Below are 57,671 nucleotides of genomic sequence, written 5' to 3'. Positions count from 1 at the left end.
AACGAGAACTAACGTAATCTATGTAACAAACCTCAATTTATGTTAATTGAAATATCATCTGATGTAAATAGGAAGAACGAGCCGTTTTATTTATATCTCTAAAGTAGCCTTTTACTTGTTCCATTTAAAAGTAAAATAAAATATATAAAAAATAAAAGCCACCAAAAGGTGACTTTTATTTTTTACTATTCATTCATATCATCTGGGTAAATGACACTATCAAAAATTTCTCCAGACTCTTCATCAACAATGTCAATGGTGACGTTATAGTCATCTGGATTAACCCCATTCATTAACTGATAAAACAAGCCTGAAATCCCAAGTGAAAAGGCTGCTATACCATCAAAGCTATTTTCATAAACTTCTTGGTCAACAGCAACTGTAAAACTTGAGTAATCATTATTTGCTGTCACATCACTAATTGATACAAAATCAGCACTTGAAACAAGCTCAGCCATTGTACTTTCAATTTCAGTCGCATAATCACTTAGCCACTCATCATGTACAGATTCAGGCATTGTATAAGTAACTGATCCATCGTCATTAACTGTTACTTCAGTAATTCCAACCTCATCAGCTTCCGCTTTAATCTGATCGGTATCTAGTTCTCCTTCATAAAAAGAAGCTGGTATCGTGACTTCAACATCAGCTAACCTTTCTTCTGCACCATCTTCCTCTACATCACCTTGTTCATTGCTCCCATCAATATCTTGTTGATCGGATTCATCTTGAGAACATGCTGAAATAAGGAAAACAGCCAATAATAACACGCTTAGCAATATTAATAATCTTTTCAAAATTCTTCCCCCTTTTTTAAAACTAAAAACACAGCAAAATAAGTTTACCATATTTATCTTTATACTACCAATTATTAAAAAGCTAATCGTACCATTTTAATACTACAAACCTTAACAACAGATAGTTAAAAACTACTAGACCTGCCAATAAATAAGTTTGTATTGAGTAAGCCCTAAGATGTAAAATATAGAACGAACGTTCTTATTGTAAACTTATAAGGAGACGGCATCATGAAAAATAAACTTACAAAAGGATCTAATTTAGTATGGGAAGCTAGTCGAATGATCTTACCTGAGCACAAAGAGTTAATACGTAAACATTATGAAGAATTAAACGATGTGATTAAACCTATTTTATCTGAAGATAAGTTGGAAGAACTTGAACGAACAGTCATAGAAGCTATTGAGTTTAAATCTGTTGTTGAGATCACCTATTACAAAAACAAGCGCGTGCTAAAATATCAAGGCATCATTATACGTCAGCTTGATTTAAGACGATTGGAAGTTGAAGTAGCTGACGGCTTAGAGTTTTTAAAGATTGATAATATTATAGATATAGAATGGATATGATAGCAGAAATGCTGTCATATCCATTTCGTTGCTCTTCTCACTGTTATAAAACGAACTATCACCCACCTCAATCGACTTGGTCTACTCTCTATTTTGAGGGGGGTTTACGGACGTTATCTGTGATCGTTTTATTTACCAAAACGGTGGCCTCCCAAAGAACAAAAAAACCCCAGAACCATTGTGGCTCTAGGGTTTAACTGATTAATACATTTGGATATATTGTTCTCTTTCCCATGGGTGTACTTGTGTACGGAACATATCCCATTCAATTTCTTTAGATTCAACAAAGTGTTCGAATAAGTGCTCACCTAATGCTTGAGTAATGACTTCATCATTAGAGAGATTAACAAGTGCTTCATAAAGTGTAGCTGGTAAATCTTTAACACCATTTGCTTCACGCTCTTCTTTGTCCATGACATAGATATTGCGATCAACTGATGATGGTGCTTCTAAACCACGCTCAATCCCATCAAGACCTGATGCAAGTAAAGCAGTAAGAGCTAAGTATGGGTTAGCAGATGGATCTACACTACGCACCTCAACACGTGTACTTAATCCACGAGATGCTGGAATACGGATAAGTGGTGAACGGTTTGAACCTGACCAAGCGATATAACAAGGCGCTTCATAACCTGGCACTAAACGCTTGTATGAGTTAACGGTTGGGTTTGTAACCGCAGTAAATGCTTGCGCGTGATCGATAATACCAGCGATGAATTGATAAGCTGTTTTGCTTAATTTCAATTCGCCTTCTTCATCTAAAAATGTATTTGTTTTACCTTTAAATAGTGACATGTTACAGTGCATACCTGAACCATTTACTCCAAACAACGGTTTTGGCATGAAGGTTGCATGCAGACCATGCTTACGCGCAATCGTTTTAACCACCAATTTAAATGTTTGAATATCGTCAGCATGTTTGACTGCATCAGAATATTTAAAATCAATTTCATGTTGCCCTGGCGCTACCTCATGGTGCGAAGCTTCAATTTCAAAGCCCATTTCTTCTAATTCAAGCACGATATCACGACGGCAATTTTCACCTAAATCAGTTGGAGCAAGATCAAAGTAACCACCTTTATCATTAAGTTCTAATGACGGATCTCCTTTTTCATCTAGTTTAAATAAGAAGAATTCTGGCTCCGTTCCAATATTAAAGGCTGTGAATCCCATATCTTCCATCTTTTTAAGGTTTCGCTTCAAATTAACACGCGGACAACCTAGGAATGGCTCTCCTTCTGGCGTGTAAATATCACAGATGAAACGTGCTACTTTACCTTTTTCTGATGTCCAAGGGAAGACAACAAAAGTATCCAGGTCAGGATATAGCTTCATATCTGACTCTTCAATTCTAACAAAACCTTCAATTGAAGAACCGTCAAACACCATCTCATTATTCAATGCTTTGTCTAATTGACTAAGAGGAATCTCAACATTCTTGATCGTTCCAAGTAAATCTGTAAATTGTAGCCGAATAAACCTAACGTTTTCCTCTTTGATTTTCTGCTTAATCTGTTCTACGGTAAACTTTGTTCCCATGTTTGTCCTCTCCTTTAACTATTCTTTAATGATGGAAGAATCGTGATAATTCCCCCTGACGCAACGAGGTTTTTCCAAGTCGGCCTGACTGCATTAATTCATTCCGTAATAGTTTACGCAATTCTTTCTCAGATAATTCAGGTTTTTTGTCCATTTCACTATCTGATCCCTTCTCGGTAGTTGGTAAATCTTTGAGCTGTAAAACTTGTTTAATACCAGCAAGATTAATCCCTTTTTCGATCAATTCCTTAATTTCCAGTAACCGATCGACATCATTGAAAGAGAATAATCGTTGATTTCCTTCTGTTCGAGCCGGGTGAATTAATTGATGTTCTTCGTAATAACGAATTTGTCTAGCGGTCAAATCAGTCAAATCCTTGACTATACCTATGGAAAATAAGGGCTGCGAACGTCTATCTAGATCACTCATAACATTCTCCCCTTTCCTCTCTTGCTTTCCATAATCTTATTATACACACACGGAAAAATAGTTGTCAACAGATGTTAGCTTTTTTTACATTGAAATTTTCAAAACATTTAATACATTTTGTCTATTTGTTATTAAAGCCCATCATTTCCTATAAGTATAGTATTAGATTTTGATATAACCACATTGCGAATGAAGGAGGGTTGGCATATCTTTTTGATCGCTGATAGCAATCATTTTTGTTTGTTCATTAATTGATTTGTTAAGTAAATCGATTTCATTTGTATTTGTTAATGGGATGGCATGATAATTTACCCCAAAATCCATTAAAGATCCCGAATTTTCGCCACGGACACCTACAACTTCTTCAAGGATATCATAGGACACCCCAGTAATATAGAGTAAACCACATTAAGCATACCACTTTCTGAAAAAAATCACTCTGGTGTAAGCGGATGGTTATCAGGTAGATAACCTTGTAGCCAATAACTTTCCTCAACCTCAATAAACGTATTATCGGTAATAATCGAATGTTGCTTTAATTGTTGTAACCTTTTGCCTTGATCAGCTGGGATCTGAACAGAGTAATGTTTCCATTCTTGTTTAATTAATTCTTCAGTTTCCTTGAGCAGCTTCTTACAATCTAATACTGAAAATGCACTGATTGTTAAAGCCGGTTTGTGCAACGGGATAAAATCAGTGGCGATTAAATCAGTCTTATTGTATAAAGTTAAGGTGGGGAGTTGATCAGCACCTAATTCCTGAAGTAATTGATTAACCGTTTGTTGCTGATGATGTTGATCAGGATGGGAAGCGTCAACAACATGATAGATCAAATCTGCTTCTGTTACTTCTTCAAGTGTAGAGCGAAAAGCAGCGATTAAATCAGTTGGCAAATCTTGCATAAATCCAACCGTATCAGTCAAGATAACATTAAGTCCCGAAGGCAACTTCAATTGTCTTGAGAGTGGATCTAATGTCGCAAACAGTTGATCTTGTTCAAAGGCATCACTCTGTGTTAGCTGATTAAAAAGTGTTGATTTTCCCGCATTTGTATAGCCAACAATAGCAATTTGAAAGGTGTGATTGGCTTTTCGGCGTGATCGATACTGATGGCGTTGATTCGCAACAGTTGCTAGCTTTCGTTTAATCTCATCAATTCTTCTATTTATGTGTCTTCGATCAGATTCTAGCTTGGTTTCCCCTGGGCCTCTCGTGCCAATTCCTCCACCGAGTCTTGAAAGCGCTAGCCCTTGCCCATGCAGCCTCGGTAACAGATATTGATATTGAGCCAGTTCAACTTGAAGCTTCCCCTCGTTTGTTTTTGCTCGACTTGCAAAAATGTCTAAAATTAATTGACTGCGATCAATGACAGGAAGATCAAATTCAGCCTGTAAATTTCGGGTCTGAGAAGCTGATAATTCATCATTAGCAATAATTAAATCAATAGCTTTTATATCAATCAATTGATTTACTTCAGTTAATTTCCCCGCACCTAAATACGTGGCTGGATGTGGATGATCCCGTTTTTGCATGGCCACTTCAATGACTTGGCCTTTAGCCGTTTCTGTTAACGCCTTTAGTTCTTCTAGCGAATATTTAAACCGACATTCATCATCTTTCTTCCTCTGCACAGCGATAATTAGCACATTTTCTTGCATTTTTAATACCTCATTTCTACAATACGTCTCTTCTATTTTAACAAAAAAATATAATCCGGTAAGCAAGTTTACACAAAATATTCACGAATGATGTTAACTTTTTTCTTATATATCGTCAGATGTTAACAATATTAACTTATTTAATTCATATACCCTTTCTTTAACTAAACGAATCGATTGCTTTCGAACGGCCTCTTCAATAATATTTCTAACAAACCGGGCATTGCTAAATGGATACGTTGTATACTTTAGCAATTCACGCTCAATTAATCGACGAAGTTTTAATTCAGCTTTTTCAGTTAAGTGATAATCACGGTCTTTAACCATTTTTTTTGCGATTTCCATTAATTCACTTAATTGATAATCTTCAAAATCTAAAATGAAAGGAAAACGAGAAGCTAGCCCTGGATTACTTCGCAAGAAAAACTGCATCTCCTCAGGATATCCTGCTAAGATTAAAATAAAAGATTGGCGATGATCTTCCATTTGCTTAACTAACGTATTAATCGCTTCTTTTCCAAAATCCTTTTCTCCACCATACGCCAAAGCATAAGCTTCATCGATAAACAAAACGCCTCCAAGTGCTCGCTGTATTAATGCTCGTGTTTTGTGCGCTGTTTGCCCAATGTATTCACCTACTAAATCTGTTCGATCTGCTTCAATAATATGGCCTTTCTCTAAAATATTCAAATCGACAAACCATTTAGCTAAAGTACGAGCTACCGTCGTTTTTCCGGTTCCAGGGTTCCCTTTAAATAGCATATGTAATGATTGTTGTTCTGTCTTAAGCCCTGCTTCTTGACGTCTTTTGTTTATTTCAATATGAGCATAAATTTCTTTCATCTTCTCACGGAGATTATCCATACCAATAAAACCTTGCATCACTTGGTTAATGGATTCAAATGGATCAACTCGATCTTCGTTTTCAGCCTGATTAAGGTGGGTATCGTGTAAGACAATATTAATTTGATTCGTTCTCATGGCCATCTGTCTAATCACCTCTTTCTTTATGTATTATACGCAACTTTTGCTTTGTATTAACACTAAATAAATGAGAAAAATTCATATTCGCTTATTCTTTTACGTATCACAGCTAAACGTCCGGGATAGGATACCACCCACCTCAAAATAGAGTGCAGAGCATCGATTGAGGTGGGTGATAACGGACGCTAAGGTTCGTTTTATGCTTAGGTCTTTAGATTTTTTATCGCTTCGTCAAAAAACACAGCACCCTTTAGATCTTTTCTAAAGGGTGCTGTGTTAGCTGTTGACATAGGTAATTATTCTTTTTCTAGAGCTACATTTTTTACAGGTGCGAATGTTGAAATGGCATGTTTAAATATCAATTGTTGCTTTCCTTCTGTTTCTAATAAAACAGTAAAGTTATCAAACGCTTTAACAAGACCACGTAATTGAAAACCATTAGTTAGAAAGACAGTGACCTGAATATGATCTTTTCTTAGGGCATTTAAGTACTGGTCTTGAATATTTACAGATTGAGCCATACTATTCCTCCTCTATTCTATCTCTAATATAATATAATTCTAGGTTAGACTTAAAATTCCTGCTAAATCTGAATAAATTTTTTCAAAAACTTGCTCTTTTGTCTCGGGAGTTAAGTTATACCAATTTACTTTCATTTTATTTTTAAACCACGTATATTGGCGTTTAGCATAGCGTCTTGAATGACGTTTAAGTAATAAAATAGCCTCATCAAGATCACAATCACCTTTAAAATAAGGAATAAACTCTTTATAACCAATCGCTTTCATAGATTGCGCATTCTCTAAACCTTGTTTGTAAAAATAATGTGCTTCTTCTATCAGACCTAATGTGAGCATATGATCAATCCGTTCATTAATACGTTGATAAAGAAGGGTACGGTCCATCTCCAAACCGATTAAAATAGGATGATACGGTGAGGTTTGAGATTGTTGGGCTTGCATCTCACTCATCGTTTGGCCTGTACGATCGTAAACTTCTAAAGCTCGAACAATTCTTCTTACATTATTAGGATGTATTTTAGCCGCTTGAATAGGATCAATGGATTGTAGACGTGCATAAACATGATCAATACCATCTTGTTCAATCGATGCCTCGATTTTTGCTTGGTAACTGGGATCACGACGTTGCTCAGAAAATTGGTAATCAGACAAGGCGGCATCAATATATAATCCTGTACCTCCAGCAATAATTGGAAGGCGCCCTTTGTCTGTAATCATCGTAATGTAATGCTGGACTTTTTCTTGAAATTCAGCTACAGAAAACGATTCCTCTGGGTCCTTAATGTCAAGCATATGGTGAGGAATACCCGCTTTTTCTTCCTCGGTTACTTTAGCGGTTGCAATCTCCATTCCTCTGTATATTTGCATAGAGTCTCCGCTAATAACTTCACCATCAAAACGTTGAGCAATCTGAACACTTAACTCTGTTTTACCAACAGCTGTCGGCCCTACAATGGCCACGACCGGTTGTTTCATTTCAATTACCCCTCGTATAATAAGTTTTAGTTACTACCTATTGTGCGTATTCTATCTCTGTAAATATTTTGTGATCGCTCACAACCCAAAGATACCTTGGTAAACATCGTGTTTCCAAGTACGAACATCGCTTTAAATTTACAGAAGGTAGACCAGTAGACAGTGCCACACGAACGTGGCAACCTTAATTTTTTAAGTGTATAGAACAAAACTTCAATCCGCAGGCGTGGGCCTACAGGATGTAGGTCATGCAGACGTTGCCACAGGACGTGGCGGTTTTAGTCTACGATCTTACCCCACGGATTGCAGGTTCGTTGAGTGAATCCGACATTAGCCATCCGTTATCACCCCGCCCACCTATATAGATTTGCTTATGCTCTCTATTTTGAAGTGGATAGTATACGGACGTTATCTGTGATAAAAGTTCCCTTTATATCTCATTGTTACAGTTACATCACGCGTTTAAACATTTTTTCAATGTCATAGTTTGAAAAATTAATAATGATCGGCCTTCCGTGGGGACAAGTAAAAGGATCTGTCGTTTCGCGTAATGATTCTAACAACTGAAACATATCATCATAATTCAAATAATGATTCGCTTTGATTGAACGTTTACAAGCCATTAATATGGCTGACTCTTCTCTTAATTTGTTTAAATCAACTTTACCTTCCTCCATCACTTGATTTACAATATCACGAATGACTTCTTCTTCGAAACCCTTAGGAAACCATTGCGGGTGGGCACGTATTAAATAAGTTGTTTGTCCAAAATGTTCAAAAAATAGTCCAACCTCTTTCAACTGTTCTTGATATTGGTTGATCATAAGCGCCTCTTGATTAGAAAAGTCAAAAGTTAATGGCATGAGTAGCTCCTGCAATTCGCTCTCTACTTGACCAATTTTATCTCGAAAATATTCATACTTAATCCGCTCTTGTGCAGCATGTTGATCAATCATATATAAACCCTGCTCATTTTCAGCTAGAATATAAGTGCCATGGTGTTGGCCAATTGGATATAACACGGGTACCCGTTCATTTTTCGCAGACACAGCTTGATTGACTTGCGCAGGACTATGCTCCACCGGATCAACATCGGCTTGATAAGCCGACACTTCCTCTTTCGCTGCATCTAAAGTAAAATCGAGTGACTGATGTGTGTCCGTTGATTTATTTTCTGTTTCTATTGTTGGTCCAAGTTCTGATGAAGTTTGCTTTTCTTGCTGATGTTCAAAGTTAAAGCTTTCTTGTGTATTTTGGGTTATATTTTTTTTCGGTTGTGTAACTGTTGGAATAAGCGTTTCTGTTCGGAACGTCTGACGAACTGACTCTTCAATTGCTTGAAATAATTCTCTATCTTTACTAAAGCGTACTTCAAGCTTTGCAGGATGAACATTAACATCAACTAAGATCGGGTCCATCTCTATTTGCATGACGACAATCGGACTACGTCCAATTGGTAAAAGCGTATGATACCCATTAAGGATCGCTTTATTTAAGGGGATACTCTTAATATAACGCCCATTAATAATCGTTGACATATAGTGACGTGACGCCCTTGTAATCTCAGGCTTAGCAATATATCCAGTAATATGATAATCTAAGGTCTTATGATCTACTTTAAGCATTTTCTTTGCAACAGAAACGCCATAAATTTGAGCAATAATCTGAAGCAAATCACCACGCCCATTTGATTGAAATAATAATTTTTCATTATGATACAATTCAAAACGTATGTTTGGATAAGATAAACTGATATGATTAACAACATCTGTAATATGTCCAAGCTCGGTATGAATGGTTTTCATATATTTCAGACGAGCTGGGGTATTATAGAAAAGATGTTGCACCGTAATCTCTGTCCCCTGTCTTGCATCACCTTTGTCTTGACTGACCATTTTTCCACCCTCAAGATAGATAATCGTTCCTGCACTTTCCCCCGTAGATGTCTTTATAGTCAGCTGGCTAACTGCAGCAACAGAGGCTAGCGCTTCCCCACGAAAACCTAATGTAGCGACATGAAACAAATCTTGTTCTGTCCGAATCTTACTTGTTGCATGACGTAAAAATGCTCGTTCTGCATCAGCCTTATCCATCCCCGTTCCATTGTCTGTAATTTTTATTTTACGCAATCCTGCTTCCTCAACTTCTATTTTAATTACTGAACTCTTTGCATCAATGCTATTTTCGACAAGCTCTTTGACCACTGAAGCAGGACGCTCCACCACTTCACCTGCTGCTATTTTATTGGCCAAAATATCAGGCATTGTTTCAATTGGCATTATGATTCATCCTTTCGCGCTAGCTTTTGCAATCGGTACAGTTCATTAATAGCTTCCATAGGGGTCATTTCCATTAAATCTAGTGCTTTAAGTGCTTGCTCAATCTTTGAAGTTGATTGTTTCTTTTCTATTGAAGTAGATTCAGCTGCAAAAAAGCTTAATTGATCAGTGTCTTGCTGCACTTCAGATGATTCTGATTTCATTTCTAACTCAGCTAAAATAACTTTGGCTCTTTCAATTAACTCTTCTGGTAATTGAGCAAGTTTAGCGACATGAATACCATAACTTTCATCTGCTGCACCATCTTGAATTTGATGAAGAAAGACCACACGTCCCTCATATTCCTCAGCACGGACATGAATATTTTTTAATTGCTCTAATTGATCTTCTAAACTCGTTAATTCGTGGTAATGCGTAGAAAAGAGCGTTTTGGCACCTACCCGATCATGAACATACTCTATAATAGCTTGTGCTAAAGCCATACCATCATAAGTGCTTGTCCCACGCCCTATTTCATCAAGCAAAATCAAACTATTTTCTGTCGCTTGCGTTAATGCATGCTTCGCTTCAAGCATCTCAACCATAAATGTACTTTGTCCTGCAACCAAATCATCTGCCGCACCAATTCGAGTGAAGATTTTATCAAATACAGGTAATGTAGCATGCTCAGCAGGTACAAAGCATCCAATCTGGGCCATAATTGCAATTAATGCGACTTGACGCATGTATGTACTTTTACCAGACATATTCGGTCCAGTTATTAAAAGGAGTTGGCTTGATTGATCCATTAATACATCATTAGGCACATACTCCTCGTCTTTCATCACCTTTTCTATGACTGGATGGCGCCCTTTTGCAATTGAAATCGTGTGCTCGTTTGTTAATGTCGGCTTAACATAACCATATTGTTCACTCACCAAAGCAAAGCTTTGCAACACATCAAGCTCACTAATTTGATCAGCTAATGTCTGTAAACGTGTAATGTAAAATTTAACTTGTTCTCGCAATTGAATAAATAAATTGTATTCTAAATCGATGCTCTTTTCCTCTGCTGACAAAATTAATTGCTCTTTTTCTTTTAATTCTGGTGTAATATAGCGTTCTGCGTTGGTTAATGTTTGCTTACGTTCATATTTCCCCTCGGGGAGCAAATGAAGGTTAGCTTTGGTCACTTCAATATAATAGCCAAAAACCCGGTTGTAACCAATTTTTAAAGATTTTATATTCGTTGCTCGCTTTTCTTGTTGTTCGAGTTCAGCAATCCATTTTTTTCCGTTCCGTGAGGCATCCCGATATTGATCAAGCTCTTCATTAAAACCATCTCGAATAATGCCACCTTCTTTAATGGTTAAAGGCGGGTCTTCAGTCAAACTGGTTTCAAGCAAATCTTGCAACTCCGTTAACGAATCCAAAGCTTCTCCACGCTTCACTAATTGTTCTTCCGAAAATTGTGCTAGTATTTTCTTTAAACCAGGTACTTTTGTAATTGATAATTTCAATTGCAATAAATCGCGTGCATTAACATTACCAAAAGCAACTCGCCCAGCTAAACGCTCTAAATCGTAAATGGACTTTAGTTGTTCGCGTAAATCTTCGCGCGAGATAAAATCAGCCATCAATCCATCAACAAGTTGATAGCGCCTTGTTAGTATATCTTGATTTAGTAATGGACGTTCTAGCCATTTTTTTAATTTACGTGCCCCCATTGCAGTCACTGTTTGATCGAGAACCCAAAGCAAGCTTCCCTGTTTTCCTTTTTTGATAATGGTTTCAGTCAGCTCCAAGTTACGCTTTGAATACATATCAAGCCCTAAATATTCATTTAGTTTTATAACCTGAAGTGGTTTTAAATGATCAAGTGCACGTTGTTGGGTCGATTGAATATAATGAACAAGCCTACCAAATCCGATCTTCAATTTCTCATTGTCAATATTTTCAACCAAATGCTCGTAGGGCTGCTCTATTGTTGTTTCTTCGACATATGATAATGTGACTTGAAGACGATTGGTAAGATCACCTTGATGCTCTACGGGTAAGTCTTTTGAAATAACAACTTCTCTAATGGGTCTATTATAGAGTTCGCTTAACACACTTTCCCAACCGGTTTGGACGAGTGCTGCACTTGTTTCGCCTGTGGACAAATCGTTGTATGCCAGGACATAATGCCCATGTTCAAAACCTGTTATACTTGCTAAATAGTTATTTTCTTTTTCGTCAAGCATGGCGCCTTCCATAACTGTACCTGGCGTAATAAGCTGAATAACTTCTCGTTTCACAACGCCCTTGGCAACTTTAGGGTCTTCAACCTGCTCACATATTGCAACTTTAAATCCTCTTTCAATTAGGGTTTTTATGTAATTACTTGCTGAATGGTAAGGAACACCACACATAGGTATACGCTCTTCCCCTCCACCATCACGACTTGTAAGCGTAATTTCCAATTCTCGAGATGCTTTTAACGCATCCTCAAAAAACATTTCATAAAAATCACCTAAGCGAAAGAAGAGGAAACTATCTTGATATTGTGCTTTTATTTTCAAATATTGTTCAATCATTGGCGTATAATTACTCATTAATCGATCTCCTAAACTATTTAAAGATTTCAATATTCTTATTATAGCATATCATCAACTCCAATTTTTACCCGTAGATTCAAAGAATTTCATTAATTCTTCGTATAAAATAAACCGAGTTAAGCGAATCAGGACATTAGCGTTCGTTATCTCTCGCCTATATAGATGATCGCTACTCTCTATTTTGAGGCGCGGATTTTACAGACGGTTATCTTCAATAAAAAAAAGAAAGCGTACAACAACATGTACGCTTTACCTATTAATTCGTATCATTTGGTTCTAAATTGATTAGCTCATCGTCTGTTAACTGATCAACCCAATCTTCTTCACCTTCTACAACGCCACTTGGATCAACGCGAACAGCTACTTTCGTATCACCGATAACTTCAACTAAAAATTCACGCTCTACTTCCGTTTTAATTTTTCGATCTGCTTTCTCTATCGTACACGATAATGAATTAGGTTGTTGTAACGGTTTGGCATGAACTTCAATGTGAGAGCCTACGGTTTGCTTATCTTTAACGGCTAGTTTAATGGGATCTGAATAAGTCACCCGCTCAGTAACGACTTCTGTCTTTGTATGATCATTGTATGAATACCAAACATTGATATCGTAGCTTCCACTTACTTCTACCACCTCATCACCTTTACGTTTGGCATTATATAAATGATTAATGATCCAACACCCTAAAATGCTAGAGGGTTGATGTGTTGGACTAATAATATGGGTATCTTGCGTAAACTTACGACCCTTACCGATGACAGCTTTTGTAATAATTTCTCGATAATCTTGATCAAGAAATGACATAGACAATAACCTCCTCTTTCTTCATGTTCAGTTTATTCAATATAGCTAGGCGAAGTGACACTTACCACATAATTCATCCTATGCATTTGCCTAACCGTTGCTACTGTAAACACAGATTATTTTTATAAATCCATAGAAGTACATGTCTGGAGCTAACCTCTTACTTGTTAATGTACGACCGGTTTTATCACAGATAACCGTCCGTAAACCACCCACCTCAAAATAGAGCACAGAGGTCAATCTATTGAGGTGGGAGATAACGGACGCTAAGGTTCGTTTTATTCGTTCTCAAAACACAACAAATCTCCCGACCTTCAATCAGGAGATTTGGTAGATTGTCCAATCAATCACTTGGATGATAAAAGTCATCGGTGTGATTTGATCAAAAAATTTTTTATTCATTTTGGTTCAATTTATCGCTAACTTGAGTTTCTATATTACCAATTAGTGATTGTAACACATCATTAACAATAACTTGTGACGTTTTAAATTCTGCAACAATGGGAATCGCGTCAATCTCCGCTTGGATTGCATCAATTTGTTGATCAATTTGTTTAACAGCCTCATGTTTTTCATAGGCTTGCAAATTAACAGCTTGTTTCTGTAATGCTTTAATTTGATTAATTTTGTCCTTAACTTTTTGATTAGCATTCAAGCGTTCTTCAAGTGCTTTATAGCGCTCTACTTCTTCTAATTCATTTAAGTCATTGGTGATCTCTTCGACCTTCTTAAAGATTTCTTCTTTTGAGTATGTCACTTTTTAATACACCCCGGACGTCATCTCAACGAGCTCACCGTCTAATGACCATGTTTTAGCTTTTGTAATCTTAACCGGAACAATTTTTCCAATAAGTGATTTAGATGCTTTAAAGTTTACTAACTTATTTCGTTCGGTATATCCTGATAGTACTTCAGGATCTTTTTTACTTTCTCCTTCTACTAAAACCTTAACTACTTGCCCTTCATACTTCTCCATGGCTGATTTGGATTGCTCATTAACAAGAGCATTAAGACGTTGGAGACGTTCTTTCTTCACTTCCATTGGGATATTATCTTCCCACCGTGCAGCCGGTGTGCCTTCACGCGGTGAATAAATAAAAGTATATGCCGCTTCAAACCCCACTTCTTTCATTAATGTCATTGTTTCCTCAAATTGTTCATCTGTCTCATTTGGAAAACCAACGATAATATCCGTCGTTAATGTTGCATTTGGCATTGCTTCACGAATTTTACGGACCAATTCTAAGTAATCTTCACGTGTATAACGTCGCGCCATAATCCGTAATACATCAGAGCTACCGGATTGAACAGGTAAGTGAATATGATCGAGTAAATTACCACCTTTAGCCAATACTTCGATTAAACGATCATCAAAGTCGCGAGGGTGAGACGTTGTAAAACGAACACGAGGGATGTCAATCTTACGTATTTCTTCCATCAAATCACCTAAACCATATTCAAACTCAAGGTCTTTTCCGTAAGCATTCACATTTTGTCCAAGTAAAGTTACTTCCTGATAACCTTGAGCTGCAAGTTGGCGTACTTCTTGAATAATATCCTCTGGTAAACGACTGCGCTCTTTTCCTCTTGTATATGGAACAATACAGTACGTACAAAACTTATCACAGCCATACATGATATTTACCCATGCTTTAATATTACCTTTACGGACTTTTGGCAAATTCTCAATAATATCGCCTTCTTTAGACCATACTTCAACAACCATTGCTTTAGAAAACATCGCTTCTTTTAACAAGCTTGGTAAACGGTGAATATTATGGGTGCCAAAAATCATATCGACAAAAGGATGCTTTTTAAGAATACGATTAACAACAGATTCTTCTTGAGACATACAGCCACATACACCGATAATCAGATCGGGATTTTCCATTTTAAGCGGTTTTAAGTGACCGATTTCACCAAAAACTTTATTTTCAGCATTTTCTCGTATCGCACATGTATTTAATAAGATCACATCTGCCTCACTTGTATCTTCTGCAGGTTGATAGCCTAAATCCGTTAATAAGCCCGCCATAACTTCAGTATCATGCTCATTCATTTGACATCCGTATGTGCGAATCAGAAATTTTTTGTCTTTTCCGATTCCTTTCATATCTTCCGGAATACTAAAGTCGTAATGAATATCAACATCTTTCTTGAGGCGTTTTTTAGCTTTTTTCAAATTAGGGGGTTGATAAGTTGACTGGAAATACTTACCGATCAACTCGTCTGAATCCATTTTTTTCAAACGATCTAAATTTGCATGTGTATCTTGCTTTATTTGACTACTTTCTTTACGTTGTTTTTCGTTCATTTGAAAATGACTCCTTCCTTACACGTACGTCTTTGTCCATTCTAACACGTCATCATACTTTTTTGTGTAAAAAAGCTTGATTTACACTTTGATTCTAGGGAATTTTCTTATGAAATTTTCACCAGTGATTTGCTTAACTGTTGATTTATCGTATCTTTTATTTAAGGCTTCTACTATATTAACATAGTCTTCTACTGTTTCTAAATTTTGAATAGTTGTTAATATACCGTCAAAGTCAGAACCGAAGCCTAGATGCTCTCTCGCACCACGTTTGAGGAAGTAATCAATCTGTTTCATGACATCATCAATCTCAACTGGCTCATTTACCTTTGTAAAGTAAGGAACAAAAGTAACACCAATCCAACCGTCACGTTTGATTAGTGCGGCAATCTGCTGATCATCAAGATTACGCCTATGCGGACATACCGTAAAAGCATTGCTATGCGATGCCATCACATCATGTGCCGTTGCTATAACATCATAAAATCCTTTAATAGATAAATGTGAGACATCTGTCCAAATTTGTTCATCATTTAATAAATTAATGACTTCATGTCCAAAACTACTTAATCCCTTTCCATGGGGGTGATCAATACTATCAGCAATAGCATTATTGTTATTCCATGTCAAACCGACAATTCGGACACCATAATCAATCAATTGCTTTAATTTGTTTAAATCTCTACCTATTGGATGGCATCCTTCCAAAGTTAAGATTGCACCACGTTGGTGATCGGCTATATTTTCAATATCTTTTTTCGTTTTTATAGACACTATGTCAGGATTGGGTACAATGATTTTTTCATAAAAAAGCTCCACCATTTTCAATGCTACATCATATTGTTTATAAGCCGGAACATCATCGGGTACAAATATAGCAAAAGCTTGAATCCGAACAGGGCTATTACGCCACTTAGTTAAATCAAATTGAAGTTTGTTTGACTGATTAACATCGTATGCATGCCGCCAAAGTTGATATAATAAATCACAATGTGCATCGATTAACATCTTCAGCCACTCTCCTTAAAATGTGAAAAATCCTGTTTGTAAAATACAAACAGGAAAGCCAATTAACGAGGTTCAACAATGAGTTTAATTGCCGTTCTTTCTTCATCATCAATTTTAATATCTGTAAAAGCAGGGATACATATTAAGTCAACACCACTAGGTGCAACAAAACCACGAGCTATTGCCACAGCCTTCACAGATTGGTTAAGTGCACCTGCACCAATGGCTTGAATTTCTGCCGAACCACGTTCGCGTAACACATTTGCTAAGGCACCTGCTACTGAATTTGGGTTTGATTTAGCTGAAACCTTTAATACGTCCACTTTTGCTACCTCCTTGGTTTTCTAAAGTCGTTCCACTTTTACTATATTCTCACAAACTGCTGATATGCTTACTTTTAATCGAATGATTAACTGAAAAAAGGTTGATCCTCTGTAATAAAAATACGATTAATTTTTTTGGCCTTACCTGAAGCAGGATCAATATCAATAACTACACCACTGAGCTGATACTTTCCATGCTTCATTGCTTCAAAACGCACAGGAAGATTGGTTAAGAATTTCTTAATGACCGCCTCGCGTTCAGTACCAATAATACCATCATAAGGGCCCGTCATACCCACATCAGTAATATAGGCAGTGCCTTGATCAAGTATTCGATTATCAGCGGTTTGCACATGCGTATGCGTACCAACTAACGCACTGATCCGTCCATCTAAATACCAAGCTAGTGCTAATTTCTCACTCGAAGCTTCAGCATGAAAATCCACAAAAATGATTGACGTTCTTTTTTGGGCTTCTGCTATCAGTTCATCAGCTTTTCGAAATGGGTCGTCGATAGCCGGCATAAATGTTCTGCCTTGTAAATTAATTACTGCTACTTCCGTACCATTCACATTAGTAAATGTTATTCCGTTACCTGGTGTGCCAACAGGAAAGTTAGCCGGTCTTACCATTCGCTTCGCACGATCTATAAATTCAAAAATCTCTTTTTTATCAAAAGTATGATTTCCCATCGTTAAAACGTCAGCACCCCACTCTAGAAATTGCTTATAAATCTTCTCAGTAATGCCCTTCCCTGAAGCAGCATTTTCACCATTTACAATGGTTAGTTGCGGTTGATACTTCTGTTTTAATTTCGGTAAATAGGTTTGAAGTTGTTCTCTCCCCATTGACCCAACAATATCGCCAATAAATAAAATACGCATTAATGTGCTCCTTCACTTTAAACTTCTTATTATATAACACCCAGTTTCACATAATTTCCTACTCTTGTCAAAAAGAAGCGACCAACATGTTGGTCGCTTCTTTCGCTTTTCTGCTATTAAAAACATGTTTACTTTGCATATTCTACTGCACGTGTTTCGCGAATAACGGTGATCTTAATATGTCCAGGGAAATTCAGTTCTTCTTCAATTCGCTTTCGAATATCCCTAGCAATACGCACGGATTCAAGATCATCAATTTCATCCGGCTTAACCATGATTCGAACTTCTCGCCCAGCTTGAATAGCAAAGGATTTCTCAACCCCTTCATATGATTCAGAAATCTCTTCAAGCTTTTCTAGTCTTTTAATATAATTCTCTAATGTTTCACTTCTCGCACCTGGTCGTGCAGCGGATAAAGCATCAGCAGCTGCAACGAGGACTGAAATAATAGAAGTGGGCTCTTCATCACCATGGTGAGAAGCAATAGCATTAATAACCACTTCTTTTTCTTTGTATTTCATTGCAAGCTCTTTTCCAATTTCAACATGACTACCTTCTACCTCATGATCAATCGCTTTCCCGATGTCATGTAATAGTCCAGCTCGCTTAGCTAACATAACATCTTGCCCTAACTCTGATGCAAGTAAACCAGCTAAATGGGCCACTTCAATTGAGTGTTTTAAAACATTTTGACCATAGCTTGTACGGTACTTGAGGCGTCCAAGAATCTTAATTAAATCAGGGTGCAAGCCATGTACACCTACTTCGAAAGTTGTTTGTTCACCAACTTCTCGAATATATTCATCGACTTCACGTCTCGACTTATCAACCATCTCTTCGATACGTGCAGGGTGAATACGACCATCTTGCACTAATTTCTCTAAGGCAATTCGCGCTGTCTCGCGGCGAATTGGATCGAAACCAGATAAAATGACAGCTTCTGGCGTGTCATCAATAATTAAATCGATACCTGTTAAGGTTTCTAAAGTTCGAATATTCCGACCTTCACGACCAATAATTCGGCCTTTCATTTCATCATTTGGTAGATTTACTACAGACACTGTCGTTTCTGCAACATGATCAGCTGCACAACGTTGCATGGCAAGTGATAAAATCTCTTTAGCCTTTTTGTCTGCTTCTTCTTTTGTACGATTTTCTGCCTCTTTAATAATAAGTGCTGTTTCATGACTAACTTCTTTTTCGACCCGTTCTAAAATCACTTGTTTTGCTTGATCCGATGTATAACCAGAAATGCGCTCCAGTTCAGCCTGTTGATCTTTCAACAAGGCTTCCACTTTGCCTTCCATTTCTTCAATTTGTTGTTGTTTTTCTGTTAATGAGTTTTCCTTCTTCTCTTGCATACGTTCACGTTTATCTAACGTTTCGTCTTTGCGATCAAGGTTCTCCTCTTTTTGCATGAGACGATTTTCTTGCTTCTGAAGTTCAACACGTCGTTCGCGAAGTTCGTCCTCTGCTTGCTGACGAAATTTATGATTTTCATCCTTCGCTTCTAAAAGGGCTTCTTTCTTAGCAACTTCCGCATTACGATGCCCTTCCGCTACGATCTGTTTTGCCAACTCTTCTGCACTTGAAATCTTTTTCTCTGCAATCGATTTACGAATCAGATAGCCAACAACAATACCGACGATTAGGATAGCCAAACTGGAGATGACGATAACCAAAAAGTCCAGATAATTCATGGTTTCACCTCCTCTTGCTATTCATTTTTAAACTTAAGTTAAGTCGGCATATACTTGTCTTACTCATTTAAAATGCGTCATTAATAGTTGTGTATAATTTAAAAAAAATGAATTATACACCATTAATTTTAATAGTGCGTATAAGTAATGTCAAGAAAACGTCACATACTATTTTCAAAATCCTATTGTTTTGTCAAGAAATATCATTATTTTAAGCTGCTTTTTTTGCAAAAAGAAGTAATGGCAAGACAAAAGACAGCACCTTTAGCCAAATCCCAACCGTTAAATTCAGCTTTAACTTTTAGGATCATCATAGCTATAAGACACTGTCTTAACCATTTTCTATTTACTTACCATCTTCAATAAGTTCATCCATGATCGGTTCTTCATTAGGATTAAGTTCATCCATATTATAATGATTGCGCACTGATTGATAAATTTCTGTAGCAATTGCAGTATTCTCTTTTAAGAACTGCTTAGAATTTTCACGTCCTTGTCCAAGACGTTCATCATTGTATGAATACCATGCCCCACTTTTCATCACAATATCTAAGTCAGAGGCAATATCCAGCATTTCCCCTTCTCGAGAAATACCTTCACCATACATAATATCTACTTCAGCTTGCTTAAATGGAGGAGCTACTTTGTTTTTAACCACTTTTATCCGTGTTCGATTACCAACCATATCGTTTCCTTGCTTAATCGTCTCTGCACGACGAACTTCTAAACGTACCGAGGAGTAGAATTTTAACGCACGCCCTCCAGGGGTTGTCTCAGGACTCCCAAACATGACACCCACTTTTTCACGAATTTGGTTAATGAAAATAGCCGTTGTCTTTGACTTATTAATCGCTCCTGAAAGCTTGCGCAAAGCTTGTGACATAAGTCTAGCCTGAAGGCCAACATGGGCATCTCCCATCTCACCCTCAATTTCTGCCTTTGGAACTAACGCTGCAACAGAATCAATAACAATAATATCTACCGCTCCACTACGCACTAATGCTTCAGCAATTTCTAATGCTTGCTCACCAGTGTCAGGCTGTGAGAGTAATAGTTCATCGATATTCACCCCTAAATTTCTAGCATATACTGGATCAAGGGCATGCTCAGCATCGATAAAAGCAGCAGTTCCGCCTTGTTGTTGGGCTTCAGCTATTGCATGAAGCGATACCGTTGTCTTACCTGATGATTCAGGACCATATATTTCAATAACACGACCTCTTGGATAGCCCCCAACACCTAAAGCCACATCTAAAGCCAAAGAGCCACTTGAGACCGTTGCGATTTTCTGCAAAGCTTGCTCACCCAATTTCATAATTGAGCCTTTTCCAAATTGTTTCTCTATAGATTTTAAAGCCATATCTAAGGCCTGTTTGCGATCACTCACAAGAATTCCTCCTCATAATTTCAACTAAATCTATCATACACCGTTTTAAACAATTAAACAAGTAAAATGCGAATGAATGTTCTTATTTTTTTATGTGGTAAACCAGCTGTTTTCTATAGAAAAGTTGATAAAACTGAAGGAATTAGCTTTCTTTGTGGTTTATTTTCAAATATTGATAAATTAATGCTAAACCTTTTTTTACTGAGCGATTACGGACGATTTCTCTATTTTTAGGGAAGGAAAATTGTTCAATCTTATAGTTTTCTTCTGACTGATAAAAGCAAACATAAACCGTACCTACTTCTTTCCCCTCCAATTCATCGGGACCAGCTACACCGGTAAAACTAATTCCATATGTGGCATGGAACTTATTTTTTGCATGTTTAGCCATTTGGTAAGCACAATGTTCACTTACCATCCCATACTGATCAAGAATGGATTGATCAATATCAAGTACTGCTACTTTGGCATCAGGTGTGTAACTTACAATACTTCCTTTAAAAACATGACCAGCGCCAGGTACAGATACCATTGCGTCTGCGAAACGACCACCGGTTAAACTTTCGGCTGCAGCAATTGTTTCCTGATTTCGAATGAGCCAATTAACAATGACTTGATTAATGGTTTGGTCATTCACACCATAAATATAATCACCGACAATCTGCTCAATTTGTTGTTGAGCTACATTAATCAACTGGTCCGCTTCAGCAGAAGACTCGGCCTTCGCGGTTAGCCGTAATGCTACTTCTCCGTCGGTTGCTAACGGTGCGATTGTGGGATTAGTTTGTTGTTCAATAATGTGTTTCACTTTCATTTCAAGCTCAGATTCACCAATGCCTATGAAGCGAAGCATCTTAGACGTAATAACATCGTTGAGTGTTAAACAGTCATTTAAATAAGGAAAAACCGTATCCTCCATCATCCCCTTCATTTCATCTGGAACACCTGGCATTAAAATAAACTGGCAATCTTGATAAGGGACAATCATACCTGGTGCCGTTCCTGATCGATTTGGGATGATGGTTGCTCCAGGAATAATCTGTGCTTGTTTTTTATTATTATTAGTCATTACGCGATTGCTTCTTTCAAAATAAGCTGCTATGTCGGCCAATGCCTGTTTACTTTCAACTAACTTTTCCCCTACAAATTGAGCTACAGTTTCTCGAGTCAAATCATCATCGGTTGGTCCAAGGCCGCCAGTTATTAAAATAAGATCCGAACGTTTCGTTGCTGATTGTAAGACTTCCAAGAACCGCTTCTCATTATCACCAACCACATGATGATAATAGACACTTATCCCTCTGGTCGCTAACTGTTGAGAAATCCATTGCGCATTTGTATTAGCAATTTGACCGAGTAACAATTCTGTACCTACTGCAATAATTTCTGCTTGAATACCTTTCATTACCTTGACTCCTTCATAACATGCCAATTTTTAACAAAGTAATCGGCACCAGAAACAACAGTAAGTAGAAGCGCGATGTATAATAAGATGGTTCCAACAGGCCAGTTTAAGTAAGAGAAAGGAAAATCATGTAATAACAGGACGGCAATCGCTAGTAATTGAAATGTCGTTTTCCATTTACCCATCTGCCCCGCAGCCAATACAATCCCTTCTCCAGCCGCAACAAGACGTAACCCTGTTACCGCAAATTCTCGAGAAATGATAATAATCACAACCCAAGCCGAAGCAGCACCCATCTCTATTAACAAAATAAAGGCTGCTGTTACGAGTAGCTTATCTGCCATTGGATCTAAAAACTTTCCTAAATTCGTTACTAAATTATACTTACGAGCATAATAACCATCGACCCAATCTGTGCCTGAGGCTACAATAAATAATAGTGCTGCTACGAAGTCAACAATTGGTAATGTCTGATGTCCAATTGTCCAACTCCCCCAATCCAACGGTAAGGTTAGTAGTAATATAAAAATAGGAATTAAAAAAATACGTGATAAAGTGATCCGATTTGGAATGTTCATTTAATCATCCATCCTTTCCATTAATCAAACGATATAAAACGAACTTTCAATCAGTGACGGGTTTTGTTCTTCGTCCACTGATTATTAGTTGAGCGAATCAGGACATTAGCGTTCGTTATCTGTAATAAATATATGTAATCCTTTATCCTGTAACAGCAGTTAACCCCTCTCACCTCTTGATGAGAAGGGTCGTTAACAATTAGCTCAATCGAAAAGCTGAAAATTGGTAAACTTATGACTCAGGCTCTTCATTAATATAGATCCAAACCTGTTGTACAGCTGTAGGTGCGATATCCTCAGAAAGAACCACCTCTAAATCATTAATTGAGAGATCAATCACACTCGGATTTCCAAACCTCAAATAAACAAAAGATTCATCAGTAACATCAATGGTAAGCGGGGACTCACTGGATTGAAATGTAGAGTAGTACAATCGCTCACCTGAATCATCTTCAATTTCCAACCAATTGCTATCTGATGTTTCTATCGTTAATTCAATCGTTTCATCATCAGTTTCCAATTGATAAATCGATTGGTTACTTTCATAGGAAAAAAAGGTCAGTTCTGGATCTTCACTGTCCTCTTCTTGCTCCTCCTCTTCTTCACCCTCATCATCGTTATCGTTTGAATCGGGCTGTTCTTGCCCATTATCCTCATCACTTGTATCAGGTGGTAACGAGACTTCATCACCAGCTGATTGATCTGTTTGTACTTGTTCATTTCCATCTTCAGCGTCTTGCTGCCCCGGCCCTAAAGTAATCCGCCATATAAAGAAGCCTACACCAACAATAAGGAGAATAACAAACACAGTAGGTAACAAAGAAGCAAATGGTGACGTCTTTGATGAAGTTGTTTTTCCCCTTGTCCGTTGCATACGTGTATATTCTACAGCATTTTCCGTTTCTGAAGCTGGTATTTCGTTTCGATGTTCATCTAAAAGCTGATTCGGGTCTAAGTCGACAACATTTGCATACTCTTTAATAAAAGCACGTGTATAAAAGCTTCCAGGTATAACTGAAAAGTCATTCCTTTCAATGGCTTGTAAATGTCTCGTTTGAATTTTAGTTAAACGTTGGACATCATCTAAGGAAAGACCCTTATCCAAACGTGCTTCTTTTAATTTTTCACCAATTTGCATCTATAACACCATCCGTTTACTTAATCACTGTCAACTATCATTTCACTTGAGCATACTACTACTATAATAAATGATTTTCGCTCATTATAAAAGAGAAGAATGTCATGATTGAATAATTATTTTTTCCCTATCACTTATCGCCAACCATCGGACAATTCAATATTTTCTCCATCTATATAATTAGACTTCTGATCAAGCAAAAAAGTTACTAAATTTGCAACATCTTTTACTGCTCCTCATCGTTTTTGGGGAATAACATCAGTAATCATTGCTTTTTCATGTGTTGTAAGATTTTCATTCATCTTTGTATCGATAAAACCTGGACTTATCGATTTAACTCTAATCCCATTGGAACCTACTTGTTGCAAAATGCTTTAGCAAAAGCTAATTGTGCTCCTTTTACAGATGAATACAACACTTCATGACTAACGACGTCCCCACTATACTCTTTTAGCCAACATGTGTCGCAGACAAGCTTTTGTAATCATCCACGTAGCGAAAAACATGTACGGTATTAATACTTCCATAACGGCTTGATCTGCTTCATGGAAGACACCATAGCATCGTTACGATGCCTCAGCTATCTTAACTTGGAATACAGCGACATTATCATCTTTAATCCAATTATTCAAGAATTGGTTAGCATCTTGTAAGGATAGCGATTCAAGAGTTGGTAGAAGCTCAAAAAAATCAATATCGAGCATTTGATATTGGCTGACTTGATTAGCAATTTCTGAAGTGCTATTCATATCTCTTAATAAACCACCAATCATCTTACGTTTCATTCGCTCAAAATCTTCTTTACGAAGCTGATAAGATTTGAATGAGTCAAGCTGTAACTTTACTGTTTCAGCGAATTTATCCGGATCACTAGTGTTTCCACCAATAACAGAAAAGGCAAATTGCTTTTGACGCTCTGATTCAAACCCTAGACTCCCATCGATCAAATCCTTGTCATACAATTCTTGATAGTATTCTCCTGATTTAGAGTAAAAATAATCTAATAACATATCCGCTAACAATTCTTCTTTTATAAACGTTTGGCTATCTTGCTTAGGTTCTTCTTTAATACCAACCATACACTTGGCTACCGCAACTGGCATTTCAATCGCGTCTTCAGCCTTTGCTACCTTTAACTCTTCTTCAGGATAAAAGCGATTAATATGTGGTGGTTTTTCAAAACTTTTTTGTGCTTGATTCTTTTTAATTAATGCAATCATTTGTTCAGGATCAAATTGCCCGACTAAAGTTACTGTCATATTTGATGGATGATAAAATGTGTGATAGCAAGTGTAAAGATCTTCCTTTGTAATCAATTGTATCGAATCCACTGTTCCTGCAATGTCAATTTTAACAGGGTGTGCGTTATACATCGTTGCTATAATCCCAAAAAATGCTCGCCAGTCTGGCTGATCATCATACATCTGTATTTCTTGAGCAATTATTCCTTTTTCTTTCTCAACTGATTGATCTGAGAAGTATGGTGTTTGCACAAAATCTAATAAAATCTCAGTATTTTTTTCCACTTCAGATGTTGCTGAAAATAAATAAGCGGTTTTTGTAAAAGAAGTAAAAGCATTTGCAGATGCTCCGTTCTTTGTGAAGTCTTGGAATACATCACGATCCTCTTTCTCAAATAGCTTATGCTCTAAAAAGTGGGCAATTCCATCAGGTACAGTAATCCTTTCATCAGAATTAATCGGTACAAAGCTTTGATCAATTGATCCATAGTCTGTTGTAAAGACACCATATGTTTGTGCCATTTCATTTTTAGGAACTAAAATAACACGCAAGCCATTAGGTAACGTCTCTCGATAAACCGTTTCTTTTATTTGTGGATAATGTTTTTTATGCATTGGACTGACCTCCTTTTGCCGTTAAGAAATAGGTGGTATCTAATTCAATTTTATTGGCCATTTGTACAATAGCTTGATGATTAACAGATTCAACAGCCTCGATAAACTCAGAAACGGAACGAGATGAACCTGCAAGGTGTTGGTTATAAAGGACTTCTGTCATGCCAAATGGATCATCTAGCGTTTCTTTGTATTGATTAATAATTAAGCGCTTAGCTTCATCGATTTGAGCTTCGGTAAATTCACCATCACGCATAGCCTTCATCTGTTCTAATATGATCGCTTTTGCCTTTTCATAATCAGTTGGAGCAATACCACTAAAAACAAATAACAGTCCTTTGTGACTTTCAAAACGAGACGCTGCATAGTAGGCTAAGCTGTTTTTTTCACGCACATTAATAAACAGTTTAGAACTGGGAAACCCACCAAAAATGGCATTGAATACTTGTAAAGCCGGATAATCTTTATCGGCATATTTCGTATGCGTCCGATAGCCAAAGTGCAACTTACCTTGTTGCAAATCTTGCTCTTCAATAATATCCTTTACTTCATCGATTACTGGAATCTCTGGTGATAAATCTGAATCTAGAGGTTCACTTTGATTTCGATCGAATAAATTACCAATTAATTCTTTAATATCGATGGCTTCGAAATCGCCCAGTACGTATAAGTCAAGTGGATCTTCAGTCATAACAGACTGATAATATGAATAAAGCTCTTCTGCAGTGATCTGTTCCAAATCATCTGGATAACCATGAACATGCAAATGATAAGGCTCTTCTTTGCACATTTCATCAATCATACGCATATTAGCATAATGCATTTTATCATCAACGATTGCTGCAATCTTTTGTTTTAATGTTTGCTTTTCTCTCTCAACAACTTTTGGATCGAAGCGACTGTCAGTTGCATTCGGAGCAAATAATGTTTCCTTAAAAAAAGTTAGCCCATCTGTTAAAATGCTGTCTTGATCAGATAAGTAATTTTGATTTGCAATAGTCATACGAGCGGTCAGAATGTGTTGTTCACCTTTTTTAGTACCATCCATTGACAATACCGCGCCATAAAGATCATCTAATGCTCTGCGAAAAGTATTTGATGTTGGATATCTCTTCGTTCCTTGTTGTAATACAAAAGGTAAAAGGGCTCTTTTCGTTACGGTTTCACGTTTTAGTAAACAACGAAACTTTGCTGTTATATGAACAGTTTTGAATTTTTTGCTATTAACAATATGTAACTTGTAACCCTTCTTGTCTATTTGTTCTTCATTTAATTCAATCATAAATAGCCTCCTTAATAACGGTGCATTTTGTCTTTATCATACCCATCTTTAGCTTCACCAATATATTTTACACTAAAAAAAATCCGGTAACAATTACCACACCCTTTATTATCGTAATAAAAATACGCTCCACAGTAGCTAAGTACTGTGGAGCATGCGTTTAATGCGTATTATTATTTTTCACTCACGTATTTGACATAAATAGAACATGGCTATACAAGTATTGCCTTGATTAACGACTACCTTTAATATATGGCTCTCCATTTGCTTTTGGCGCTTCTGCACGGCCAATAAATCCTGCCAATGCTAAAATGGTCAATACATATGGGGCAATAATTAAATAGACATTTGGTACATCAGCCAATATTGGAAAGTTACGGCCAACGACACTTAAACTTTGAGCAAAACCAAAGAAAATGGCTGCTCCCATTGCACCTAGTGGGTGCCATTTCCCAAAAATAACAGCAGCTAGTGACATAAAACCTTGGCCAGAGATTGTCGCCCCGCCAAAATTTAATGAAATCGTTAATGCATAGGTCGCCCCACCCAATCCAGCTAAAAAGCCAGATATAATAACTGCAATATAACGTATTTTTGTAACGCTAATCCCATTTGTATCTGCGGCCATTGGGTGTTCACCTACAGAACGAAGCCGAAGACCAAAGGGTGTTTTATAAAGAATGAACCATGCCAATATCGAAAAAAGAATGGCAATATAAGCAATATAGTAAATACCACTAAAAAACATTTCTCCAATGATAGGGATGTCGGATAAAAAACGAACTGATCGGGTATAAAAGGGTTCAACTATAGAATTGGTTTGTCCACTTCCATACCATTCTCTTGTTAAGAATATACCTACGCCAAGTGCAATCATATTAATCGCCACACCACTAACCACTTGATTAGCACGTAATGTAACAGCTGCAACAGCATGCATAATAGAGAATATTCCAGAAACCAAGCCCGCTACAAGTAGTGACAGCCAAGGTGTTAATGAGCCAAACATTTCTGCAAATGTTAAATTAAAAACAATACCACTAAATGCTCCCATCACCATAAGGCCTTCTAAGCCAATGTTTACAACACCTGAACGTTCACTAAATACGCCACCTATCGCAGTAAATATCAGTGGAGCAGAATAAAATAATACCATTGGCATCATTGACTGCAATAAATCAATAATTTGCATTTATTTCTCCTCCTTTTTAAAGCGAAGTACAATCCAACGAATCATATAACTTGATGCAACAAAGAAAATAATGACAGCAATAATTATTTCAACCAATTCAGAAGGGACACCTGAAATGGGTGGCATACTTAATGAACCTACTTTCAATGCGCCAAACAAAAAGGCAGAAATAACGGATCCGATAGCTGTATTTGCTCCTAATAAAGCAACAGCAATACCATCAAACCCTAAGTTAGAGAAACTTGCGTGTGTATGCATGCTCCCAAATGTGCCTAGCCCTTCCATAGCACCAGCAAGCCCGGCAAATAAACCAGAAATCATCATCGCCATGATGATATTACGTTTAACGTTGATACCAGCATAATGAGCCGCATGTTTGTTATATCCAACAGCGCGAAGCTCATAACCATAAGTTGTTCTTTCAAGTAAAAACCACATGATTATAGCTGCAATAAATGCAATAATGAACCCCCAATGAATTTGAGATCCCCCAAATAACGTCGTTAAACCTTCTGTTCTTAAAGAAGCTGACTCGTTAATACGAGATGTTCTTGATCCAGACTCTAAGAGGTAAGCACGAATAATATGATTGCTTAGGTGCAAGGCAATATAGTTCATCATAATGGTTACTACAACTTCATGAACACCTCGTGTTGCCTTTAATAAGCCAGGAATCAATGCCCACAAAGCACCAGCCAACCCAGCCACTAAAATAGCTAACGGTAAATGAATAATGGTCGGCAAGTCTACTACAATTCCTAACCATACAGCAGCTAACCAACCTACAAACACTTGGCCTTCTGCCCCAATATTAAACAAGCCACTTCGAAAAGCAAAAGCAATAGCTAATCCTGTTAACATTAACGGAATCGATTGTCTAATCGTTTCTCCAAGATAATAGGCATTACCAAATGCGCCATTCCATAGTGCACGATAACCTTCTATTGGGCTATAACCGAAAGCCAACATCACAATCGCTCCAACTAGAAATCCTAATAATACAGAAAAGATAGGAACGATTAAATTAAACGTTCGATTGGAAAACATTACAACTCACCTGCTTTCTCTTTACTACTACCGGCCATCAATAATCCGAGCTCTTGTTCGTTCGTTTCTTCCGGTTTAACTTCAGCTACAATTTGTCCATCAAACATAACAGCGATACGATCACTCACATTGATAATTTCATCTAGTTCAAAAGATACGAGCAGAATAGCCCTTCCTTTATCACGTTCTTTAATTAATCGTTTGTGGATATTTTCTATCGCTCCCACATCCAATCCACGTGTTGGCTGTGCTGCGATTAAGAGATCTGGTGAGCGATCAACCTCTCTAGCTATAATCGCCTTTTGTTGATTACCACCAGACAGTGCTCTAGCTTTTGTACGTGTTGATGGTGTTCTCACGTCATAATCTTCAATTAACCTTGAAGCATACTGATAAATATTTTTGAATGAAAGTACTTTAAAGTTTGAAAAAGGCTTTTGATAATACGTTTGTAAAACCATGTTTTCTCCAATTGGATACTCTAAAACCAGACCAAACTTATGACGATCTTGTGGAATATGTGCCACACCTGCCTCTGTTACTTTGCGTGTAGATAAATGTGTGATTGACTTGTTGTGAAGGAGAATTTCTCCAGATTCCACTTTTCTTAGCCCTGTAATAGCCTCGATTAGCTCTGACTGTCCATTACCATCTATACCTGCAACTCCGACAATTTCACCAGCCTGAATATTTAGATTTAAACCTTTTACCATAACCGCTTGCCTAGAATCTTTAACTTCTAAGTTTTTAATTGATAGTATGGTATCTTTAGGTTTTGCTGGTGTCTTTTCTGTGGTGAAAACAATATCGCGCCCCACCATTAAAGATGCAAGTTCATCAACATTTGTCTCACTCACATTGACAGTTCCTATTCCTTCACCTTTCCGAATAACCGTACAACGATCACAAACTTCCATAATTTCCTTTAATTTATGTGTTATTAAAATAATTGATATCCCTTCATTAATCAAAGATTTCATAATACCAATAAGCTCTTTAATTTCTTGGGGTGTTAATACTGCTGTCGGTTCATCTAGGATAATAACTTCAGCTCCCCGATATAAAGTCTTTAATATTTCTGCTCGTTGTTGCATACCAACAGATATATCTCTAATTTTTGCTTTTGGGTCAACCCTTAAACCATAACGTTCTGAAAGCTCAACAATTTCTTTTTCTGCTTGTTTCAAATCAACAAAAACACCCTTTTTTTTCGGCTCACTTCCTAAGATAATGTTTTGTGCCACAGTGAAGGTATCAACAAGCATAAAATGTTGGTGAACCATGCCGATACCTAATCGATTGGCAATGTTTGGGTCACTAATTTTCACCACTTCGCCTTTGACCCGAATCTCTCCTTTTTCTGGTTGATATAAACCAAACAACACATTCATCAATGTTGATTTACCTGCCCCATTCTCTCCAAGTAATGCATGTATCTCACCTTTTTTTAATTGCAAATTAACATTATTATTAGCTACAATACCAGGAAATTCTTTGCGAATGTTTAACATCTCAACAATATAATTACTCATTATGTTCACTCCTTATTTTATAAGGTTGATAACCGTCAACTTTTGTTGACTTCAAACTTACAATATCTTCACCCATCCCATTGCTTGCGAGGTAAAATCGTCAAATGAAAAGGGGAGAGTAACTGCTTTTCATTTAATGATTTAACCTAAATCATCTATCTATATCATTTACATAAAAAGCTAAAACAGCTAATTGTAACAAGGCACTAATATAATTCGTTGTGGGAGGAAGCAACAAAGATAATGGATTGATAAGACGTACAAATACACCGGTAATGATCACCAATCACCGTGTATATTAAGTAGCCATCATGTTTAGTGCTTAAAACTGGAGGTAACGATTAACACTTATTTATCAATAAAAAGGATTAGTATTTCCTAGACAGAGAAAAAGACTAGAAGAACTCTAGCCTTTTCTCGGTTAAATTAAAGAGAGTCTAAATAGTCTTCTAATTCTTCATCCGTTTGTGGCACCACAACTTCTCCATCTAGAATCCGTTGCTGCCATTCTTCAACCGCTTCACGAATTTCATCTGTATATGCATCACTATTTGTATCAGCTACAGCAATTGCTTCGTCTTCAAGACCTAATATGATATGTTCTCCACCTGGAAAATCTCCTGATAAAGCCATTTCTGAAATTTCTTGAACAGCAACGTCTACACGTTTTACCATTGACGTTAATGTAACATTGTGATCACCTTGTTGGCCTTCTTCGTATTGATCACGGTCAACACCGATTACCCATACAGGCTGATCTGGATTATTTTCAATGCGATTTCTTGCTTCTGTAAAAATACCATTTCCTACAGCTCCAGAAGCATGATAAATAACATCTATACCATCGCCGTACATACTATTAGCAAATGACCGCCCCATTTGCTCATCACTAAATGACTCTGCGTAATTGATGCGAACATCTAAATCCGGATTTACCGATTTAACACCTGCTACATAGCCTACTTCAAAACGTTTGATCAATGGGCTTGAAATACCGCCAACAAAACCAACTTCGTCAGATTCTGCTTTAAGTGCTGCAGCTACACCAACAAGAAATGATCCTTGCTCTTCAGCGAAGGTCACGCTTGCCACATTATCTGCTTCAATCACTTCATCAATAATAGAAAAATGTGTATCTTGGTTTGCTGATGCGACTTGTTCAACTGCTTCTCTCAATTCGAAACCCACACCAAAAATCAAATTATAATCTTGTTGTAATAAATTATTAAGGTTAGGCATGTAATCAGCAGCATCATCAGACTGTGCATAATTATAGTGCGTACCTCGTTCAAGACCATGGTCAGCACCAAAAGCTTGAATACCTTCCCATGCAGATTGATTAAATGAGCGATCATCTACCCCACCCTCATCAGTAACCATTGCAACTGAAAAGTCTACTGTATCTTCTGTAGTGTCTTCGTCTGTCTCCGTGGCGTCATCTGTCGTTGTGTCTTCTTCATCTGCTGTTCCACAGGCACCTAGAGTCAATACTGCTGCAAACAATAAAGCAAGAATAAGCCAATGTTTGTTCTTCACTTAAATACCCCCAAATAGTTAATAGTTGACCAAATACCGTACTAAAAAAGATGTTAGGCTGTCCTAAACAAAATACTACAGTCGCTTTCTTACCACATGGAATTGAAATGCATCACTTCTAAAGTAATTCGCTGAATAGAGTATCGGTTGATGATCCTCAGTATAGTGCATTTGCTTGAGTAGCAGTAAAGACTGGTCCGGTCTACAATCCAAAATCGCAGATATCTTCTCATGAAAACCAATCGGTTCAATATATGTATGAGCATACTGAATACGCATCATTGTATAGTCTTCTATCAATTTAAAAATTGAATTTTGACTGTGAATTTGACCAATAGGAATTCGAGCATGATCAACTTTGTCAATACAATAGACAACGGGCTCACCATCTGCAGTACGTACACGTTCAACACGGGCAATCGCTTCAAGATCTGTTACATTAAAGTTATTAAGATCATGTGCAGTTGGTGTGACCACTTCAGCAGCTACATATTGAGTACCTGGTTGTTTACCTGCTTTTCGAATCATATCTGACACGCTACCTAACTCTTCAATACCTGAAGAGTAGATGGGCTTAGGGTTAACAAATACACCGATTCCTAACCGCCTTGTTACCACATTTTCTTCAACTAATTGATCAATAACAGCTTCCATAATGGTACGAGTGACTTGATAGGTTGTAGCCAGCTCATAGAGAGGATGAAGCTTTTCATTTGGTGGATAGATGCCTTGTTCAATATCTTTACGTAATTTTATTAATGTCTTTTTAAACAAGTCATTATCGTATAGATTATTCACCATATCAACATCCTCCAGATTATAGCGTTTGGTTGGTCATTAACAATATACCACTTTACAAAAAATAAATAAACAGAAATTACGACAATTTCCTAATTCGAAATAAGTCTAAGCTACGTTACTCTGAATATTCCGATATCAACACTGTTCGTGGCTTTGACCCTTCATAAGGTCCGACAATCCCTCTATCTTCCATCATATCAATTAATCGCGCAGCTCTTGTATAGCCGATTCTAAAGCGACGTTGAAGCATGGATACACTTGCGCTTTGCATCTCAACAATCAATTGAACCGCATCATCAAACAATTCATCCTCTGGCTGTGATGGTTTTTGTTCAATTTCATCTGGTATCATTTCTTCTTGGTAATGCGCTTTTTGTTGTTCTACACAGTGATCAACAACATTTTCGACTTCTTCATCTGACAAGAAAGCGCCTTGAATACGTGTAGGCTTCGATGCACCTACTGGTAAAAAGAGCATGTCACCTCTTCCTAACAGTTTTTCAGCACCACCCGTATCCAGAATCGTTCGTGAATCAGTTTGTGATGACACACTAAACGCAATTCTTGATGGAATATTGGCTTTGATAACACCTGTAATGACATCTACAGATGGCCGCTGAGTAGCGATAATTAGATGAATGCCGGCAGCACGAGCCATTTGTGCCAAACGTGTAATCGCATCTTCGACTTCATTGGATGCTACCATCATTAAATCAGCTAGCTCATCGACCAAAACAACAATATACGGTAAAAGCGGTTGTCTCTCTTCTACACTTACTGTTTCGTTATATCTATTTATATAATTGTTGTAGCCCTCGATATTGCGATTGCCTGTATCAGAAAATAGCTCATAACGTCGCTCCATTTCTGAGACGACTTTTTTTAATGCTTGTGACGCTTTTTTCGGATCTGTTACAACTGGTGCTAATAAATGAGGGATACCATTATATATATTTAATTCAACCTTTTTTGGGTCAATCATCATCATCTTTACTTCATGTGGCTTAGCCCGCATTAAAATACTTGTGATAATCCCATTAATACAGACACTTTTCCCACTCCCCGTTGCTCCAGCAACAAGTAAGTGTGGCATCTTATTTAATTCTGCAACAATGGCATCCCCCGATATATCTCGTCCTAATACAAAGGATAGAATTGAGCTTTCTTTCACTTGTTTTGTTTCAAAAACTTCTCGAAGTGTAACCATAGATACTTCTGTATTTGGTACTTCAATACCTACAGCAGATTTCCCTGGTATCGGCGCCTCAATTCGAATGTCTTTAGCTGCTAATGCCAATGCAAGATCATCATGAAGATTAACAATCTTGCTAACCTTTACCCCCGCCTCAGGATAAACTTCATATTTCGTTACCGCTGGTCCAACGTGTACCCGTGTCACTTTAGCCTTAACACCAAAACTATTAAATGTCGATTCTAACTTTCGAACAACAGCTTGAATTTGCCCTCGCTCTTGTTGATGTGCTTTTTTATTTGGTTCATTAAGCAAGTTAACCATTGGTAACTTATAATCAACGTTTTCTAATTCTGTCATCGGCGCAACGTCAAGTATTGCTTCAGCTTCTTGATGGTCAACTATTTGATTTTCATGATTTTCCTTTTTAGCCTTTGACATGTCCATTTCTTGTTCTGCATAAGCTATCTCTGTGAAAGCTTCAATAACAGGTTCTTCCAATTGTTGATTATCATTAGGTTTTACATTATTTCCTTTTTCCTGTGGTGTTACCTGTGATTGTATTGATTTCTTGTGCTCTCGATTCGCTTTCCAATTTTTATAGTGCGCATCGATAAATTTTTTAAAATTTGCTGTTTGCTTCTCTAAAAAGGCCCCAATCGAAAAGTGGGTTAAAAAAATAATGCCAACAAGAATCATAAATATAGCTAAAAAAACAGCACCAGTAGTGGAAAATAATACATAAGATGAAGCATAGAGAACAGCTCCAATTAGACCACCACCTAAAACATTTGCACTAACCTGTCCATTAAGGTAGTTAATATACTGGTCCCACGTTTCCTTAATGATAGATGATTCTTCTCCCCCCCTGAGATAAACATGATACTGATCAATATGACTTAAAAGCAACAAACCTAAAAATAGTATAAGTACCCCTAGTAGCTTTCTTGTCATTAATCTAGGAATCTGTCTTTTAATCATTAAATAAAGCCCAAACGCAAACAGAGCTAGTGAGGCAACCATGTACCAAAAACCTAGGAAAAAACGAAAGAAATTTTCTAACCATGCCGGAATAAGCCCATCACTAATTGAACCAGCGCCACTCCCAAAAATAGCCAATAGAATAAAAAGAATACCATACAATTCATATTGTAATTGTAGTTTTATTTTATTTTTTGATGTTTTACGTTTATTCTTTTTACGAGCCATGCTAAAAATCTCCTTATCTTAAACTTCTCATTCCATTATTATAGCATATAAAACGAAACTTTAATCAGCGGACGGAGGCCTACAGGATGTAGGTCATGCAGACGTTGCCACAGGACGTGGCGGTCTTAGTCTACGATCTTACCTTCCCACTGATTGGTCATTGAATAAATCAGGACATTAGCATCCGTTATCGACCGCCTAACTATATTTAGCTTAACACTTTATTTTTTTGAGATGCGATTTACGGACGTTTATCTGTGATAAATGAGGCATAAATGATGGCTATTCAAATGAAAAGAGCACAATATCCAAACAAAAGATATTGTACTCTAACGTTTAAATTAAATCTCGAATCAGTTGCTCTTCAACCTCATTAACATTAACAAGTGGTAAGCGCACACTACCTGTTTCGATACCTTTCATTCTTAACGCTGCTTTAACAGGTGCTGGAGAAGGTGCCATAAATAAGCCTCTCATAATAGGAAGCAATGATCGATGAAGAGCGGATGCTTGCTTAACTTCTCCTTGATCAAATCGATTCAACATTTCTTTCATTTCATTCCCTACAATATGTGAAGCTACAGAAACAACCCCATCAGCTCCAATTGCTTTCAGTGGTAAAGTTAAACTATCATCTCCACTATAGACAGAAAAATCATCACTAGTCTCTTCGATAATTTGCGATATCGCATCGAGATTTCCACTCGACTCTTTGACCGAAATAATATTGTCAACCTTGGATAAGGCTACAATTGTATCAACGGTTAAGTGAACCATCGTTCGACCAGGAATATTATAGAGCATAATCGGTAACTCTGTTGCTTCAGCTACGGCAAGAAAGTGTTGATAGAGTCCAGATTGATTAGGTTTATTATAGTAAGGTGTAACTAATAAAACGGCATCAACACCAATTGCTTCTGCTTCTTTTGTTAATTTAATTGTTTCTTCTGTATTATTAGAACCTGTCCCAGCTATAATAGGGTACTGGCCGTTTGAAACTGCAACCGTATGTTTAAATAGCTCAAGTTTTTCTTGATGGCTTAATGTTGGTGATTCTCCTGTTGTTCCTGCCACTACTAAACCATCTGAACCATTTTCGATAAGATAATGCATTAACTCGGTCACTTTGTTGTAATCAACCAGATTCTTATCATTAAATGGTGTAACCATCGCTGTTAAGAGTTTTCCAAACTGCATAGAGATTGCCTTCCTTTCTTTCAAACAATAATCGTTCACTTATTATCTGCTAATCGATCTTTTAAAGCAAATGCCTCATGCAGGGCATTAATTGCTAGAACAAGGTCTTCATCATTAATTAAGACCCATATCGTGGTATGACTATCTGCTGATTGTAATATTTTCACTCCCACATTGGTTAGGCTTTGAACAATGGTAGCCGTCACCCCAGGTACACCTGTCATCCCAGCCCCCACCAGAGATACTTTAGCACAATGATGCGTAAAGATAGGATGATAACCTAAATCTTTAAGTAAATGATGCGCTTTTTCACTTAATACTTCTGGAATCGTATAGACGATACCGTTAGGGAAAATATTAATAAAGTCAACTGAAATACCTGCATCAGCCATTGCTTTAAAAATATGGGCATGCATAAGCTCTACTTGCTGATCTGCCTCTATCTTTACTTGAGTAATACCTGACATATGAGCAATCCCTGTTATGAGACGGTCCGGAATGTCCTTACCTTTAGCATCGTGTATAGAAGTGGTTATCAGTGTCCCAATATGATCTTGAGCTGTTGATCGAACACGGATGGGAACCTTTGCTTGCATCGCGATTTCGACAGCGCGCGGATGTATCACTTTTGCACCTTGATAGGCAAGGTTACAAATCTCGTTATAGGTAACGACATCTAAGGTGCGCGCATCTTTTACTACACGTGGATCTGCTGTCATAATACCTTCTACATCTGTGAAAATATCGATAAATTTCGCATCTAGGGCAGCACCTAGTGCGGCGGCGGATGTATCACTACCTCCGCGGCCCAATGTGGTTGTCTCATGGTCTAAAGTTTGCCCTTGAAAACCAGCGACAACCACCACATCATTAACCGCTAATTCACGTTTTAAACGCTCAATCTCCATCGATTGAATCTTAGCAGCAGTAAAATCACTTGTTGTAATAAAGCCAGCTTGAGCACCTGTTAACGCTGTTGCTTTAAAACCTGCTTCTTTTAATTCATTTGAAAAAACGACTGCTGATATAATTTCACCACATGCGAGTAAGAGATCTTGTTCACGACTAGATTGATAACCATTAGGATAATTGATTAAAGCTAATAACGAATCTGTTGCATAAGGCTCTGGTGCACGACCTATTGCAGAAACAACGACAACAACTTTATAACCTTCTCTTTTTGCCGTTTGAATATGTTTAATTGCTTTATGTCTTGTTTCTTTATCTTTGACTGACGTTCCCCCAAATTTCTGAACTAATATATCCATCGCTTCACCTCAAATCTAGAGCCAGTTATGGTTAATCAGTGATTCAGCAATTTGTACTGAATTCCACGCTGCTCCCTTTAATAAATTATCTGAAACAATCCACATGTGGTAGCCATTATGATAATCCAAATCCCGTCTAATTCTTCCAACAAATACATCTGACTTTCCTGCAGCACCAAGTGGAGTTGGATAAATTTGGTTGTCAGGATCGTCTGCTAACGTTATCCCTGGCGCTTCGCTTAACAGGTTTTGCAATGATCTAACAGATGTTTCTGTGTTAACTTCTACATAAACACTTTCTGCATGAGAAGTAAAGAAAGGCAGTCGAACACAAGTTGCTGCAACATTTAGTGCATCGGCGTGTAGTATTTTTTTCGTTTCATTAATCATTTTCATCTCTTCAAATGTATAACCATTCTCTTGAAATACATCGATTTGTGGTAAGGCGTTAAACGCGATTGGGTAATGTTTAGCTTCACCTTTTACTGGTAATAAATGCGCTGTTAAATCTTCACCAGCTAAGAAAGCTTGAGCTTGATCTTTTAATTCTTCAACTGCTTCCGCTCCAGCACCAGAAACAGCTTGGTAAGTGGAGACTATCACACGTTTTAAACCATATTGCTCCTGAAGTGGCTTTAAGGCTGCTACCATCTGAATGGTTGAACAATTTGGATTTGCAATAATACCTTTATGTTGCTTAATATCTTCTTCATTAACTTCAGGAACCACAAGCGGTACATTTTCATCCATACGAAATGCACTTGTATTGTCAACGACAACCGCTCCCTTTTTAACTGCTTCAGGAGCAAGTTTTTTTGATACCGATCCACCCGCTGAGAACAACGCAATATCTATACCTTCAAAGCTTTCAGCTGTGGCTTCTTCAACTGTATATATCTCATCTTTATACTTTATTTTCGTTCCTGCTGATCGGCTAGAAGACAGGAGTTTTAGCTGACCAATTGGAAAGTCTTTTTTTGCTAAGGTCTCTAACATTTTCTGTCCAACGGCCCCTGTCGCTCCTACGACAGCAATATTATATAATTTAGAATTTGACATAAAAATCCCCTCTCCACAAGCGAAATAAATTGTAATTTCTATTTTAACATATTCTTATGGAGAAGAGGATGTTCGATTTAAGTTATTTATAAAATCTTAGCTTAAATGCTGTTTAATAGGTGGTAATAACGGGCTGGAATTGTTTATTCTCTAATGCAGCTTCGATCGTGTCTTGTAAATAGTCCATTTTAGCAATAAGTGAATTCGGTTTGTTAAAAGGATTATCTTGGCCAAATGGTACAAAGTATATCCCTTTAGTTGCCATTAACCTCATCAAATTAACGCCATTTAATCCAAGTGCATCATTTGTTGAGATTGCTAATATTACCGGGGCTTGATTACGCATAGTTGCCTTTGTTGCCATTAGTACTGGGCTATCAGTTATTGCATTGGCTAATTTACTTAATGAATTACCGGTCAGAGGAGCGACGACCATGGCATCTAATGGATTAGCTGGGCCAAATTTTTCTGCTTCTACAATAGAAGATACGGGTATATGACCTGTTTTATCTTCTAATATTTGCAAATGTTCTGCTGCTGTTCCAAAACGACTATCAACATTTTGAACAGTATAGGACACAACCGGGTGTACATCTGCACCGTTAGCTACTAGTTTGTCAATAATCGGGAAAACTTGGTCATATGTGCAATGTGATCCCGTTAAACCAAACCCAATCTTTTTGTTTGTTAACACGATGCAATCAACCTACTTTCTATTGATGATCTGTGATCAGTTGATCAATAACCTTAGCTAATATTTCACCTGCCGTTTTTGGTGCTACCCTTGCAGGTAAACCTAATGCATGGATCGTATTTAGTCCTCTATCTCGAGCATAATCAAAATTAATGCCCCCTGGTTTTGATGCCAAATCAATCAATAACGCATCTGTCTTTAACGTATTTAATACTCGCTTATCAACAATCCGTACTGGAATAGTATTAATCAATAGATCACACTTCTCAGTATATGCTGCTAGATCATCAAGGTGAAAACCATCAAAGCCCAGTGTGTTTGCTCTAGCTATGTCACTAGGACTTCTTACTCCAACCCAGACATTAGCACCTAATTTGGCAAATTTGTCAGCAACCGTTAATCCGACACGCCCCAACCCAAGAATAATGGCATTGGCTCCATGCAGTGTAATTTTCATATGTTGTATAGCTAATAAAATCGTTCCTTCTGCCGTTGGGATCGCATTGTAGATTGCTACATCATCCCGTTCCATTAATGGATAGAGTTTAATTTGGTTTTTTTTCACTGCTTCATCTAAATAAGCTGTTGTAATCCCAGTAAAAACTAAAGCCTGATGATTCAGTCTTGCAAACCAATCTTCAGGAAATGAAATGCTTTGACTTGAAAAAACTGGATTTATCTCACCCTTATCATTTATACCGGTAATCGGTAAAATTACAGCATCAAGTGTTTCTGGCGTAATTTGCGTTAAATCTGTATGGCTGACACTAAAAAAACCAGGGTCTAATTGATCATAGCCAATTAATTTAATTTGGTAGTAGGGGTGACCAGCTAGCTTTTTAATTAATTCTAAGTAGCGAGCATCACCACCAATAATTGCTATTTGTAATTTCCTATTCATTGCGCACTCACTTCCGTTTCCTCTTAATATTACATACTCAACTTTCTCATCTGAATTTTCAGGTTCAACCAAGACAGCATAAGGGTAGCTTTATTTCGTGCGGTTGGGCTTACACATTCAGTATAAACCCCCAGTCTAAGTGAAGATAAGCAAGGGGTGAGACTTCTGCGGGAATAGGATAAGCTGAAGATCCACTTAAGGCGTGATCTTTGCGAGTCAAGTTAGCTGAAGCCATCCCCGCGAAAAGCGAATCCATGCTTTTCGGAACGAAATAACGTGCTAAACGTATGCGGCACATCCATGTAGAAGTAATGTCAACAAGCCTATTGACTACCGCGTCTATTGAACACGATCAAGGTTGAATAACTATTTTCAGTGTGCGAAAGTTGAGTTACATAGTTAATGACAGTTATCTCTCTTTATATTATGTGACTAAACGTAGACAGTGCAATGGTTAGGGCGAAATAGGTTTTTATCTAACAGCAATGATAGATACTAAGGATTTCTATATACTTATACCATCCATTCATAATCGTTCAACAAAGGACTATGCTTGTGTAAAGGGTCGCACTCATAATCAGGGGGGGGATTTTAGACAAAAAAACTGATCAAGTTAGACTGATCAGTTTTTTACTTATTTCACGCACCTGTTTAACTTATCATTTACTGGCACGATGAACAATAATGGTGTCTTTTCCTATCTTTTTAATTTGATTCCAAGTAATCGTCGTTTCATTTTGATCGCGCTTCATTCCAAATAAGCTATAGCTTGGAATGATAAAAGCGTTTATTTTTCCTGTTTTAGGATCGACTTCCAAATCGGTTTGCCCAAGTACACCTAGACGAGTACCATCTTCTAAATTTACAATTTCTTTGCTACTCAATTCCTTATACCTCATCATTATTCCCCTCCCTCATATAAAGGTATGAATAAAGCGAATAAGAAAAAACCAATCTTGATCAAATTTACAACATTCCTGATCAAGATTGGTTTCTTTGTGGTAAAGAATCTTCTTTGTTTAGTTACTGGATTTTTCTTGCTTCTCTTGTTCCTCGAGTAAAACCGCTTTTCTGGATAAATTAATCCGTCCTTGACGATCAATTTCTTTAACTTTAACCATAATTTGATCGCCTTCTTTTACAACATCTTCTACTTTATTTGTTCTTTCAAGAGCTAGTTCTGAAATGTGAATTAATCCTTCTTTACCTTTGAATAATTCCGCAAAAGCTCCAAATTTTTCAACCCGTTTAACCGTGGCTAAATACATTTCACCAGCTTGTACTTCACGAATAATATCCTCAATAATAAGCTTAGCCTTTTCATTCATGGCTTGATCTGTTGATGATATAAACACTTTACCATCTTGCTCGATATCAATTTTCACACCTGTTTCTTCAATGATTTTATTGATTTGCTTACCACTTGGGCCAATCACATCGCGAATTTTATCAGGGTTAATTGACATCGTTAAAATCTTCGGAGCATAAGCAGACAGCTCATCATTAGGTGTAGAAATTACCTCTGCCATATGGTTTAAAATATGGATTCGACCCACACGAGCTTGTTGTAAAGCCTCTTCTAAAATATCACGAGATAATCCTTCAATTTTAATGTCCATTTGTAATGCTGTTACACCTTTTTCAGTACCTGCCACTTTAAAGTCCATATCACCTAAAAAGTCTTCCATACCTTGAATATCACTTAATACGGTATAATCTTCACCTTGCTTAACTAATCCCATCGCAATACCAGCTACTGGTGCCTTAATAGGTACACCCGCATCCATCATAGCAAGTGTAGAGGCACATATACTTGCTTGTGATGTTGAGCCATTGGACTCTAACACTTCAGATACTAAACGAATGGTATACGGAAATTCACTTTCTGACGGAATCACCTTTTCTAATGCGCGTTCCCCTAGTGCCCCATGACCTATTTCACGACGACCCGGTCCTCGTATTGGCCCCGTTTCACCAACACTGAAGAGAGGAAAATTATAATGATGCATAAAACGTTTAGACTCTTCTAGATCAAGTCCATCAAGAATCTGTACATCACCTAATGCGCCAAGTGTACAAACACTTAATGCTTGGGTTTGTCCACGCGTGAACAATCCTGAACCATGAGTACGTGGCAATAGATTAACTCGTGAAGTTAAAGGACGGATTTGATCAGGCGTACGACCATCTGGGCGTATTTTCTCTTTCGTAATCAGTCTTCTCACTTCGTCTTTTACCATTTTTTCTAAAATATCTTTAACTTGACTAATGGTTTCCTCATCTGCTTCATTCGCTTCATACTGTTCAATCACTTGATTTTTAACGTTAGTTATTGCTTCTTCTCTAGCATGTTTTTCGACAACTTGAATGGCTTCTACCAATTGAGCTTTTGCCGTTTTTTCTAATGCCGCTTCGATGTCTTGATCATGATTGAAAAGCGTTACTTCCATCTTTTCTTTACCAACAGCTTGATATATTTCTTCTTGGAAGGCAACTAATCGCTTGATCTCCTCATGCCCAAACATAATCGCCTCAAGCATGACATCTTCGGCAACTTCATCTGCACCAGCCTCTACCATATTAATGGCATCTTTTGTACCAGCAACAGTCAAGTCAATATCGCTTTTTTCTCGTTGTTCAGTTGTCGGGTTAATAATGAACTTACCATCTACACGTCCAACAATGACACCGGCAATGGGTCCGGCAAATGGGATATCAGATACTCCTAAAGCAATAGATGAACCAACCATTGCAGCAATTTCTGATGGCGCATCTTGATCCACACTCATAACCATACTAATCACTTGGACATCATTACGAAATCCATTAGGGAAAAGTGGACGTATCGGGCGATCGATTAATCGGGATGTTAATACCGCTTTTTCACTTGGTCTTCCTTCCCGTTTTATAAATCCACCTGGAATCTTTCCTACCGCATAAAGACGTTCTTCATAGTTCACTGTTAATGGGAAAAACGGTAAGTCTTTTGGCTCTTTTGAACCCGTAGCTGTTGCCAATACAGATGTGTCACCATAATGAATCATACAAGCTCCATTTGCTTGTTTGGCTAATTCTCCTACTTCAACAACAAATGGCTTCCCAGCAATTTCCGTTTTAAATATTTGTTTATTCGACATTCTTTTTCATACCCCTCTCGTTAAAACCGTTTACGTTAGACTAAATAAAAAGCTAATTAAGTTAATTTACCTCAGATAAATATAACTTATTCAAATGCTATGAACGGTTCAAAAGAGCTAGCTTCTTTATCCTATTGCATCAACATCATCTTGCTCCATCCTGATCAAAACGTTGCATGTCTTAACAACGCTTTGATCAGAATCGAGCGCAAGGACCTTAGTAGCTACTTGTCTTTCGAAACCGTTTTATTAAATAAGCATACAGAAAAAGCGGGAAATTCCCCGCTTTTGTGTATGTTATCGACGCAAGCCAAGCTTTTCAATAAGTTGACGGTAACGTGTAACGTCTTTATTACGTAAATAAGTTAATAAATTACGACGTTTCCCAACCATTTTCAATAAACCACGACGTGAATGATGATCCTTTTTGTGTACACGCAAGTGATCATTTAAACTTGTGATTTCAGCAGTTAGGACAGCGATTTGGACCTCTGGAGACCCCGTATCGTTTTCATGCGTTTTAAATTCATTAATAAGTTCATTTTTACGCTCTTGTGAAATAGCCATCCTTGTTTCACCTCCTATTAATATTAAAAAATCCCCAATCCCCTAGCAAACGTTGGAGAAGCGTTTTGCCAAGCAGATGGTTTCCGTTAAATAGATTAACGCTTTTTCAACCAAATTGCAAGTCTTATGGCACATTTCATTGAAAAAGTTGACGAATTTCAATCTCATCTTGGTTAATTTGCGTTATTAGTTGCTCAACACCATCAAACTTATATTCTGGTCTAATAAATTTTTCCCAATAAACAATTAACGTTTGATCGTAAAGCTCACCAGTAAAGTCAAGTAAATGCACTTCTAATTTCACCTTATCCTCGGCCTTATCATCCGCAAATGTCGGATTATAACCGAGGCTCGCCATACCATGAACACGTTGATGGTTTATATCAACTGTCACATAATACACACCCGTTCGAGGCAATGCTTGATTCAGATCAATCGCCAAATTAGCTGTTGGATAGCCAATCTCTCTTCCTCTTTTATAACCGTGGACAACTTTGCCTTCAGTCGTTAATGGTCTTGTTAAAAAATATTTAGCCAGATCGACTTTCCCTTCAGCTAGTAGTTTACGAATTCGTGTCGAACTTACCTTTTCATGGTGTTCACTATACTTTTCAACTACTGATACACCAAAACGCTCGCTTGCGTGCTGCAATAAAGTATCAACATTCCCTTTACCCATATGGCCATATGTAAAGTCAAAACCACAAACCAAGTGACAAATATCCAAATTAACAATAAAATGATTAATAAATGATTGCGGGTCGAGCTGAGCTAATGATAAATCAAATTTAACAATATACAATAAGTCAACATCCAAACTTTTTAAAATCGCTTGTTTTTGCTTCAGTGGTGTTAAATATGAAACATGACGATTACTTTTTTGAAGTACAGCTGATGGGTGTGGAGTAAATGTCATAACAGCTAATTTTTTATTTTTCTGACGGGCAATAGCTTTGGCGGTTTCAATAACTTTCTGATGTCCTTTATGTATGCCGTCAAAAAAACCAATCGCACAAACAGATGTATTATTTGTATCTGGAAGGTTGGTGTGCGGATACTTTAACATGATGGTTTCCATCGCTTTCACCTCTTTCTCATTACTGCTTAAACACACGCAATGGTTTTATTAGTTCTGGTTTAGTTGGATGAACGTAGTAAATCGCTAACACCTTACCTGAGAACATCATGACGTAAGGCTGATCCTCTTGCCATCCATTCGGACGATTAAACTTTTGACCGGTTAAAACTTTCGTTGCCCATTGTTGGTCCACCTCAAATGTAGGAAGATGCATTAAACCTGCTTCAATAGGCAAAAGGACAGTTGTGAGTTGATTTACTTTACTTAACTGTTCAATTTCCGTCAATGTAACAGCATGGCTTCGATCAAAGCTAGCAGTAGCCGTGCGAACCAGGTGTGACATATGGGCAGGAAACCCTAATGCCTTACCGATATCAACAGCTAACGTACGAATGTAAGTCCCCTTCGAAACCGTTGCCTCAAAACCAAAGCTCACCTTACCATTAGATTGGTTTAGGGTCTTTTCTAGATAATTTATGGCATGAATGAACACATGTCTAACTGGCCGTTCAACAGGTTGATTCGCTCGGGCATATTCATACAATTTCTTGCCCTTTACTTTTACTGCTGAATAAAGTGGGGTAAGCTGAGTAATCTCTCCCTGAAACTTAACGAGCGTTTCTTTAACTTCTGATTCAGTAATTAGCCGGTCTATTTTTATCTGCTCAGTCGGCATCCCAGTCTGATCTTCTGTATCTGTAGACACACCTAACGTTACCTCAGCTTGATATGTCTTTGTCGTATTTGTTAAATAAGGGACAATTTTAGTAGCCTCTCCTACACAAATAGGTAATATACCTTCAACTTCAGGATCTAGCGTCCCCGTGTGCCCAACCTTCTTTGTTGAAAAGTATCGACGTAACTTTATCACACAATCATGTGATGTTATCCCTGCAGGCTTCCATAATGGGACAATACCATTCATTACCGTTCCTCCAACTTGCCTTAATAGCATTTATTATGTTATGTGAATAAGTAAAGCTTCTTTTCTGTTATGGCTGTTAAATGCTTATCAAACCTGTCATATGTTATATTAAACAAAGCAAAACCCTTGTTTCATTATAGAACAAGGGTTTTGCGAAGTAAAATGTTAATGATCCGATTGATTTAAATCACGTAATAGTTTCTCAATTCGATTACCCGTCTCAATGGTTTCATCTATTTTAAAAAACAATTCAGGTGTTTTCCGCAAGCGAATACGATGCCCAATCTCTGAGCGTATGAAACCTTTCGCCTTAGATAAACCATCCAGGGTATCTTGTTGCTCCTGTTGATTACCTAATATCGTTAGAAATACAGTAGCTTGTTGTAGATCCCCTGTCACTTCTACATCCGTAATCGTCACAAAGCCAACCCTTGGATCTTTAATCTTTCTTGTTATGAGATCCCCTAATTCCTTCTTCATTTGTTCAGCAACACGATTTGCACGCACTTCACTCATTAACACTCACCTCAATTTCTATATCTTACTATACAGTATAGCTTTACCCGAACCAATGCCGTTCTACACGCACACATTCTATTTCGGGAAAAGAGTCAAGTTTAGCTAAGCAGGCATCAATGACTTGCTCACAACGTACCCGGTTTGAGGAAATAGTAGCCACTCCTATCCTAGTACGTTGCCACAAATCTTGATAATCAAGTTCACTAATCGTTATATTAAAGCTATTTTGAAGTCGCGTTATGATACGCTTTAAGACTGAGCGTTTCTCTTTTAAAGAATGAGATTGATAAATAAAACACTCGATGTCAACGTATAGCAACATTATCGCTTAATTTCCTCCATGATGTAACACTCAAAAACATCGCCCTCTTTGATATCATGGAAGTTTTGTAAAGTAATCCCGCATTCATAATTTTGAGCGACTTCTTTAACATCATCTTTAAAACGTTTCAGTGAGTCAATCTCTCCTTCGAAAATAACAACGCCATCACGGATAACTCGCACACCAGAATCGCGTGTTATACGCCCATCTGTAACATAACTCCCTGCAATGGTACCGATTTTAGATACTTTAAACGTTTCTCGTACTTCGGCCTGACCAATCACTTTTTCTTCAAATTCAGGATCTAGCATCCCTTTCATTGCAGCTTCAATTTCTTCAATCGCTTTATAGATAATACGGTGCAAGCGAACATCAACTTTTTCTGATTCAGCTGCTTTCTTAGCATTATTGTCTGGTCTAACATTAAAACCAATCACAATAGCATTGGAAGCAGAGGCTAAAATAATATCTGACTCTTTAATTGCTCCTACGCCTGTATGAATGATGTTAACCTTTACCCCTTCTACATCAATTTTCTTAAGAGAAGCAGCCAAGGCTTCAGCAGACCCTTGAACATCAGCTTTTAAGATAATATTTATATCTTTTATTTCGCCTTGTTTGATTTGGTCAAACAAGTCTTCTAAACTCACTCTTGATTGATCTCCACGACGCTCTTCAATTTGCTTCTGTTGTCTAAGTTCACCAATTTGACGAGCGGTCTTTTCATCCTTAAATACAACAAAACGATCACCAGCTTGTGGCACTTCATTCAAACCAGTAATCTCAACTGGGGTAGACGGACCCACCTTTTTAACACGGCGTCCTAAATCATTAACCATAGCTCTTACTCGTCCAAACGTATGACCTACAACAACAGGATCACCAACATGAAGCGTACCATTTTGAACAAGTAAAGAAGCTACTGAGCCACGTCCTTTATCAAGTTCCGCTTCAATGACTGTACCGTCAGCACGCTTATTAGGATTGGCTTTAAGTTCTTCTACTTCTGCAACGAGTAAAATCATTTCTAGCAAATCATCAATACCCTCGGCTTGAATCGCAGACATTTGAACAAATATGGTTTCGCCACCCCATTCTTCAGAAATCAACTCATATTCTGTAAGCTCTTGCATCACACGATCTGGATTTGCTCCTTCTTTATCCATTTTGTTTACCGCAACAATGATCGGAACTTCTGCTGCTTTCGCGTGGTTAATCGCTTCAATGGTTTGAGGCATGACGCCATCATCTGCTGCCACAACTAAGATTGCTATATCTGTCACTTGTGCCCCTCGTGAACGCATACTTGTAAAAGCAGCATGTCCAGGTGTATCTAAAAACGTAATCTTTTTATCATTTGCTTTAATTTGGTATGCTCCAATATGTTGAGTGATGCCGCCTGCTTCTCCCTCAGTTACCTTAGTATGTCGAATGGAATCCAGCAAGGTTGTTTTACCATGGTCAACATGGCCCATTATCGTAACAACTGGGGGACGTTCAACAAGTTGGTCTTCTTTATCTGGTTCAATATATTGAGCCAGATCTGTCTTTTCAATCTGTATCTCTTTTTCAACAGCTAAACCGTATTCCCCACAAATTAATTCAACAGAATCATCATCTAAATCTTGATTTTTTGTTGCCATAACACCTAAAAACATTAACTTCTTAATGATTTCACTTGTATCTTTTCCTAGTTTTTCAGCTAATTCTCCAACCGTTAACGTACCCGTATATTTAATCACTTTTTCACCTTGTTTAGATGAATGAGACTTTGCTTTCTCTTGTTTTTCAACCGTTTGCTTTTTCGTTTCGTTTTTCTGATTGTTTGAACTTTTCTCTTGATTAGACTTTGATTGTTGGTTATCTCCACTATAAAGCTTATCTAACTTAATGACAGTCTCATCTGAGATCGTCGACATATGATTGGTCACATCTACTTTCATCTCTTTTAACTGATTAATAACGTCTTTACTTGATACATTGTGCTTTTTGGCATATTCATATACTCTTACTTTAGCCATACAGTCACCCCCGAATATTATTTAATCGAGTAATGAGCAAATTTTTTCAGCAAAGCCTTCATCCGTGATAGCAATAGCCACTCTCCCAGCCTTACCAATTGCATGTGATAATGTATCACGATCGACAATTGTCCGATAAGGTACGCGATAAAACTTACACTTATCTGTAAGCTTTTTATTTGTTTGAAGGCCAATATCATTGGCGATTAGAACAAGCTTGGCCTGTCTTTGTTTAATCGCTTTAATAATTTGGTCTTCTCCTACAGCTATTTGACGGGCTCTTGTTGCTAAACCGATCATGTTTAAATATTTTTGCTCGTTACTCAAGGTCCTCACCTTGTATTACTTTTCTTAAATCTTGATAAACTTCCTTTATCGCCTTAACTTGAAAATGACGTTCTATTGATTGACTACTTTCTGCTTGATCGACAATACTTAAATCATGAGAAACATAGGCGCCACGACCATTTTTCTTACCAGATGGATCAACAAAAACATCTCCATCTTTTGTCTTTACCACTCGAATTAATTCTTGTTTAGGCTTCATTTCTTGGGTAATAATACATTTCCGCAGCGGAATTTTTTTATTTTTTTTAGGCATAATCAAGCTCCTCCTTACTCAAATAAATCTTCATCCGCATTAAAAAGTGGCTCACTGTTTTGCTCCACCCGATTATTATTTGTGAGAATACCTAATTCTTTAGCTTCGGTTTCACTTTTAATGTCTATTTTCCAGCCTGTTAATTTGGCAGCTAAGCGTGCATTTTGACCCCGTTTACCAATTGCTAACGATAGTTGGTTGTCTGGGACAACCACTGTTGTCGCCTTATCTGTTTCATCAACGATGACTTCCGTTACCTTTGAGGGGCTTAAAGCATTAGATACATAATCAACTGGATCTTCTGAATATTCAACAATATCAATCTTTTCACCTTTTAATTCATCTACAACCGTTTGAACACGTTGGCCCTTTTGACCTACGCAAGAACCAACTGGATCTATATCAGGATCTTGGGCATAGACTGATAATTTGGATCGATCACCAGCCTCTCTAGCAACAGAACGAATCTCGACAACACCATCATAAATTTCTGGTACTTCTGTTTCAAAAAGACGTTTAAGTAAACCTGGATGTGATCGAGAAACAAAGATTTGTGGTCCCTTGTTTGTATTTTCCACCTTTGTGACAAATACTTTAATACGGTCATGGACGCGGTAAGTCTCTGTTGGCATTTGTTCTGGTTCAGCTAATTTTGCCTCAACCTTTCCTAAATCAATATAGACAAAACGAGAATCTACACGTTGAATGATGCCATTCATAATATCTTCTTCCCGATCAATATATTCATTGTAAATAACGCCACGTTCTGCTTCTCTAACTCTTTGTGTCACCACTTGTTTAGCTGCTTGTGCAGCAATACGCCCAAAGTCTCTAGGGGTTACTTCAACTTCAACAACATCTCCTACTTGATAAGTTGGATCAATTGCTTTCGCTTCATCGATTCCTAGTTGTTGTTGGATATCTTCGACTTCATCAACAATTTCTTTACGTGAGAAAACCTTCATACTTCCGGTTTCTTCATTAAGATCGACTCTTACATTTGTAGCAGATTTAAAATTCTTTTTATAAGCTGAAATAAGTGCAGCCTCTAGCGCTTCTATTAAAACATCTTTATCAATACCTTTTTCTTTACCTAAATAATGAATGGCATCAAAAAGCTCTTTACTCACAATAGATCCCCCTTTAATTAAATGATACCGCTAAGCGAGCCTTAGCCATTTTATTGTACGGTATCTTAACTTGTTTAGTTCTCGCTTTATCTTTCACTTCAAGTGTAGCTACCTCATTTTCATCAAAGGTAACTAAACGTCCCTCATACACTTTTGCTCCATCAATCGGTTCATATAATTTAACATGAATATGCTCACCTACGTGCATACGTAAATCCTCTTGCTTTTTTAATGGGCGCTCAGCTCCAGGTGATGATACTTCAAGATAATAAGGTACATTAATCGGATCTTGCTTATCTAAACGTTCACTTAATTGTTCAGATACACGCCCACATTCTTCAATGTCTACGCCTCCTGATTTATCAATAAAAACACGCAAAAACCAACTTTTACCTTCCTTAACAAATTCAATATCAACTAGGTGTAAATTCATTTCTGTTAAAATAGGTGTAACCAATATTTCTGTTTGTTGTATGACATGACCACTCATTTTATCGCCTCCTTTATTTCATTCATATATTAAGTGTTAGGTGTATACAAACTTATCTTTTTATAGTCTACGCATTAAACCATATTTTCATTATTGGTTTAAATCGGCTAACCTAACCTATTAAACGAAAGACTAATAAAACTCATATAGCACTTAAAGCTTATTCCACTTAGTGTGCAATGATAAATCCCTTGTCAAAATCGACAAGGGATTACCCATCACCATAAAAAAACACAAAAGCACTAAGGTGTGAAGAAAGAGTGGGTTTCCCCACTCCTCCTTTTAGCACGCTCATTTAAATCCATATAAAATATATCATATATTGGGATATAAAGCAAGTAAATCAAAAGGGTTTCTTTACTAAAACAATGATAATTGATTTTTTTCTTCCATGCCGTTTAATGATCCATGATTTTCTAAATACTCAATCACTGTTTTTGAAATACGACTGCGCTCACGTAAATCTTCTTTAGACAAAAATTCTCCCTGTTCTCTCGCTTTAACAATATTTAATGCCGCATTAGTACCAAGACCATCAATAGCATTAAATGGTGGTATTAAGCGATCCCCTTCCACAAGAAAATCTGTTGCACTTGATTTATATAAATCAACTTTATCAAATTTAAATCCTCGTTCATTCATCTCTAATGCCAGTTCTAGTACAACAACTAAACTTTTTTCTTTAGGGGCAGCGTCGTTTCCTTTTTTGTAAATTTCCTCAATTCGTGTTCGAATCGCTTCAGACCCTTTCACCATTATATCTAATTCAAAATCACTGGCACGTACAGTAAAGTATGCAGCATAGAACAGAATGGGATGATGGACTTTGAAATAAGCAATTCTAATAGCCATTAGAACATAAGCTGATGCATGAGCTTTAGGGAACATGTATTTTATTTTTTTACATGAATCGATATACCAGTCTGGTACATCATGCTTTTTCATTTCAACGATCCACTCGTCGGTTAACCCTTTACCTTTACGAACAGATTCCATAATTTTAAATGCTAACGACGCATCTAGTCCTCTATGCATGAGGTAAACCATAATATCATCTCGACAACCAATGACATCAGGAAGCTTGCAAATGCCTTGATTAATCAATTCCTGTGCATTACCTAACCATACATCCGTTCCATGGGACAAACCTGAAATAATCACAAGTTCTGCAAAAGTTTTAGGGTTTGTATCTTCTAACATTTGGCGAACAAAACGCGTTCCAAATTCCGGAACACCTAATGTACCTGTTTCACACATGATTTGTTCTGCTGTCACGCCCAGTACGTCAGGAGATGAGAAGATCTTCATTACTTCGTCATCATCAGTTGGAATGGTCATCGGATCAATACCGCTTAAATCTTGAAGCATCCTAATCATCGTCGGATCATCATGTCCAAGTATATCAAGCTTTAATAAATTATCATGTATAGAATGAAAATCAAAGTGCGTCGTTAACCACTCAGAGTTACGGTCATCAGCTGGATATTGGATCGGGGTAAAATCGTATATGTCCATATAATCAGGAACAACAATAATACCGCCTGGGTGTTGTCCTGTTGTTCTTTTCACACCTGTACAGCCTTTAACTAATCGATCTACTTCTGCATTCTTAATATGTAGATCATGATCACTAGCATAGCCTTTGACGTAACCATAAGCCGTCTTTTCAGCAACTGTACCGATGGTCCCAGCTCGGTAAACTTTATCTTCACCAAATAGAACCTTTGTATAATTATGCGCAACGGGTTGATATGCACCCGAAAAATTGAGATCAATATCTGGTACTTTATCTCCTTTAAATCCTAAAAAGGTTTCAAACGGAATATCCTGTCCTTCCTTATTGTATGCTGTTCCGCATTCCGGACAATTCTGATCAGGAAGGTCGTAACCACTCCCATATTTTCCATCAGTAAAAAATTGATGGTGTTTACACTTTGGACAGACATAATGTGGAGGTAACGGGTTGACCTCTGTAATTTCAGTAAAGGTTGCAATTAATGAAGAACCTACTGACCCACGTGACCCCACAAGATAGCCGTCGTCTAATGATTTCTTTACTAGTTTTTGTGATATTAAATAAATAACTGCAAAACCATGACCAATAATACTTTTTAATTCTTTTTCCATTCTTTCTACAACAAGCTCAGGTAAATTTTCCCCATACAAATTATGCGCAAATGCATAACTCATTTCTCTAATTTCTTTGTCTGCCCCCTCAATATTTGGTGTATACAAATCTTCTTTTACAGGGCTTATTTGTTCAATTTGATTAGATAGGGCTTTTGTATGGTCCACCACAATTTCCTTTGCTTTGTCTTCACCAAGAAAATCAAAACAGCTCAACATTTCATCAGTCGTTCTGAAAGGAACATCTGGTAATGTTTGTCTGCTAAGTGGATTACCACTTTGTGACTTAATTAAAATTTTACGATAAACCTTATCTTGTTTCTCTAAATAATGGACATTTCCTGTGGCTACACATGGTTTATTTAATTGATCAGCTAGATTAACAATATTACGGATAATATCATATATCTGCGCTTCATTTTGAATCAATTCTCGTTCTATTAACGGATAATAATTTTCTGGTGGTTGAACTTCAACATAATCATAAAATCTGGCTACCTTCTCCGCTTCTTCTGCTGATTTCTGCATCATCGTTTCAAAGACTTCACCTTTTTCACATGCTGTCCCTATTAAAATCCCTTCGCGATGGGCCGTTAATTTCGATCGAGGAACACGCGGCACACGATAGAAGTAATCAACATGTGCCATTGAAATAAGCCTAAATATATTTTTTAAACCTATTTCATTTTTAGCCAATAATGTTGCGTGGTACGGCCGAGCACGTTGATAAGCATTACCTTCCCCCATATGCAGATTAAATTGATTATGATTGGTAATATCTTTTTCTTCTGCTGCTTTAATTAATTTCCATAATAAATAGGCTGTTGCTTCTGTATCATAAATCGCTCTGTGGTGTTGTGTCAGTTCAATCCCGTAATGCTTACATAATATATTGAGTCGATGACTCTTTAATTGTGGTAAGATAAATCGGCCTAACTCTAACGTGTCAATGACCGGATTAAGCGCTTTGGGCAGACCATGTTGTTCAAACCCCTGATTAATAAATCCCATATCAAAACTCGCATTATGAGCAACTAAAATATCATCACCGATCCATTCGCGAAAAGCGCTTAACACGTCTTCAACTTCTGGGGCATCTTTAAGCATATCATCGGTAATACCTGTTAAATCAATGATGGTTTGAGACAACGGCTTATGTGGATTAGCAAAGCGCTCAAACTTATCAATTATTTCGCCATTTTTGAATTTAACAGCGGCCAATTCAATAATCGTGTCATACACTGCTGATAATCCAGTTGTTTCAACATCAAATACGACATAGGTAGCTTCATCCAGCTCAAGGTCGACTTCATTATATGCGATCGGTACCCCATCATCGACTAAATTGATTTCTACACCATATATCATCTTTATCCCATGCTTTTGACTTGCCGCATGCGCTTCAGGGTACGCTTGTGCAACTGCATGATCTGTTATAGCAATGGCCTGGTGTCCCCAATTAGCGGCTTGTTCTACTAGTTTTGAAACAGAAACAACAGCGTCCATTTGACTCATGGTTGTATGTGCATGTAATTCAATACGTTTTTGGTCAACATCAGCTAAATCTTGCTTTACTTTCGGCTTTATTTCATTTAAATCATTTAGCATCATCGTTAGCTCATTTGTATAAGTATCCGTTTGGATGCTCCCTCTTACTTTAACCCACATGCCTTGTTTAACTGATTTAAACTTCTCTTGGTCTTGATCTGCCTTCGAAAACATTTTCAATGAAAAGGAATCGGTATAATCAGTTGCTTTGGCAATGAGGAGATGACGACCTGATCTTAGCTCTCTAACCTCTACATCAAAAATATAGCCTTGCAAGATAACACGTCTTTCTTCTTCTACAATGTCTTTCATTTGTAATGGTGATTCTTTAATAGGGTAACCAATCATCAAAGGCTGATCTGAAGCCTGTTGTTCCTTTTTATCTGTTCTTTTCTCTTTATCTTCCATTGCTTTCTTAACAAGTAATTTATCTTCTAACGCTTTTTGTTCTTTAAATTTAGCCAAATTCTCTTGGGTCTGGTCTGCAACTGTATCGATGCTCCAAAATGGTATCCCTACACGTTGGCAGTATGCACGATAGCTTGTGTTCAAGCGATTTTTAATTACAGTTGCTTCCGTCTCATTTCGTGTTTTTATCACTAGCTTTTGTTCTTGTACAACAGGCTGCTGTGCTTTTAGTAAGTCAGCATAGGCAGGTGACAAGTCTTGTGCTGTCTCAATAAAGTCTCTAAAGTAACCAGACATTTCTTCATCAGCTATCGATTGATCATCACAAGTAATAATCATGTCAACCTCAGCTATCGACTGAAACGTTTCATGTAATTTCAATCGTAACAAACGATAGATTTGAGTCGGTAATACTTTTTCAATATTAAAGTGAAAGAGCCAGCAACGCTCTTTTTTAAACACCTCTAATTTCAGTAATTGTGCATTGGCAAAATACGTGACTTGGTCCTGTTCATTCATATTTATTTGATCTAGTAGAAGATTCATTTTTTCATGACTGGATAAGCTCATTTCTTAACCTCCAGATTCAGTATCAGTAATAAAGTTGGAAAACCCTTGTCCGTTATTTTCATAGACAAGGGTTAATTGTTAATGTAATGCTCTGTTTAAATAATCGACTATCTCTGTTTCATGACATTCAGATTGTTCACCGGACTGGCGTACTTTACATTCAACAATGCCCTCCGTCGCTCGCTTTCCAACCGTTATTCGATGTGGGATGCCAATTAAGTCACTATCCGCAAATTTCACACCTGCTCGTTCATTTCGATCATCATAAAGGACTTCAAATCCCGCATCTAACAATTTGTTGTAAAGTATATCACCTAACTGACTTTGCTCAGGCTTTTTGCTATTTAACACAAGAAGATGTACTTGAAATGGAGCGACTGAACTTGGCCAAACAATACCCTTATCATCATGAAATTGTTCTACGATAGCAGCCATTGTACGAGAAATGCCAATGCCATAACAGCCCATCATCACCGGTGCTGCTTTCCCTTGTTCATTTAAATACGTTGCACCTAATTGATCAGCATAAAATGTACCTAATTTAAAAACTTGCCCTATCTCGATACCTTCTGCAAATTCAATTGTGCCTTTACCGTCCGGGGAAGGGTCCCCTTCTTTAATAAATCTTAAATCTGTATACTCAACATTTTCTAAGTCGCGTGTAGGATTAACATTAACATAATGCATACCTTCTTCATTTGCTCCGCAGCTTGCTGATGCAACAGAACGTATCGCGTAATCACAAAGCACTCGAATATTAGCTGAGACACCAATCGGGCCAAGTGAACCAAAGCTAGCTCCCATTACACGATATGCTTGCTCTTCTGTTGCTAGTTCAACATGATCTGCTTTAAGGTAATGTTTAAGTTTAATCTCATTAACTTCGTGATCTCCTCGTGTTACAGCGAGCACATAATTATCATCAACTTTAAATAATAACGATTTAAAGCCTTCTTCTAGTTCATGACCTAGAAAATCCGCTACCTCTTGCATGGTTCTTTGATTTGGTGTTTCTATTTTCATATATGGTTTTGTATCTGCTACAGCCGGTTTATAATGATCGATGACTTCAGCCATTTCAATATTAGCAGCATAATCAGATTCCGTCGAAAATGCAATGGTATCCTCGCCCACTTTTGAAAGTGCCATAAATTCATGCGTATCTTTACCACCCATCGCTCCAGAATCAGCAATGACTGCACGAAAATTCAATCCTAATCGATTAAAGATACGAGAGTAAGTTTGATACATCTCTTGATAACTTTGATCTAGACTTGTATCAGAGGCATGAAAAGAATAGGCATCCTTCATAATAAACTCTCGGCCTCTTAATAATCCAAACCGTGGTCGACGTTCATCTCTAAACTTGGTTTGAATTTGATATACGGTTAAAGGCAATTTTTTATAACTTTTTACCTCATCTCGAATGATGCTTGTAACCACTTCCTCATGGGTTGGACCTAAGACAAACTCGCGATTATGACGATCATTTAATCGCATCAGTTCAGCGCCCATCTTGTCCCATCTTCCTGATTCTCGCCAAAGGTCGGCTGACTGAATCGATGGCATCAACATCTCATTAGCTCCAATA

The 57,671-nt window shown here is 37.4% G+C and carries 49 protein-coding genes (1 of these 49 cut by a window edge); 1 reads left to right on the top strand and 48 read right to left on the bottom strand.

Annotated elements, in window-relative coordinates:
• Nucleotides 1–185: 185 nt before the first annotated feature.
• Nucleotides 186–797, bottom strand: a complete 612-nt coding sequence (locus JOE23_RS04450; RefSeq protein WP_204436093.1) for a hypothetical protein — start codon at nucleotides 795–797, stop codon at nucleotides 186–188.
• 231 nt (nucleotides 798–1,028) lie between these two features.
• Between JOE23_RS04450 and JOE23_RS04445 the strand changes: the two genes are divergently transcribed.
• Nucleotides 1,029–1,367, top strand: a complete 339-nt coding sequence (locus JOE23_RS04445) for a YolD-like family protein (RefSeq protein ID WP_204436092.1) — start codon at nucleotides 1,029–1,031, stop codon at nucleotides 1,365–1,367.
• Nucleotides 1,368–1,568: 201 nt separating this feature from the next.
• Here JOE23_RS04445 and glnA read toward each other — a convergent pair whose 3' ends face one another.
• The 47 genes from glnA to JOE23_RS04210 form a co-directional block, all read right to left on the bottom strand.
• Entirely contained in the window at nucleotides 1,569–2,906 is a 1,338-nt protein-coding gene (gene glnA, locus JOE23_RS04440) for a type I glutamate--ammonia ligase (RefSeq protein WP_204436091.1), read from the bottom strand.
• Nucleotides 2,907–2,931: 25 nt separating this feature from the next.
• On the bottom strand, nucleotides 2,932–3,336 hold the full coding sequence (locus JOE23_RS04435; RefSeq protein ID WP_204436090.1) for a MerR family transcriptional regulator: 405 nt from the start codon (nucleotides 3,334–3,336) through the stop codon (nucleotides 2,932–2,934).
• Nucleotides 3,337–3,498: 162 nt separating this feature from the next.
• Complete coding sequence (locus JOE23_RS04430; protein WP_338021890.1) at nucleotides 3,499–3,729, bottom strand: methionine gamma-lyase family protein; 231 nt, start codon at nucleotides 3,727–3,729, stop codon at nucleotides 3,499–3,501.
• A gap of 41 nt (nucleotides 3,730–3,770) precedes the next feature.
• Nucleotides 3,771–4,994 (bottom strand): GTPase HflX, encoded by a 1,224-nt coding sequence (hflX, locus tag JOE23_RS04425; protein ID WP_204436088.1) that lies wholly within the window; start codon nucleotides 4,992–4,994, stop codon nucleotides 3,771–3,773.
• Nucleotides 4,995–5,099: 105 nt separating this feature from the next.
• A complete protein-coding gene (locus JOE23_RS04420) occupies nucleotides 5,100–5,981 on the bottom strand; it encodes an AAA family ATPase (protein ID WP_204436087.1) in 882 nt (293 codons plus the stop codon).
• Nucleotides 5,982–6,274: 293 nt separating this feature from the next.
• Nucleotides 6,275–6,499 (bottom strand): RNA chaperone Hfq, encoded by a 225-nt coding sequence (hfq, locus tag JOE23_RS04415; protein WP_204436086.1) that lies wholly within the window; start codon nucleotides 6,497–6,499, stop codon nucleotides 6,275–6,277.
• A 39-nt stretch (nucleotides 6,500–6,538) separates the two neighbouring features.
• Nucleotides 6,539–7,474 (bottom strand): tRNA (adenosine(37)-N6)-dimethylallyltransferase MiaA, encoded by a 936-nt coding sequence (gene miaA / locus JOE23_RS04410; protein ID WP_204436085.1) that lies wholly within the window; start codon nucleotides 7,472–7,474, stop codon nucleotides 6,539–6,541.
• Between the two features lie 449 nt (nucleotides 7,475–7,923).
• Entirely contained in the window at nucleotides 7,924–9,753 is a 1,830-nt protein-coding gene (mutL, locus tag JOE23_RS04405; protein WP_204436084.1) for a DNA mismatch repair endonuclease MutL, read from the bottom strand.
• Nucleotides 9,753–12,326 carry a DNA mismatch repair protein MutS gene (gene mutS, locus JOE23_RS04400; protein ID WP_204436083.1) on the bottom strand — a complete coding sequence of 858 codons (2,574 nt, stop codon included), beginning with the start codon at nucleotides 12,324–12,326 and terminating at the stop codon, nucleotides 9,753–9,755. The genes mutL and mutS overlap by 1 nt, the downstream gene beginning before the upstream one ends.
• Before the next feature lie 259 nt (nucleotides 12,327–12,585).
• Nucleotides 12,586–13,134: an outer spore coat protein CotE gene (gene cotE, locus JOE23_RS04395; RefSeq protein ID WP_017471957.1), complete on the bottom strand. Its 549-nt coding sequence runs from the start codon at nucleotides 13,132–13,134 to the stop codon at nucleotides 12,586–12,588.
• A 394-nt stretch (nucleotides 13,135–13,528) separates the two neighbouring features.
• Nucleotides 13,529–13,891: a YlbF family regulator gene (locus tag JOE23_RS04390; protein ID WP_204436082.1), complete on the bottom strand. Its 363-nt coding sequence runs from the start codon at nucleotides 13,889–13,891 to the stop codon at nucleotides 13,529–13,531.
• Between the two features lie 3 nt (nucleotides 13,892–13,894).
• Complete coding sequence (miaB, locus tag JOE23_RS04385) at nucleotides 13,895–15,448, bottom strand: tRNA (N6-isopentenyl adenosine(37)-C2)-methylthiotransferase MiaB (protein ID WP_204436081.1); 1,554 nt, start codon at nucleotides 15,446–15,448, stop codon at nucleotides 13,895–13,897.
• 81 nt (nucleotides 15,449–15,529) lie between these two features.
• Nucleotides 15,530–16,456 carry a dipeptidase gene (locus JOE23_RS04380; RefSeq protein WP_204436080.1) on the bottom strand — a complete coding sequence of 309 codons (927 nt, stop codon included), beginning with the start codon at nucleotides 16,454–16,456 and terminating at the stop codon, nucleotides 15,530–15,532.
• Nucleotides 16,457–16,518: 62 nt separating this feature from the next.
• A complete protein-coding gene (locus JOE23_RS04375) occupies nucleotides 16,519–16,779 on the bottom strand; it encodes a stage V sporulation protein S (protein ID WP_017471953.1) in 261 nt (86 codons plus the stop codon).
• Nucleotides 16,780–16,865: 86 nt separating this feature from the next.
• Nucleotides 16,866–17,663, bottom strand: coding sequence for a TIGR00282 family metallophosphoesterase (locus JOE23_RS04370; protein ID WP_204436079.1), 798 nt, complete (start codon nucleotides 17,661–17,663; stop codon nucleotides 16,866–16,868).
• Nucleotides 17,664–17,791: 128 nt separating this feature from the next.
• A complete protein-coding gene (gene rny / locus JOE23_RS04365; protein ID WP_204436078.1) occupies nucleotides 17,792–19,363 on the bottom strand; it encodes a ribonuclease Y in 1,572 nt (523 codons plus the stop codon).
• Between the two features lie 346 nt (nucleotides 19,364–19,709).
• Nucleotides 19,710–20,750, bottom strand: coding sequence for a recombinase RecA (recA, locus tag JOE23_RS04360; protein ID WP_204436077.1), 1,041 nt, complete (start codon nucleotides 20,748–20,750; stop codon nucleotides 19,710–19,712).
• A gap of 142 nt (nucleotides 20,751–20,892) precedes the next feature.
• Nucleotides 20,893–22,155, bottom strand: a complete 1,263-nt coding sequence (locus tag JOE23_RS04355; protein WP_204436076.1) for a competence/damage-inducible protein A — start codon at nucleotides 22,153–22,155, stop codon at nucleotides 20,893–20,895.
• Nucleotides 22,155–22,733, bottom strand: a complete 579-nt coding sequence (gene pgsA, locus JOE23_RS04350) for a CDP-diacylglycerol--glycerol-3-phosphate 3-phosphatidyltransferase (protein ID WP_204436075.1) — start codon at nucleotides 22,731–22,733, stop codon at nucleotides 22,155–22,157. Before pgsA ends, JOE23_RS04355 begins: the two co-directional genes overlap by 1 nt.
• Nucleotides 22,734–22,965: 232 nt before the next feature.
• Nucleotides 22,966–23,871 (bottom strand): helix-turn-helix domain-containing protein, encoded by a 906-nt coding sequence (locus JOE23_RS04345; RefSeq protein WP_204436074.1) that lies wholly within the window; start codon nucleotides 23,869–23,871, stop codon nucleotides 22,966–22,968.
• Between the two features lie 566 nt (nucleotides 23,872–24,437).
• Nucleotides 24,438–25,727, bottom strand: coding sequence for an EF-P 5-aminopentanol modification-associated protein YfmH (yfmH, locus tag JOE23_RS04340; protein WP_204436073.1), 1,290 nt, complete (start codon nucleotides 25,725–25,727; stop codon nucleotides 24,438–24,440).
• Nucleotides 25,720–27,009, bottom strand: a complete 1,290-nt coding sequence (gene yfmF, locus JOE23_RS04335) for an EF-P 5-aminopentanol modification-associated protein YfmF (RefSeq protein WP_204436072.1) — start codon at nucleotides 27,007–27,009, stop codon at nucleotides 25,720–25,722. The genes yfmH and yfmF overlap by 8 nt, the downstream gene beginning before the upstream one ends.
• 232 nt (nucleotides 27,010–27,241) lie before the next feature.
• Entirely contained in the window at nucleotides 27,242–28,201 is a 960-nt protein-coding gene (locus tag JOE23_RS04330; RefSeq protein WP_204436071.1) for an ABC transporter permease, read from the bottom strand.
• Nucleotides 28,202–29,248 carry an ABC transporter permease gene (locus JOE23_RS04325; protein WP_204436070.1) on the bottom strand — a complete coding sequence of 349 codons (1,047 nt, stop codon included), beginning with the start codon at nucleotides 29,246–29,248 and terminating at the stop codon, nucleotides 28,202–28,204.
• Complete coding sequence (locus JOE23_RS04320; RefSeq protein ID WP_204436069.1) at nucleotides 29,248–30,780, bottom strand: ABC transporter ATP-binding protein; 1,533 nt, start codon at nucleotides 30,778–30,780, stop codon at nucleotides 29,248–29,250. The genes JOE23_RS04325 and JOE23_RS04320 overlap by 1 nt, the downstream gene beginning before the upstream one ends.
• A gap of 426 nt (nucleotides 30,781–31,206) precedes the next feature.
• On the bottom strand, nucleotides 31,207–32,316 hold the full coding sequence (locus JOE23_RS04315) for a BMP family ABC transporter substrate-binding protein (protein WP_204436068.1): 1,110 nt from the start codon (nucleotides 32,314–32,316) through the stop codon (nucleotides 31,207–31,209).
• Nucleotides 32,317–32,391: 75 nt separating this feature from the next.
• Nucleotides 32,392–33,117: a GntR family transcriptional regulator gene (locus tag JOE23_RS04310; protein WP_204436067.1), complete on the bottom strand. Its 726-nt coding sequence runs from the start codon at nucleotides 33,115–33,117 to the stop codon at nucleotides 32,392–32,394.
• Between the two features lie 115 nt (nucleotides 33,118–33,232).
• Nucleotides 33,233–35,518 (bottom strand): FtsK/SpoIIIE family DNA translocase, encoded by a 2,286-nt coding sequence (locus JOE23_RS04305; protein ID WP_204436066.1) that lies wholly within the window; start codon nucleotides 35,516–35,518, stop codon nucleotides 33,233–33,235.
• A gap of 336 nt (nucleotides 35,519–35,854) precedes the next feature.
• Complete coding sequence (gene dapA / locus JOE23_RS04300; protein WP_204436065.1) at nucleotides 35,855–36,715, bottom strand: 4-hydroxy-tetrahydrodipicolinate synthase; 861 nt, start codon at nucleotides 36,713–36,715, stop codon at nucleotides 35,855–35,857.
• Nucleotides 36,716–36,750: 35 nt separating this feature from the next.
• Nucleotides 36,751–37,983 carry an aspartate kinase gene (gene dapG, locus JOE23_RS04295; protein WP_204436064.1) on the bottom strand — a complete coding sequence of 411 codons (1,233 nt, stop codon included), beginning with the start codon at nucleotides 37,981–37,983 and terminating at the stop codon, nucleotides 36,751–36,753.
• A gap of 15 nt (nucleotides 37,984–37,998) precedes the next feature.
• Nucleotides 37,999–39,042 carry an aspartate-semialdehyde dehydrogenase gene (locus JOE23_RS04290; protein ID WP_204436063.1) on the bottom strand — a complete coding sequence of 348 codons (1,044 nt, stop codon included), beginning with the start codon at nucleotides 39,040–39,042 and terminating at the stop codon, nucleotides 37,999–38,001.
• Between the two features lie 112 nt (nucleotides 39,043–39,154).
• A complete protein-coding gene (locus JOE23_RS04285) occupies nucleotides 39,155–39,739 on the bottom strand; it encodes a dipicolinate synthase subunit B (RefSeq protein ID WP_204436248.1) in 585 nt (194 codons plus the stop codon).
• A 16-nt stretch (nucleotides 39,740–39,755) separates the two neighbouring features.
• Nucleotides 39,756–40,637: a dipicolinate synthase subunit DpsA gene (dpsA, locus tag JOE23_RS04280; RefSeq protein ID WP_204436062.1), complete on the bottom strand. Its 882-nt coding sequence runs from the start codon at nucleotides 40,635–40,637 to the stop codon at nucleotides 39,756–39,758.
• A gap of 659 nt (nucleotides 40,638–41,296) precedes the next feature.
• Entirely contained in the window at nucleotides 41,297–41,536 is a 240-nt protein-coding gene (locus tag JOE23_RS04275; RefSeq protein ID WP_204436247.1) for a YlmC/YmxH family sporulation protein, read from the bottom strand.
• Between the two features lie 120 nt (nucleotides 41,537–41,656).
• Nucleotides 41,657–43,774 (bottom strand): polyribonucleotide nucleotidyltransferase, encoded by a 2,118-nt coding sequence (gene pnp / locus JOE23_RS04270; protein WP_204436061.1) that lies wholly within the window; start codon nucleotides 43,772–43,774, stop codon nucleotides 41,657–41,659.
• 297 nt (nucleotides 43,775–44,071) lie between these two features.
• Nucleotides 44,072–44,341, bottom strand: coding sequence for a 30S ribosomal protein S15 (gene rpsO, locus JOE23_RS04265; RefSeq protein WP_204436060.1), 270 nt, complete (start codon nucleotides 44,339–44,341; stop codon nucleotides 44,072–44,074).
• Nucleotides 44,342–44,477: 136 nt separating this feature from the next.
• Nucleotides 44,478–45,419: a bifunctional riboflavin kinase/FAD synthetase gene (locus JOE23_RS04260; protein ID WP_204436059.1), complete on the bottom strand. Its 942-nt coding sequence runs from the start codon at nucleotides 45,417–45,419 to the stop codon at nucleotides 44,478–44,480.
• 19 nt (nucleotides 45,420–45,438) lie between these two features.
• The gene (gene truB / locus JOE23_RS04255) at nucleotides 45,439–46,344 is read right to left on the bottom strand and encodes a tRNA pseudouridine(55) synthase TruB (RefSeq protein ID WP_204436058.1); all 906 of its coding nucleotides are present in this window, start codon (nucleotides 46,342–46,344) and stop codon (nucleotides 45,439–45,441) included.
• A gap of 165 nt (nucleotides 46,345–46,509) precedes the next feature.
• Entirely contained in the window at nucleotides 46,510–46,860 is a 351-nt protein-coding gene (rbfA, locus tag JOE23_RS04250) for a 30S ribosome-binding factor RbfA (RefSeq protein WP_204436057.1), read from the bottom strand.
• A 43-nt stretch (nucleotides 46,861–46,903) separates the two neighbouring features.
• Complete coding sequence (locus tag JOE23_RS04245) at nucleotides 46,904–47,185, bottom strand: DUF503 domain-containing protein (protein WP_204436056.1); 282 nt, start codon at nucleotides 47,183–47,185, stop codon at nucleotides 46,904–46,906.
• Complete coding sequence (infB, locus tag JOE23_RS04240; RefSeq protein ID WP_204436055.1) at nucleotides 47,185–49,206, bottom strand: translation initiation factor IF-2; 2,022 nt, start codon at nucleotides 49,204–49,206, stop codon at nucleotides 47,185–47,187. The genes JOE23_RS04245 and infB overlap by 1 nt, the downstream gene beginning before the upstream one ends.
• A gap of 21 nt (nucleotides 49,207–49,227) precedes the next feature.
• Complete coding sequence (locus tag JOE23_RS04235) at nucleotides 49,228–49,533, bottom strand: YlxQ family RNA-binding protein (protein ID WP_204436054.1); 306 nt, start codon at nucleotides 49,531–49,533, stop codon at nucleotides 49,228–49,230.
• The gene (rnpM, locus tag JOE23_RS04230; protein WP_204436053.1) at nucleotides 49,526–49,807 is read right to left on the bottom strand and encodes an RNase P modulator RnpM; all 282 of its coding nucleotides are present in this window, start codon (nucleotides 49,805–49,807) and stop codon (nucleotides 49,526–49,528) included. The genes JOE23_RS04235 and rnpM overlap by 8 nt, the downstream gene beginning before the upstream one ends.
• Before the next feature lie 14 nt (nucleotides 49,808–49,821).
• The gene (nusA, locus tag JOE23_RS04225; RefSeq protein ID WP_204436052.1) at nucleotides 49,822–50,937 is read right to left on the bottom strand and encodes a transcription termination factor NusA; all 1,116 of its coding nucleotides are present in this window, start codon (nucleotides 50,935–50,937) and stop codon (nucleotides 49,822–49,824) included.
• 13 nt (nucleotides 50,938–50,950) lie between these two features.
• Nucleotides 50,951–51,427 carry a ribosome maturation factor RimP gene (gene rimP / locus JOE23_RS04220; protein WP_204436051.1) on the bottom strand — a complete coding sequence of 159 codons (477 nt, stop codon included), beginning with the start codon at nucleotides 51,425–51,427 and terminating at the stop codon, nucleotides 50,951–50,953.
• A gap of 360 nt (nucleotides 51,428–51,787) precedes the next feature.
• Nucleotides 51,788–56,080 (bottom strand): PolC-type DNA polymerase III, encoded by a 4,293-nt coding sequence (locus JOE23_RS04215; protein WP_204436050.1) that lies wholly within the window; start codon nucleotides 56,078–56,080, stop codon nucleotides 51,788–51,790.
• Between the two features lie 78 nt (nucleotides 56,081–56,158).
• A protein-coding gene (locus JOE23_RS04210; protein WP_204436049.1) for a proline--tRNA ligase crosses the window boundary here: on the bottom strand, nucleotides 56,159–57,671 show its 3' portion. It continues 188 nt past the right edge of the window; 1,513 of the gene's 1,701 nt are visible here — the last part of the coding sequence; its start codon lies beyond the right edge, outside the window; it ends in the stop codon at nucleotides 56,159–56,161.

The organism is Amphibacillus cookii (assembly GCF_016908375.1).
In the GTDB taxonomy this organism is placed as follows: Bacteria; Bacillota; Bacilli; order Bacillales; family Amphibacillaceae; genus Amphibacillus_C; species Amphibacillus_C cookii.
This window is presented reverse-complemented; position numbering and strand designations above follow the sequence as displayed.

Bases quoted from the DNA above. Each gene is read 5' to 3' on its own strand.
- JOE23_RS04445 (WP_204436092.1), top strand. From the start codon at position 1,029: ATGAAAAATAAACTTACAAAAGGATCTAATTTAGTATGGGAAGCTAGT.
- glnA (WP_204436091.1), bottom strand. From the start codon at position 2,906: ATGGGAACAAAGTTTACCGTAGAACAGATTAAGCAGAAAATCAAAGAG.
- JOE23_RS04435 (WP_204436090.1), bottom strand. From the start codon at position 3,336: ATGAGTGATCTAGATAGACGTTCGCAGCCCTTATTTTCCATAGGTATA.
- hflX (WP_204436088.1), bottom strand. From the start codon at position 4,994: ATGCAAGAAAATGTGCTAATTATCGCTGTGCAGAGGAAGAAAGATGAT.
- JOE23_RS04420 (WP_204436087.1), bottom strand. From the start codon at position 5,981: ATGGCCATGAGAACGAATCAAATTAATATTGTCTTACACGATACCCAC.
- hfq (WP_204436086.1), bottom strand. From the start codon at position 6,499: ATGGCTCAATCTGTAAATATTCAAGACCAGTACTTAAATGCCCTAAGA.
- miaA (WP_204436085.1), bottom strand. From the start codon at position 7,474: ATGAAACAACCGGTCGTGGCCATTGTAGGGCCGACAGCTGTTGGTAAA.
- mutL (WP_204436084.1), bottom strand. From the start codon at position 9,753: ATGCCAATTGAAACAATGCCTGATATTTTGGCCAATAAAATAGCAGCA.
- mutS (WP_204436083.1), bottom strand. From the start codon at position 12,326: ATGAGTAATTATACGCCAATGATTGAACAATATTTGAAAATAAAAGCA.
- cotE (WP_017471957.1), bottom strand. From the start codon at position 13,134: ATGTCATTTCTTGATCAAGATTATCGAGAAATTATTACAAAAGCTGTC.
- miaB (WP_204436081.1), bottom strand. From the start codon at position 15,448: ATGAACGAAAAACAACGTAAAGAAAGTAGTCAAATAAAGCAAGATACA.
- JOE23_RS04380 (WP_204436080.1), bottom strand. From the start codon at position 16,456: ATGTTAATCGATGCACATTGTGATTTATTATATCAACTTTGGCGGCAT.
- JOE23_RS04370 (WP_204436079.1), bottom strand. From the start codon at position 17,663: ATGCGTATTTTATTTATTGGCGATATTGTTGGGTCAATGGGGAGAGAA.
- rny (WP_204436078.1), bottom strand. From the start codon at position 19,363: ATGAATTATCTGGACTTTTTGGTTATCGTCATCTCCAGTTTGGCTATC.
- JOE23_RS04355 (WP_204436076.1), bottom strand. From the start codon at position 22,155: ATGAAAGGTATTCAAGCAGAAATTATTGCAGTAGGTACAGAATTGTTA.
- pgsA (WP_204436075.1), bottom strand. From the start codon at position 22,733: ATGAACATTCCAAATCGGATCACTTTATCACGTATTTTTTTAATTCCT.
- JOE23_RS04345 (WP_204436074.1), bottom strand. From the start codon at position 23,871: ATGCAAATTGGTGAAAAATTAAAAGAAGCACGTTTGGATAAGGGTCTT.
- yfmH (WP_204436073.1), bottom strand. From the start codon at position 25,727: ATGCATAAAAAACATTATCCACAAATAAAAGAAACGGTTTATCGAGAG.
- yfmF (WP_204436072.1), bottom strand. From the start codon at position 27,009: ATGATTGAATTAAATGAAGAACAAATAGACAAGAAGGGTTACAAGTTA.
- JOE23_RS04330 (WP_204436071.1), bottom strand. From the start codon at position 28,201: ATGCAAATTATTGATTTATTGCAGTCAATGATGCCAATGGTATTATTT.
- JOE23_RS04325 (WP_204436070.1), bottom strand. From the start codon at position 29,248: ATGTTTTCCAATCGAACGTTTAATTTAATCGTTCCTATCTTTTCTGTA.
- JOE23_RS04320 (WP_204436069.1), bottom strand. From the start codon at position 30,780: ATGAGTAATTATATTGTTGAGATGTTAAACATTCGCAAAGAATTTCCT.
- JOE23_RS04310 (WP_204436067.1), bottom strand. From the start codon at position 33,117: ATGGTGAATAATCTATACGATAATGACTTGTTTAAAAAGACATTAATA.
- JOE23_RS04305 (WP_204436066.1), bottom strand. From the start codon at position 35,518: ATGGCTCGTAAAAAGAATAAACGTAAAACATCAAAAAATAAAATAAAA.
- dapA (WP_204436065.1), bottom strand. From the start codon at position 36,715: ATGCAGTTTGGAAAACTCTTAACAGCGATGGTTACACCATTTAATGAT.
- dapG (WP_204436064.1), bottom strand. From the start codon at position 37,983: ATGGATATATTAGTTCAGAAATTTGGGGGAACGTCAGTCAAAGATAAA.
- JOE23_RS04290 (WP_204436063.1), bottom strand. From the start codon at position 39,042: ATGTCAAATTCTAAATTATATAATATTGCTGTCGTAGGAGCGACAGGG.
- dpsA (WP_204436062.1), bottom strand. From the start codon at position 40,637: ATGAATAGGAAATTACAAATAGCAATTATTGGTGGTGATGCTCGCTAC.
- JOE23_RS04275 (WP_204436247.1), bottom strand. From the start codon at position 41,536: ATGAGGTATAAGGAATTGAGTAGCAAAGAAATTGTAAATTTAGAAGAT.
- pnp (WP_204436061.1), bottom strand. From the start codon at position 43,774: ATGTCGAATAAACAAATATTTAAAACGGAAATTGCTGGGAAGCCATTT.
- rpsO (WP_204436060.1), bottom strand. From the start codon at position 44,341: ATGGCTATTTCACAAGAGCGTAAAAATGAACTTATTAATGAATTTAAA.
- JOE23_RS04260 (WP_204436059.1), bottom strand. From the start codon at position 45,419: ATGGAAACCATCATGTTAAAGTATCCGCACACCAACCTTCCAGATACA.
- truB (WP_204436058.1), bottom strand. From the start codon at position 46,344: ATGAATGGTATTGTCCCATTATGGAAGCCTGCAGGGATAACATCACAT.
- rbfA (WP_204436057.1), bottom strand. From the start codon at position 46,860: ATGAGTGAAGTGCGTGCAAATCGTGTTGCTGAACAAATGAAGAAGGAA.
- JOE23_RS04245 (WP_204436056.1), bottom strand. From the start codon at position 47,185: ATGTTGCTATACGTTGACATCGAGTGTTTTATTTATCAATCTCATTCT.
- infB (WP_204436055.1), bottom strand. From the start codon at position 49,206: ATGGCTAAAGTAAGAGTATATGAATATGCCAAAAAGCACAATGTATCA.
- rnpM (WP_204436053.1), bottom strand. From the start codon at position 49,807: ATGCCTAAAAAAAATAAAAAAATTCCGCTGCGGAAATGTATTATTACC.
- rimP (WP_204436051.1), bottom strand. From the start codon at position 51,427: ATGAGTGGTCATGTCATACAACAAACAGAAATATTGGTTACACCTATT.
- JOE23_RS04215 (WP_204436050.1), bottom strand. From the start codon at position 56,080: ATGAGCTTATCCAGTCATGAAAAAATGAATCTTCTACTAGATCAAATA.